This window comes from Streptomyces sp. enrichment culture (genome assembly GCF_964272855.1).
In the GTDB taxonomy this organism is placed as follows: domain Bacteria; phylum Actinomycetota; class Actinomycetes; order Streptomycetales; family Streptomycetaceae; genus Streptomyces.
In genome coordinates this window covers 3,316,665-3,372,424 of the sequence record NZ_OZ186847.1, presented here as the reverse complement: position 1 = coordinate 3,372,424, position 55,760 = coordinate 3,316,665, and the positions used below count along the sequence as shown (strand labels likewise).

The window sequence follows — 55,760 nt, the reverse complement described above, 5'->3', positions numbered from 1 at the left end:
GCCCAGCGTGCTCCGGGCGACCTCCTCGCCGTTCGCGACCACGCACACCGTGCGTCCCGCGATCAGGCCGCGCAGACCGGCGGCCCCGATCGGCGTGCTGCCGCCGGGCGCCGGGTCGGCAGGCCCGTCGCGCTCGACGAGCCGCCGGTACTCGCCGTACAGCCGCAGCAGGCGCCGCACCTCGTGGTGGCCCATGCCGTGCCGGGCCACCCGCGCGCGCACGAACGCGGCGAACTCCGTCGTGACGGCCGCGGTGGTCGCGGTCCGCTCGCCGGCCAGGTCGCGCAGCGGGGAACCGGCCTCGGGGAACACCGCGACGGCCGCCTCCACGCACGCCCGCCGACGCCGCAGGGTGTCGATCCGGCGGACGACCTCCGCCGCCGCGTCGGTGCCGCCCGCCAGCGTCAGATAGCGCTCGTAGCACTCCAGCGCCTCGGCGTCGCGGCCCAGCCCGTCCAGCGCCAGGCCGCGCAGCCGCCAGGCCCCCTTGGACCGCTGCCGGATCCGCGTCGCCGCCTCGGTGACCCCCAGGGCGAGGGCCTGCCCGTCCTCCCCGCCGGCCTCCAGCGCGCGCTCGCCCACCTGGAGCAGGGCGTCGAAGGGGTCCGCCGACGAGGTGTCGTCCAGGGACGTCGCGAGGACGCCGATCGCCTGGACGAGCCGGGCCTGCCCGGGAGCGGACCCGTCGCCCCGCGCCGCGAGGTACTCGCCGCACAGACGCATGTTCCGGGCGTACAGGTCCAGCCTGGCGGCCTCCTTCTGCCGTGCCTTGAACAATCCCGCCAGGGGGTTCGTCATGGGGTTCCACCGTTCGTTCGACCGGAGGCCGAATGTGCCCCAAGGCCCCTGGACGCGGGTGGCTTCACGGTGGACGGCAGGTGAACACTCCCGGCGCGAACGGCTCGGCGCCGCGTGAGCGCCGGATCAGCGCCGCAGCAGCGCCGCAGCAGCGCCGCGTCAACGCCGGATCAGCGCCGGATCAGCTCTGTATCAGCGCCGTACGGCTTTCAGAATCACCCGCCCGCGGTGCACAACCCGGCGGGCGGTGGAGTTGCGCGGCAGGAACGCCAGCCGTTGCGGCAGCCCGCCGGGCAGCCCCAGCGCGGTCAGCCGGCGCCGCTTGAAGTAGGGCTGTGTACGGGGACCGAAGTGGCGGGCCAGGAACTCCTCGGCCGCGGGCCGCAGCGAGGGGTAGACCTGCGGCTGCATGGCGAAACCCATGGCCGTGACGAGACCGGGGAGCAGTTCGGCGGGCAGGCCCGGCGCGTCCCGGCCGGGCGACTCCAGGTCCGGCAGCAGCGCGTGGGCGAGGGCGACGGGGACGCGGTTGCTGTTCTGGAACGGCGCCAGCCGGTCCAGCAGCATCCCGGTGCCGATGCGGGCGACCGGCAGGTCGTGGAACACGGACGCGGTGAACAGGGCCGTCGAGAAACAGCCGACCACCAGCGCGGGCCGCGCCTTCGCGTACAGCACCTCGGCGAGCACGGGGGTGTCGACGACGACCAGGTCGACGCCGAGCCGTTCGGCCTCCGCCTGGAGGGCCAGGCTGTAGCCGGCCGGGGCCGTGGGGTGCGGCTTGAACACCACGGAACGGTGCCCGCGTCCGACGGCTCCGCGCAGCATCCGCAGATGCAGCTCCTCCTCCTCGGCGGGGGTGAGGATGTCCAGCGCGGAGAGGTACTGGCCGAGCAGCAGTGCCGCGCCGTCCGGCACGGCGGGCAGGTCGCCCGCGGCGCCGGTGAGGTCGCCCATCACCTTCAGGAAGGCGTCGGTGGGCACCACCTCCGCCGGCACGTCGAACTCGGTCAGCAGCATCGGCTTCAGCCCCGCCACCAGGTCCAGATGGAGCAGCCGCCGCACGCGCGTGCCGACCAGCGGGTCGAGCTTGTTGCGGGTGGGGCCGTAGCTCATCAGGCCGTCGGCGTAGACGTGCAGGGGGGCGTCGGTGAAGATCTGCGCCAGCCCGAGCGCCGGATTGACCTGGAGGGACTCCACGACCAGTTCGACCCGGTCGTCGCCCAGCCGCCACAACTGCCGCAGATAGCGCTCGAACAGCGGCAGGTCGTCGCCGCGCGGCTGCCAGGCACCGGGGTGGAAGGGGCGGATCGCCTCGTTGTACGACAGCACCTCGCCGAAGTGGTCGCGCAGCGCGCCGAAGCCCGGCATCTCGTCGACGGCCGGGGTGGTCTCCGGCGTCGCCGAGTTGTTGAACACCAGCAGCACCCGGCGGCCCGGCTCCGGCTCCGCGAAGCAGCCGGAGTCGAGCGCGGCGGCGAGCGTGGCCGCGCCGTACAGCGTGGAGACGCAGAAGATCTGGGTGGTACGGGACATCAGGCAGCCGCCTTCCCATTGGTGATCCGGCGCCGCAGCCGCCGCAGCCTGGCGGCGCGCTGGAAGTCCATGGTGTCGAGCACGTCACCGAGGGCGTTCTGCGGCATGCGCTTCATGGCCGCCGCGCACATGACCCGCAGCTGCTTGGCCACGGCCGGCTCGAACTTCTCGATCTCCGAGAGATGGTGGGCGATGATCGCGCAGTAGGTGCGCACCGCCTTCGGCAGCAGCCGGTCGGCGTCACGGTCCGCGGCGGTCTCCCCGACGACCTGGTCGAAGGCACGGATGAAGTCCAGCTGGCGGACGTCGCCGATCTGGGTGAGCGACCCGGCGACCCCGCGCCGGTAGAACACGCCGAGCAGCCCCACCACGGCGAACGACTCCGCCTCCCGGTGCAGCTTCCAGATCCACGGCCGGTCCTCGGCCGTGCGCAGCCCGTCGGTGAAGTGCAGCAGGCCCCGGTCGAGCAGCCGCCGGTGGAAGGCGCCGGCCCAGGCGTAGGCGTAGTCGACCGACGTGGTGCGGTCGGCCGGCAGGATCGCCTCGCGTGGGTTCAGCACCTCCCCGCGCCGTCCGACCGGCGCCCGGTGCACGGAGCGGGCCCGCGCGGTCGCCTGGACGTGGTCGGTGCGCACGAAGTCGCAGCCCAGCCCCTCGATGGCGGCGACCAGCTCGGGCAGGTAGCCGGGGGCGAGCCAGTCGTCACCGTCCAGGAAGGCCAGGTACTCGCCGGTCGCCACGTCGAGGCCGGTGTTGCGCGCGGTGGCGAGTCCGCCGTTCTCCTCCCGGCGGATACAGCGCACCTGCGCGAGCCCGGAAAGTTCTTCGGCCGCGCGTTCGAGAATGGCCGGTGTTTCGTCCTTCGATTTGTCGTCGACCAGGATGAACTCGAAGTCCGGGCGAGCATTTGCGCGAAGGCTTCTGAGGGTGTCCGGGGCGAATTGCTGAACGTTGTAGAAGGGCACGATCACGGAGAGCTTTGGCACCCGAGAAAGCCTAGGAGGCGGCCCGGCTGCGGAACTTTCCGGTGCCGGTACGGGGGGTGAACTCCATGTGTCGGAACGGTGCATGCCGTGTACTTCCCGGGCTGCGACGAGCCAGTTCGGCTCTCGGTGGGGTGCTGTTAACTTTTTGTTGAGTCACGGTTGGGCCATAACTCGGAATCGCTTCCTAGCGTCTTCCGTGTGCCAGCAAGTACAACGAAGCCCACCCGGATCGCGGTACTCGCGGACTCCGACACCCGCTGGAAATGGGGTGCGCTGACCGCGGACCGCATCGTTCCGGTTCCGTCCGTGGAAGCCGCCACCGCGGACGCGGCGCAAGCCGCCCCGGTCCTGGACGGATTCCTGCTGCGCGGCCGCGCCACCCCCACCCCACGGCAACTCGCCGAGGTGGGCGTACGCGCCGACTCCCTGCGCGAGGTCACCGCCGTCGAGTTCCTGCGCACCATGGCGCAGGAGTCGTACGACGTCCTCGTCCTCGCGCTGGTCGGCGGGGGTGTCCAGGCCATGCTGCACGGACTGAAGCGGGTGTGGGAGGACCGGGCGGACCGGCCCGTCGTCGTCACCGGCTACGTCGGCGTCGTCTACGAGAAGCTCGCCGACGGCCTGCTCCTGCGGCACGGCGCGGACCTCGTCCTCGCCAACTCCCGCCAGGACGCGGAGCGGTTCCGCGCCGTGTACGACGGGGTCGGTGCCGACTCCTCCGCCGTGACCGAGGTGGCGCTCCCGTTCCTCGGCGGCGCGCCCTACGCGGGCGAACACGACCCGTACACGGTCGTCTTCGCCGCCCAGCCGTCCGTCCCGGACAGCCGCAAGGACCGCACGTACCTCCTCGACCGGCTCGTCCGGCACGCCCGGCTGCACCCCGAGCGCGAGGTGCTGCTGAAGCTGCGCTCCAAGCCCGGCGAACACACCACGCACATCGAGGAACTGCCCTACCAGAAGCTGGCGCAGAAGCTCGACCTGCCACCCAACTTCCGCCTGGTGTACGGCAACATGGGCGAGGTCCTGGACCGCACCGACCTGCTGGTCACGGTCAGCTCCACGGCCGCGCTGGAGTCCCTGCACCGCCGCGTGCCCACCGTCGTCCTCACCGACCTCGGCATCCGCGAGGCGCTGGGCAACCACCACTTCGTCGGGTCCGGCTGCCTCGCCTCCTGGGACCAGCTCGACGCCGGCCACCGGCCGGTGCCGGACCCCGGCTGGGTGGCCCGGCAGGGCGTCGCCGCTGGGGGTACCCCCTCTGGGGGAGACGAGTACGCCACCGCCTTCGACGCGGCCCGCGAACGCATCGCCAAGCTGCTCGCCGCGGACGCGCTGCCCCCGCTCACCCCGTACTACACACCGGCGACCGCCCCCGGCTACCTGCCCGGCATCCTCGCCCGCCACCACCTCGGCCCCGACGGCACCCCGCTGCCCGGCGCCCCCGCCCACGACAAGGACCCCGGCCCGGTCCGCCAGATGGTCCGCCGCGCGGCCCGCGGCGCCTACCGGCACGGCGTGCAGCGGGTGGCCCCGGTGATCCGGCGGATGGGCGAGCTGTGAGCCGTGCGATCCCACTTCAAGGAGTAGAGCCCATGTCCCACCCGCAGACGGGCACAGGCGCCGCCCTGCGCCGGGTGCTCGCGGTGATTCCCGCGCGCGGCGGCTCCAAGGGCGTGCCCGCGAAGAACCTCGCCCCGGTCGGCGGTGTTCCGCTGGTCGCCCGCGCGGTCCGCGAATGCCGGGCGACCCGGCTGGTGACCGACGTCGTGGTGTCGACGGACGACCAGGCCATCGCCGAGGCGGCCCGCGCGGCCGGCGCCGAGGTCGTGCTGCGCCCCGCCGCCATCGCCGGCGACACGGCCACCTCCGAGGCGGCCGTCCTGCACGCCATGGACACGCACGAGGCGCTGCACGGCTCCCCGGTCGACGTGGTGCTGCTCGTCCAGTGCACCAGCCCCTTCCTGGTCCGCGAGGACGTCGACGGGGTCGCGGCGGCCGTCGCGGAGAACGGCGCCGACACGGCCGTCACCGTCGCGCCCTTCCACGGCTTCGTCTGGCGCGACGCCCCCGACGGCGACGACGGGGGCGCCTTCGGCGTCAACCACGACAAGTCGTTCCGCCCCCGCCGCCAGGACCGCCCCCAGGACCTGCTGGAGACCGGCGCCGCCTACGCGATGGACGCGCCCGGCTTCCGCAAGCACCAGCACCGCTTCTTCGGCCGTACGGAACTGGTGCGCACGGACCCGGCACGGGTCCTGGAGATCGACGACCCGCACGACCTCGCCCGCGCCAGGGCCCTCGCGCCGCTGTTCGACGCGGAACGGCCCGGCGCCCTGCCGACCGCCGACGACATCGACGCGGTCGTACTCGACTTCGACGGCACCCAGACGGACGACCGGGTGCTGATCGACTCCGACGGACGGGAGCTCGTCTCCGTGCACCGCGGCGACGGACTCGGCATCGCGGCCCTGCGCAGGTCGGGCCTGAAGCTGCTGATCCTGTCCACGGAACAGAACCCGGTCGTCGCCGCGCGGGCCCGGAAGCTCAAGCTCCCGGTGCTGCACGGCATCGACCGCAAGGACCTCGCGCTCAAGCAGTGGTGCGAGGAACAGGGCATCGCGCCGGAGCGCGTGCTCTACGTCGGCAACGACGTCAACGACCTGGGCTGCTTCGCCCTCGTCGGCTGGCCCGTAGCGGTCGCCGGCGCCCACGACGTCGTTCGCGGCGCCGCACGCGCGGTCACCACCGTCCCCGGTGGCGACGGCGCGATCCGAGAGATCGCCGGCTGGATCCTCGGACCCTCTCTCGACTCTCCCGCCCCCACCAAGTAAGGAACGTTCCAGTCATGAGCACCAACTCCCGTCTGCGCACGCTCGGTTCCCGCGAGGCCGGCCCCGGCCGCCCCGTCTACATCACCGGCGAGATCGGCATCAACCACAACGGCGAGCTGGAGAACGCCTTCAAGCTGATCGACGCGGCCGCCGAGGCGGGCTGCGACGCGGTCAAGTTCCAGAAGCGCACCCCGGAGATCTGCACCCCGCGCGACCAGTGGGACATCGAGCGCGACACCCCCTGGGGCCGGATGACCTACATCGACTACCGCCATCGCGTGGAGTTCGGCGAGGACGAGTACCGCCAGATCGACGAGTACTGCAAGGAGAAGGGGATCGACTGGTTCGCCTCCCCGTGGGACACCGAGGCCGTCGCCTTCCTGGAGAAGTTCGACGTCCCCGCCCACAAGGTGGCCTCCGCCTCCCTCACGGACGACGAACTGCTGCGCGCCCTGCGCGCCACCGGCCGCACGATCATCCTCTCCACCGGCATGTCCACCCCGAAGCAGATCCGCCACGCGGTCGAGGTCCTGGGCAGCGACAACATCCTGCTCTGCCACGCCACCTCCACCTACCCGGCGAAGGCCGAGGAGCTGAACCTCCGCGTGATCAACACGCTGGAGAAGGAGTACCCGAACGTCCCGATCGGCTACTCCGGCCACGAGACCGGCCTGCAGACCACCCTCGCCGCCGTCGCCCTCGGCGCCGTCTTCGTCGAGCGCCACATCACCCTCGACCGCGCCATGTGGGGCTCCGACCAGGCCGCCTCCGTCGAGCCGCAGGGCCTTTCCCGCCTGGTCCGCGACATCCGCACCATCGAGGCCTCCCTCGGTGACGGCGTGAAGAAGGTCTACGACTCCGAGCTGGGCCCGATGAAGAAGCTGCGCCGCGTGACCGGCGTGGTCGCCGAGGCCGAGATCGCCGCGGCGGCGGGCGAGCCCGTCACCGTCTGACCGAGCCGAACCCCTACAACCCCCATACGACGGGACGGTCGTACGCCGATGAGCCCCCGCGCCGGTCATGCCGGCCCGAATGCCGGACCGCACACCCTCGCGTTCGTCGAGAGTCCGGTACAGCTGCTGAACGTGCTGGAGTGGGCGCACGCCCACGCGCCCGGCGCGGGGCTCACCCTGGTGGTCCTGTCGCCCGTCGACCCGATGACCCGCGGCCAGCTGCGCCGGATGGCGGAGCTGGCCCGTCAGGAGGGCCACGAGGTCCGCTGGGAGGAGGCGCGCGGCGGCGCGCTGGCACCCTTCCAGACGGTCGGCGGGCTCACGGGGGCGCTGCGCCGCGCGGACCGCATCGTCATGGGGGACCCGTTCTCGCGCTACGTCCAGCTGCTGCTGACCATCACCCGGGCCCGTGACCTGGTCGTCGTCGACGACGGCACGGCGACCATGGAGTTCGTCACCCAGCTGGCCCGCGGCGAACGCCTGGTCCGCTGGCACCGCAAGGGCACCCGCCCCGGGCCCCGCGACCTGGCGTTCGCCCCGGTGTCGTCCTCGGCCCGCCGCCGTCTCACCCCGGCGGCGGACCGCAGGGTCGAGATCTTCTCCTCCATGCCCATCGAGGAGACCCCGGGCGGGGTGACCGTCCGGGCCAACGACTTCTCCTGGACCCGGGCCCGCTTCGGCCCGCCCCGCATCACCAAGGGCGCCGACATGGTCGGCACCTCCCTGGTGGAGACCGGGGTCGTCGACGGCGACCGCTACCTGGCCGCCGTGACCTCCCTGGCCCGCGCCCACGGCGCGCTGCGCTACTTCGCCCACCGCCGCGAGAGCGCGGAGAAACTCCACCGGCTGGCGGTGGAGACCGGCCTGGAGGTGGTCCGCCCCGACCTCCCGCTGGAGCTGATCGCCCGCCGGGGCCCGATCGGCCGTACGATCCTCAGCTTCCCCTCGACCGTCGTCCACACCCTCCCGCTGGCCCTCGCCGGCACCGAGGTCCGCGTCGCGGTCTGTGACATCGATCCTGCCTGGCTCACCCGCACGGCCTCCCCGCGCGCCCAGGGTTTCCTGGACGGGGTGACGGGGACGGCCCGGGACGTGCACCGGCTGTCGGCGGTCCAGGCGGTGTAGGGGCGGCGGGCGCTTACCTCTGGGGTAATCGCGGCGGTACGGCCCCCTGGCTACGGTCGGGCGGACCACCCGTTCGGCCGAAGGAGGCCCCGTGCCCGCCTATGGTCTCGCCCATCTGCGCAGCCGCCGGCACCATCCCGACATCCTGGAGTACCTGCGCCGCATCCAGGCCACCCTCGACCCCTTCCAGGGCCGGTTCGTCGTCCACGGCCCGCCGGCGGGGGTACTCGAGGGCAGCTGGCCCGGCAGCATCGTGCTGATCGAGTTCCCGGATCTGGACATGGCCCGCGCCTGGTACGCCTCACCGGCCTACCAGGCGATCCTCCGGCTGCGCACCGACCACATCCAGGGCGACGTCGTCCTGGCCGACGGCGTCGGCCCGGCCTACGACCCCGCCGCGCGGGCGGAAAAACTCCGTGCGGAGCAGCCGTAGCCGTGTTCCGGTGGGTGAACGGAAAAGCGTGGGTGGGGCAGGGCGTGGTATCCGTGGAGAAGTGGGTGGGCCTCGCACCGGTCCGGACGGTCGTCGCGGTCGGCCGAACCGCGCGAGTTTACCCACCCCACCTGGTACCTATGCGCACGGCGGTCAGATTTTCTTCCCCTAACGGGCTGATTTTTTGTTGATCTCAGGACAGTCGGCCGCCCGGGCGTCCTACCCTTCAGAGGGTGAAGCAATTGATGTCACTGGAGTCCGAGGCCGACCTCCCCGGCGAAGCGGTGCTGCCGGGCACGCTGCCGGAACACCTGCGAGCCGAGCTCGTCGCGTTCCGCCGCGACCTGCACATGCACCCGGAGCTGGGCAACCAGGAGTTCCGCACCACCAAGGCGATCAAGGCCCGCCTGGAGCAGGCCGGCCTCAAGCCCCGGGTACTCCCGGCCGGCACCGGCCTCGTCTGTGACATCGGCGCCGACGGCGGGCAGTGGAGCGGCGGCCCCGAGATGCTGGCGATGCGCGCCGACATCGACGCGCTGCCGATCCCGGACGCCAAGACCGAGTGCGCCTACCGGTCGACGGTCCCGGACCGCTGCCACGCCTGCGGTCACGACGTCCACACGACGGTCGTCCTCGGCGCCGGGCTGCTCCTCGCCGAGCTGCACCAGCAGGGCCTGCTGCCGCGCCCCGTCCGGCTGATCTTCCAGCCCGCCGAGGAAGTCCTCCCCGGCGGCGCCGCCGAGGCCATCGAGAGCGGGGCGCTGGACGGGGTGGCCCGGATCATCGCCGTGCACTGCGACCCGCGCGTCGACGCCGGGCGCATCGGACTGCGGCACGGCCCGATCACCTCCGCCTGCGACCGGCTGGAGATCGCCCTGGACGGCCCCGGCGGCCACACCGCCCGCCCCCACCTGACGACCGACCTGGTCACGGCGGTGGCCCGGGTGGTCACCGACGTCCCCGCGATCGTCGCCCGCCGCGTGGACGCCCGCAGCGGCCTCTCGGTCACCTGGGGCCGGATCGAGTCCGGCCACGCCCCGAACGTCATCCCGCAGCACGCCGAGCTGTCGGGCACCGTCCGCTGCCTCGACCTGGAGGCCTGGCGGCAGGCGCCGGACCTGGTGCACGCGGCGATCGACGAGGTCGCGGGCCTGCACCGGGCCAAGTCGGAGATCAACTACGTCCGGGGCGTCCCGCCGGTGGTCAACGAACCCGGCGTCACCGAACTGCTCCGCGACGCGATGACCATCCGCCGCGGCCTGGACTCCGTCGAGGGCACCGAGCAGAGCCTCGGCGGCGAGGACTTCTCCTGGTACCTGGAGCACGTCCCGGGCGCGATGGCACGCCTCGGTGTCCGGGTCCCCGGCGAGCGCACCGTCCGTGATCTCCACCAGGGCGACTTCGACGTCGACGAGCACGCGATCACGGTCGGCGTGGAACTCTTCACCGCGGCAGCCCTGCTGGACGGCGGCCGCTAGGGGACGTCTCGCCGAGCATGCCGGGCTCGCGGCGCCTGGCACCGCGCCTCGCCGCGTTGTCGTCGGTCCCCGATTCCCCCAAGCTCTCGGCTCCGCTCGAGCAGGGGGACCCCCATCGCATCGGCTCCCTCCTCCGCCTTGCGATGCACGGCACCAGGCGCCGCTCCCTGATCCGGCCTGATCGACGAGACACCCCCTAGGGGGTGTCTCGCCGGGCTTGTGCCCGGCGGGCCCTGGATGCAGCCTGGATATGTCCGGAGCACACCTTTCGAGCCGGTGGTTCACCCGCACGTAACGGGCCACCGGCACGAATGGATAACGGCCACGGGGAACCCCGTTCCCTGGAGTTTCTACGCGCGTTAATGTGCGCCGGAACCGAGCGCCCACTGCGGGGCTTTGGAGAATGGGGAACTTCAGATGCGTCGGATATCCAGACTGACCCGCGTCGCGGTGGGGGTCGCGTCGCTCGCGCTCGCCGCCTCCGCCTGTGGTGGCACCAGCGGTGAGAGCGGCGGTGACGGCGAGAAGGAGAACCTCGGTCTCGCCATCGCGTACGACATCGGCGGCAAGGGCGACCAGTCCTTCAACGACGCCGCGTACGCCGGTCTGACCAAGGCCAAGGACGAGTTCGGCTACAAGACCGCCGACATCGAGCCCACCGAGGGCGAGACGGACGCCGACAAGGAGCAGCGCCTGGCGTCCCTCGCGAAGCAGGGCTACAACCCGGTGATCGGCGTCGGCTTCGCCTACGGCCCCGCCATGGAGGCCGTCGCCAAGGACTACCCGGACACCACCTTCGGCATCGTCGACTCGGTCGTCGAGGGCGACAACGTCGCCTCCCTGGTCTTCGCCGAGGAGCAGGCCTCCTACCTCGCGGGTGTCGCGGCCGCCAAGGCCACCAAGACGAACACCGTCGGGTTCATCGGCGGTGTGGACATCCCGCTGATCCACAAGTTCGAGGCCGGCTTCGAGCAGGGCGTCAAGGCGACGAACCCCAAGGTGAAGGTGCTCTCCCAGTACCTGACCCAGACGGCCGAGGAGGGCGGCTTCTCCAGCCCCGACAAGGGCAAGGCCGCCGCCGAGGGCCAGATCGAGAAGAAGGCCGACGTCGTCTACCAGGCGGCCGGTCTCTCCGGGCAGGGCGTGATCGAGGCCGCCGCCAAGGCGCAGGTCTGGGCGATCGGTGTCGACTCCGACCAGTACCAGCAGGAAGCCCTCGCGTCGTACAAGAAGTTCATCCTCACCTCCGCCCTGAAGGACGTCGGCGGCGCGGTCTACACGCTCGCCAAGTCCGTCGAGGACGGCAAGCCGCTGACCGGCACCCAGACCTTCGACCTGAAGGTCAACGGCGTCGGCCTCGCCGAGAGCAACCCCGAGTTCGCCAAGGTCGAGGGCCTGACGGACGCCGTGGCCAAGGCCAAGGAGGGCATCACCTCCGGCCAGATCAAGGTCAAGACCGAGTAACGGCTCACGTCGCGACCAGGCCGCCCGGCTGAAAAGGGCGAACCCGGTCGTACCGATCGGAAGCGGGCGGGCACCCACGGTGTCCGCCCGCTTCGCCGTTCCCGCCCCAGGTCACCCACCGCCACCCGCCCTACGCGCTCGGCGAGCCCGCTCCCGTGTGCTCCGTGGCGTTGGCCACGGCCGGATAACAAGGTGGACAGAAGGGGTTTTCAGGCAGGTCTACGCGCGTTAATCTGCGGCGAAGCCAGCGCCGATGCTGAACCGTGCGGCGCTAAGCGATCCCGGAGCAGTCCGGGCACGCCAGTACGACAGGAGCACCACACATGCGCCGGGTTTCCCGTATCGCGGTCGCGGGCGCAGCGACCGCCTCCCTCGCCCTCGCTCTCTCCGCCTGCGGCGGCACCTCCACCGAGAGCAGCTCGTCCTCGGACAGCGACAAGGGCCTCGCCATCGCTTACGACGTCGGCGGCAAGGGCGACCAGTCCTTCAACGACGCCGCGTACGCGGGCCTGGAGCAGGCGAAGAAGGCGTTCAAGTACGAGACGGCGGACATTGAGCCCACCGAGGGCGAGACCGACGCCGACAAGCAGCAGCGTCTGGAGTCGCTGGCCAAGCAGGGCTACAACCCGGTCATCGGTGTCGGCTACGCCTACGCCTCCGCCATCAAGGGCGCCGCCGAGAAGTACCCGGACACCACCTTCGGCATCGTCGACGACTCCACGGTCGAGGCGAAGAACGTCGCCGACCTGGTGTTCTCCGAGGAGCAGGCCTCCTACCTGGCCGGCGTCGCCGCCGCCAAGTCCACCAAGACCGACGTCGTCGGCTTCGTCGGCGGTGTGGACATCCCGCTGATCCACAAGTTCCAGGCGGGCTTCGAGCAGGGCGTCAAGGACACCGACCCGAAGGTGAAGGTGCTCTCCCAGTACCTGACCCAGACGGCCGAGGAGGGCGGCTTCTCCAGCCCCGACAAGGGCAAGACGGCCGCCGAGGGCCAGATCGAGAAGAAGGCCGACATCGTCTACGCGGCCGCCGGTCTCTCCGGTCAGGGCGTCATCGAGGCCGCCGCAGCCAACAAGGTGTGGGCGATCGGTGTCGACTCCGACCAGTACCAGCAGGAAGCCCTCGCCAAGTACAAGGACTCGATCCTCACCTCGGCCATGAAGGACGTGGCCAAGGCGGTCTACAACCTTGCGAAGTCGGTCGAGGACGGCAAGCCGCAGACCGGTATCGTTCGTGGCGATCTGAAGTCCGGTGAGGTGAGCCTGTCGAACTCCAACCCGAAGTTCGCGGACGACGCCGAGGTCCAGAAGGCCGTCCAGACCGCCAAGGAGAAGATCATCAGCGGCGAGATCAAGGTCAAGTCCAGCTGATCCGCAAGACCCTGAGCACTGTGTAACCGCGGGGTTACGTCCGCTCAACGGGGTACGGGGAGGCTGTCTCCCCGTACCCCGTTGTCGCGGTGCGTCGCCCCCTTTCGATGCCGTAGGGGCGCTACGCGCGTAGACGACCCCCGTCCCCAGGAGAGTGCGCCATCAACGCGTCCAGCAGCCCTCCGGCCGGAGCGGCGGTCAACGGTCAGGCGACCGCCGTCGAACTCGCCGGGATCACCAAGCGATTCCCCGGAGTCGTGGCCAACCACGACATCCACCTCACCGTCCGCAAGGGCACCGTCCACGCCCTCGTCGGCGAGAACGGCGCCGGCAAGTCGACGCTGATGAAGATCCTCTACGGCATGCAGAAGCCGGACGAGGGCACCATCACCATCGACGGCGAACAGGTCACCCTGCACAGCCCCGCCGACGCGATCACCCGCGGCATCGGCATGGTCCACCAGCACTTCATGCTGGCCGACAACCTGACCGTGCTCGAGAACGTCGTGCTGGGCAGCGAGAAGCTGTACGGCATCGGCGCCAAGGCCCGCCGCAAGATCAAGGAGATCTCCGAGCGCTACGGCCTCGACGTGCACCCCGACCTCCTGGTCGAGGAGCTCGGCGTCGCCGCCCGCCAGCGCGTGGAGATCCTCAAGGTCCTCTACCGCGGCGCCCGCACCCTGATCCTCGACGAGCCGACCGCCGTGCTCGTGCCGCAGGAGGTCGACGCGCTCTTCGACAACCTGCGCGAGCTGAAGGCCGAGGGCCTGTCGGTCATCTTCATCTCCCACAAGCTGGGCGAGGTCCTCTCGGTCGCCGACGACATCACCGTCATCCGCCGCGGCACCACCGTCGGCACGGCCGTCCCCTCCGAGATCACCCCGCGTCAGCTCGCCGAGATGATGGTGGGCAGCGAGCTGCCCACCCCGGAGACCGCCGAGTCCACGGTCACCGACCGCCCGGTGCTCACCGTCGACAAGCTGCGCCTGGAGGCCCCCGGCGGCAAGGCGATCCTCGACGACATCACCTTCACCATCCACGCGGGCGAGGTCCTGGGCATCGCCGGCGTCGAGGGCAACGGCCAGACGGAACTGGTCGACGCGCTGATCGGCCTCAAGCACGCCGACTCCGGCACCATCGCCCTGGAGGGCGAGGAGATCACCGCCTGGGCCACCCGCAAGCGCCGTGAGCAGGGCATCGGCTACATCCCCGAGGACCGCCACCGCCACGGCCTGCTCCTGGAGTCACCCCTCTGGGAGAACCGCATCCTCGGCCACGTCACCGAGAAGCCCAACGCCAAGGGCGTCTGGCTGGACCCGAAGGCCGCGCAGGCCGACACCCGCCGGATCGTCACCGCGTACGACGTCCGCACCCCGGGCATCGACGTCACCGCTGCCTCCCTCTCCGGCGGCAACCAGCAGAAGCTGATCGTCGGCCGCGAGATGAGCCACAACCCGAAGTTCCTGATCGCCGCCCACCCCACCCGCGGTGTGGACGTCGGCGCGCAGGCCGCGATCTGGGACCACATCCGCGAGGCCCGTCGCGAAGGCCTGGCCGTGCTCCTGATCTCCGCCGACCTGGACGAGCTGATCGGCCTGTCCGACACCCTCCGGGTGATCTACAACGGCAGGCTGGTCGCGGACGCCGACCCGGCGACGATCACGCCCGAGGAGCTGGGCTCCGCCATGACCGGCGCCGCCACCGGCCATCTCGAACACGAAGAGACCCCGACCGACGGCCCGGGTACGGAAGACGAGGCCCGCTGATGAAGAAGTTCGACAAGGAGCGCGTGCTCCTCGCGGTGGCCGGACCGGTCATCGCGCTCGCCGTGGCCTTCGCGCTCAGCGCCATCGTGCTGATCGCCTCCGGCAAGAACCCGGTCGAGCCGTTCGCCGTGATGTTCGAGCAGGCCACCTTCTCCGACATCCAGGTCCGGATCATCAACCAGGCCACGCTGTACTACATCGCGGCCCTCGCGGTGGCCATCGGCTTCCGGATGAACCTGTTCAACATCGGTGTCGACGGCCAGTACCAGCTCGCCGCCATGATGGCCGCCATCGTCGGCGCGCACGCCGATCTGCCGGCCGCCCTCCAGGTCCCGCTGCTGCTGCTCACCGCGCTGCTCACCGGTGCCTTCTGGTCCGGCATCGCCGGCGTCCTGAAGGTCACCCGCGGCGTCAGCGAGGTGGTGGCGACGATCATGCTGAACGCGATCGCCACCTCCGTCATCGCCTACCTGTGGCTGCCCGACGTCTTCGGCGTCAAGGTCGGCAACAACAACACCACCGGCGAGATGCACGAGTCCGGCTGGATCCCCGGCATCGACCTGGGCGCGGCCGGCGAGATCTACGGCCTGGTCGTCCTCGCCGTCCTGCTCGGCATCGGCTACTGGGTCGTCCTCAACCGCACCCGCTTCGGCTTCGACCTGCGTGCCTCCGGCGCCTCCGAGACCGCGGCGGCCGCCAGCGGCGTCGACCCCAAGCGCATGGTCCTCACCGCCATGCTGATCTCCGGCGCGATCGCGGGCCTCGCCGGTCTGCCGATCCTCATGGGCGACACCCACACCTACAGCCTCAACTTCCCGACCGGCATCGGCTTCCTCGGCATCGGCATCGCCCTGCTCGGCCGCAACAGCCCCGTCGGCATCGCGTTCGCCGCCCTGCTGTGGGCCTGGCTCGACAAGGCGTCGCCCGAGCTGGACTTCCACGGCTACGACAAGGAGATCGCGGTCATCATGCAGGGCCTGATCGTGCTCTCGGTCGTCGTCTCCTACGAGGCCGTCCGCGAGTGGGGCCTGCGCCGCCAGCAGCGCCGGGTCGGCGCGGAACTCGCCGCCGGTCACGTGCTCGGCGCCAACAACACGAAGGAGGTGGCTGGCCGATGACCGCCCCCGTCTCTCCGACTGACGTCAACCAGCCCACGCTGCAGCCCGCGGCGCCGACCGGCCGCCGGATGTCGTGGCCCGTGCTGCTGCTGGTCATCGCCGGAGCCCTGGCGCTGACCTCGCTCGTCCGCATCATCACCGGCGCCGACGGCATCACCAACGTCAGCCAGATGTCCACCGCCCTCCAGCTCGCCGTGCCGATCGGCCTCGCCGGTCTCGGCGGCCTGTGGGCCGAGCGCGCGGGCGTCGTGAACATCGGCCTCGAGGGCATGATGATCCTCGGCACCTGGTTCGGCGCCTGGGCCGGCTTCCAGTGGGGCCCGTGGACCGGTGTCCTGGTCGGCATCGTCGGCGGCTGCCTCGGCGGCCTGCTGCACGCCTTCGTCACCGTCACCTTCAACGTCAACCACATCGTCTCCGGTGTGGCGATCAACATCCTCGCCCTCGGCGCCACGCGCTACCTGGCCCCCCTCGCCTTCGAGGGCCACGAGGGCGGCTCCGCCAAGCAGTCCCCGGCGGTGGAGTCCCTCGGCCACTTCACGGTGCCGGGCCTGTCCGACGCCCTCAGGGACCTCAACGACAAGGGCTGGTTCCTGATCTCCGACATCGCCGGCCTGCTCGGCGGCCTGGTCACCAACGTGTCCTGGCTGACCCTGATCGCCATCGCGCTGGTCCCCGCCACCTGGTGGATCCTGTGGCGTACGGCCTTCGGTCTGCGGCTGCGCTCCTGCGGCGAGAACCCGGTCGCGGCCGAGTCCCTCGGTGTCAACGTCTACAAGTACAAGTACCTGGCCGTGATCATCTCCGGCGGCCTGGCCGGTCTCGGCGGTGCCTTCCTGTCCATCGTGGCCAACCCCTTCTACCTGGAGGGCCAGGTCAGCGGCCGGGGTTACATCGGCCTCGCGGCGATGATCTTCGGCAACTGGATGCCGGGCGGCCTCGCCATCGGCGCCGGACTCTTCGGCTACACCGACAGCCTCAACCTGCGCGGCGGCTCCGAGAACGTCCACGCGCTGCTGCTGCTCGGCGCGCTGCTCCTGCTGATCGGCGCGATCTGGCTGGCGATCCGCAAGAAGTACACCTCCGCGGGTATCACCCTGATCGTGGGCCTGCTGGTGTTCGCCTGGTACGCGGGCACCAACGAGGTCCCCAACCAGGTCGTCTCCGCCACGCCGTACGTCATCACGCTGGTCGTCCTCGCCCTGTCGGCGCAGCGGCTGCGGATGCCGAAGGCGGACGGCATGCCGTACCGGAAGGGACAGGGCAAGTGACCGTCGACTGGGAGGCCCTGAGGGAGGTGGCGCGGGACGCCATGTCCCACGCGTACGCCCCGTACTCGGGCTACCCCGTCGGCGTCGCCGCCCTCGTCGACGACGGCCGCACGGTGTCCGGCTGCAACGTGGAGAACGCCTCCTACGGCCTCGGCCTGTGCGCCGAGTGCGGCCTCGTCTCCGAGCTGCAGCGCACCGGCGGCGGCCGGCTGACGCACTTCACCTGCGTCGACGGCAACGGCGACACCCTCGTCCCGTGCGGCCGCTGCCGGCAGCTGCTGTACGAGCACGGCGGCCCGGACCTCCTGCTGGAGACCCCGGCGGGAATCCTCCGCCTCGCGGAGATGCTGCCCCAGGCCTTCGGCCCGGACCATCTCACCAAGTAACTCCCCGCGGCCCCTCTGAACCGATACCCGATCAGAGGGGCCGCGCTCTTCCCGTACCACCGGAAGGAAATCCATGGCCATGGACGCCATCTCCGTCATCCGCACCAAGCGGGACCGCGGTGAGCTGAGCGACGCGCAGATCGACTGGGTCATCGACGCGTACACCCGCGGAGAGGTCGCCGACGAGCAGATGTCCGCGCTCGCGATGGCGATCCTGCTCAACGGCATGAACCGCCGGGAGATCGCCCGCTGGACGGCCGCGATGATCGCGAGCGGCGAGCGCATGGACTTCTCGTCCCTGTCCCGCCCGACGGCGGACAAGCACTCCACGGGCGGCGTCGGCGACAAGATCACCCTGCCACTGGCCCCGCTGGTCGCCGCCTGCGGCGCGGCCGTCCCGCAGCTCTCGGGCCGCGGCCTCGGCCACACCGGCGGCACGCTGGACAAGCTGGAGTCCATCCCGGGCTGGCGGGCCCTGCTCTCCAACGAGGAGATGCTGAACGTCCTGGACACGACGGGCGCGGTGATCTGCGCGGCGGGCGACGGCCTGGCCCCCGCCGACAAGAAGCTGTACGCCCTGCGCGACGTGACCGGCACGGTCGAGGCCATCCCGCTGATCGCCTCCTCGATCATGTCGAAGAAGATCGCCGAGGGCACGGGTTCCCTGGTCCTTGACGTCAAGGTCGGCACCGGCGCCTTCATGAAGACCATCGAGGACGCCCGCGAACTGGCGTCGACGATGGTGGGCCTCGGCACGGACAGCGGCGTCAAGACGGTCGCCCTCCTGACGGACATGTCGACCCCCCTCGGCCTGACCGCGGGCAACGCCCTCGAAGTCCGCGAGTCGGTCGAGGTCCTGGCCGGCGGCGGCCCCGCGGACGTCGTGGAACTGACCATCGCGCTGGCCCGCGAGATGCTCGACGCGGCGGGCGTGAAGGACGCCGACCCGGCGAAGGCCCTGGCCGACGGCTCGGCGATGGACGTCTGGCGCCGCATGATCGCGGCCCAGGGCGGCGACCCGGACGCGCCGCTGCCCACCTCCCGCGAACAGCACGTGGTGAAGGCCCCGTCGTCGGGCGTCCTGACCCGCCTCGATGCCTACGACATCGGCATCGCCGCCTGGCGCCTCGGTGCGGGCCGCGCCCGCAAGGAGGACCCGGTGCAGGCGGCGGCGGGCGTGGAACTCCACGCCAAGCCGGGCGACACCGTGACCGAGGGCCAGCCCCTGCTGACCCTCCACACCGACACCCCGGAGCGCTTCGACTACGCCCTCCAGGCGGTCGACGGCTCCTACGACATCGCGGCCCCCGGCACGGACTTCACGCCGACGCCGGTGGTGCTGGAACGTATCGCCTGACCTGAGGTTTCCTCATTCGGGTGAACGGGATCGGTGAACCATCACCGGTCCCGTTCGGCGTCTTGGATGTCCCCATGGACGACGAATGGAAGCAACTGGTCCAGCTCTGGCGAGAGACGGACGCTCCCGAGGGCTGCCGGATGGAGATCATCGGCGGAGTCCTCAGCATCACACCTCCCGCGTCTCTCACTCATCACCGGACTGTGGGCCAGGTGCATCGGCGCCTGCACGAGGCGGTTCCCGAGCACTGGGGGATCTTCCAGCAGATGGCCTTGGCCGTACCGTCCCGGCCTGGCCTCTACGTCCCCGACGTTGCCGTGGTTCCGGACGGACTGTTGCGTACCGAGGACGTCGACTTCCTTCCCGCAGAAGAGGCCGTCCACGTCGTGGAGGTCGTTTCGGAGGTCACGGCGAACCGCGATCGCGGCGAGAAACCCGCCGGATACGCCGAGGCCGGGATCCCGCTCCACCTCCTGATCGACCCCCTGGCACCTGGCGGTCCGGCCGTCACCCTGTATGGGGAGCCGGGGGACGGTGCGTACCGGATCCTGCAGGCGGGCCCCTTCGGCGTGCCGATCCGGCTGCCGGTGCCCTTCGAACTGACACTTGACAGCAGCGGCTTCCCTCACCCCAGGAACGCCGCGACCAGAACAAGCCCCGGCACCGAGACCACCGTCGACAACAGCACCGCGTCCCGCGCCAGCGCCTCGCCCACCCGATAGCTGCTGGCGTACGTGTACAGGTTCTGCGCGGCCGGCAGCGCCGACGTCACCACCACGTCCAGCAGCGCCGCACCCCGCAGCCCGAAGACGCCCGCCGCCAGTACCCACGCGATCACCGGTTGGGCGACGGTCTTGAGGCCCACCGCCAGCAGCACGGGCGCCTTCTCCGCGCCCCGCAACGGCAGTGTGCCGCCCCGCAGGGAGATGCCGAAGGCGAGGAGGACGGCGGGCACGGACATGTTGCCGATCAGGGTCAGGGGGTCCATGACCGGCCCCGGCACCGGGACACCCGCCGCCGACACCGCCACCCCGGCCAGCGAACCCAGCGCGATCGGATTCCGCAACGGCGTCAGCAGCCGCTGCCACAGCGGCCGTCTCGCCCCGTCGGCCGCGAGGTCCAGCACCGTCAGCGCGACCGGTGTCACCCCGACCAGCTGGAACAACAGCACCGGCGCCACCAGTGAGGCGTCGCCGAGCACGTACACGGCGATCGGGATGCCGAGGTTGCCCGAGTTGACGTATCCGGCGCACAGCGCGCCGATCGTCGTACGGCCCACTCCCCAGCGGCGTCCGACGCCCACCGCCACGAACACCCCGGCCACCGCCGCCGTGCTCAGTGCCGTCACCAGCAGCCGGGTGGAGAAGACCACCGAGAGGTCGGCCCCCGCGAGCGTGGTGAACAGCAGCGCGGGGGAGGCGACGTGGAAGGCGAGCTTGGTCAGCACCTCGCGGCCTTGTGCGCCGAGGTATCCGCGTCGGCCAATGGCATACCCGACGCCGATCACCACCGCGATCACCGCGAACCCGCTCAGCACCCCCTGCACGGCACCGCCTCGACCACGTGGTGGCGGCCGGACAAGGCGGAGGGAGGCGATGCGTGTGGCATGCAAGCAACCCTCTGCGGGAAGCGGTTTCCGGTCAATGTGACGCCGGTGACGCCGCCCCGCGATGAGTCCGGCGGGTCTGCCGGGTCTACCGCACGTGGATGCCATGACACCCGCGGACATCGTGCTGGCCGGACCCGTCACCCGGGAGGAGGTGAGCGGGCTGTGCGAGGACGTGCGTGTCCTGCTGGAGGGCGGCGGGCCGACGGTCGTGGTGTGCGACGTCGGCGCGCTCGGGCCGCCCGGGCTGGCCACCGTCGACCTGCTCGCCCGGCTCCAGCTGACGGCCCGGCGCGCCGGCGGCCGGATCCGGCTGCGGAACCCCGCCCCGGCGCTACACGCCCTGCTCGACCTGGTCGGCCTCCGCTTCGAGGTGGAGGGGCAGCCCGAACAGCGGGAACCACCGCTCGGTGTCCAGGAAGCAGTGGAACCCGGTGATCCGGCCGTCTGATATCTCCAGGACCTGCACCGCCCACGGAGTGAAGCCGCCCGCCTCCGGGTCCGGCTTGTAGTGCGCGAACCCGGGCAGTCCGTTGACCTCGACGGGCCGCAGCCGCGAGCCCGCGCACGCGGAGCCGACGGTGGTCATGAAGCCGGTGATGTCGGCCGTGCCGCGCAGCCACAGGTCGAACGGCGGCATCGTCATGATCGCGTCCTCGTGCAGCAACGCGGTCAGCGCCGTCATGTCGTAGCCCTCGAAGGCCGCCACATAGCGCTCCAGGAGCTTCTGCTGGTCCGCGTCGAGCGGGTCGGACACCGCCGCGTCGGCGGCGGGGTCGGGCCGCTCGGCGAGGGTTGCGCGGGCCCGCTGGAGGGCGCTGTTGACGGAGGCGACGGAGGTGCCGAGGAGTTCGGCGACCTCGCTCGCCTTCCAGGCCAGCACCTCCCGCAGGATCAGCACCGCCCGCTGCTTGGCGGGCAGTTGCTGGAGCGCCGCCATGAAGGCCAGCCGCACCGACTCCTTGGCGACCGCCGCCTCCGCCGGATCGGCGGTGGCCGGCAGCACCCGGGCGTCCGGCATCGGCTCCAGCCAGGTGTGGTCCGGGCGGGGGGAGAGGGCGGCCTGCGCGAGCGGTGTCGCCTCCGACAGGTCCATCGGCCGCGCGCGCTTGTTGCCGGCCGTCAGCATGTCCAGGCAGACGTTGGTCGCGATCCGGTACAGCCAGGACCGCAGACTGGAGCGGCCTTCGAACTTCTCGTGACTCCGCCAGGCGCGGACCAGGGTGTCCTGCACCGCGTCCTCGGCCTCGAAGGAGGAGCCGAGCATGCGATAGCAGTAGCCGGTCAGCTCGACCCGGTACTTCTCCAGTTCGACGTCGAGATCCGTCGTCGCCGTGGTGTTGCTCATGGTCCACCCACCCCTGTGGCCGCTACGGTGCCGCGCCTTCGCGCTCCAGCACTCCGGAAGCTACCGCAGCCCACTGACAACGGCCCCCGGAGCCGGAAAACCGCAGGTGAGGGGCGTGGCCGGTCAGGCGGTCCGGGCGACCGTCCGCGCCGCGGCCACCGACCCGAGCACGGTGATGCCGACGACTCCGGCCACCGCCAGCAGCCCGACCCCGACCGTCCCGGCCCAGCCGCCCGCGTGGAAGGCGACGGCACCCGCGGTACTGCCCACGCTGGAGCCGACGTAGTACGCCGACTGGTACAGCGCCGCGGCCTGCGCCCGCCCGTGCGTCGCCGTCTTGCTGACCGCCGACGAGGCCACCGCGTGCCCGGCGAAGAAGCCCGCCGTGATCAGCACCAGCCCCAGCAGCACCAGCGGCAGCGAGTCGGCCAGCGACAGCAGCAGCCCCGCGGCGGTGGTGCCGCCGCCCAGGTAGAGCGCGCCCCGGCGGCCCAGCCGGCCGACCAGCCGGCCCGCCGCCGACGCGGACACCGTCCCGACCAGGTACACCAGGAAGACCGAGCCGACGACGCCCTGCGGGAGCGAGAACGGCGCGTCCGTCAGGCGGTAGCCGATCACCGTGTACACCCCGCCGAAGACGGTCATGAACAGCGCGCCGATCGCGTACAGCCGCCGCAGCAGCGGGTCGGCGAGGTGCGCGCGGACCGTGCGGGCCAGCACCCGCGGGCGCAGCGAGCCCGGCGCGAAGTGCCGCGGCGCCGGCAGCAGCAGCCGGAAGGCGATCGCGCAGCCCACCGCGACCAGTCCCAGCGCGCCCAGCGCGACCCGCCAGCCCCATTCCTGCGCGACCCAGCCGGTGATGACCCGGCCGCTCATCCCGCCGACGCTGTTGCCCGCGACGAACAGGCCGATCGCGGTGATCAGGGCCTTCGGCCGGACCTCCTCCGCCAGATACGCCGTCGCCGACGCCGGGACTCCGGCCAGCGCCGCGCCCTGTACGGCGCGCAGGGCGACCAGCGCGGTCAGCGAGGGCGCGAACGGCACCAGCAGCGCGACGGTCACCGCCACCGCCAGGGACGCCGTCATGACCGTACGCCGCCCGAACCGCTCGGACAGCGCGCTCATCGGGATGACGAACAGCGCGAGCCCGCCGGTGGAGGCCGCCACGGTCCAGCTGGCCTCGCTCGCCGTCACCCCGAAATCACCGGAGATCAGCGGGAGCAGTGCCTGCGTGGAGTAGAGGAGCGCGAAGGTCGCGACGCCCGCGAGGAAGAGGGCGAAACTCATCCGGCGGTAGCCGGGCCCGCCCGGGGCCATACGTGAGTCGGGAACGGTCCTTACGGCGCCCACGATGGTGGACGCCCCGGTACTGGCGGGAGTCATGCTTCGACCGTACGGACGCCCTCGCTCATCCGTCCAATGCATGGAATCGCCATAATCGTTCCCATGGTGCATCAGCAGAGGTCACAGGCCCACCTGTCACAGTCCGGTGACACAGAAGACATGGCGATGACGCTGGCTCCGCGCCTCGCGTACTTCGCGGGCGTCGCCCGCACCGAGCACGTCACCCGCGCTGCCCAGGAGATGAACGTCCCCCAGTCGACGCTCTCCCGGGCCATGGTCCGCCTCGAACAGGATCTGGGGGTGGAGCTGTTCGCCCGCCGCGGCCGCACCGTCGCCCTCACCCCCGCCGGGCGCACCTTCCTGACCTCCGTCGAGCGCGCTCTCGCGGAGGTCGAGCGGGCCGCCGAGGAGGTCCGCGCGGACGCCGACCCGACCACCGGCAAGGTCGCCTTCGGCTTCCTGCACACCATGGGCACGGAGACCGTACCCGGTCTCATCCGCGCCTTCCGCGCGGAGCACCCGCGCGTGCGCTTCACCCTCGTCCAGAACTACGGCGAGGCCATGATCGAGCGCATGCGCGCCGGCGGCCTCGACCTCTGTCTGACCTCCCCCGTCCCCGACGCCCCCGACCTGGTCGCCCGCCGCCTGGACGAACAGAAGCTCCGCCTGGTCGTCCCCGCCGACCACCCTCTGGCCGCCCGCAAGCGCATCCGCCTCGCCGAGGCGGCCGACGAATCCTTCGTCACCCTGGAACCCGGCTACGGCCTGCGCCGCATCACCGACGACCTCTGCCAGGAGGCGGGCTTCCGCCCGAAGGTCGCCTTCGAGGGGGAGGAGGCGGAGACACTGAGGGGTCTGGTGGCGGCGGGCCTGGGCGTCGCGCTGCTGCCCCCGCCCGCCGTCCCCCGGCCGGGAGTCGCGGAACTGACGGTCACGGCACCGCGAGCGGTGCGCGAGATCGGCGTCGCCTGGCTGGCCGGCAGCGTGGACACGCCCCCGGTGGCCGCCTTCAAGAAGTTCCTGCTCTCCAGGAAGGGCAGCCTGCTGACCTGAGACCCCGGGGACCCGGTGACGCTACCGCCGCAGCGACTTCCCGAACCCGGAGGCCAGCGGCATCCGCAAGCCCAGCGGCGGCGGAGCCGCCAGCGCGTCCTCCACCGGCCGCGACAACGGCCTCCCGAACACCGCTCCCATCACGAAGTCCTCGACGAGCGCCCGCACTTCCTCCCGGTGCTGCTGCAACCGGTGCCGGTCCGAGTGCACTTCGAACCGGCACACCTGCCGGTTCACCTTCTTCGCCCGCTCCGCCAGCCGGAACGACAGCTCGGGGTCGGTCCGCTCGTCGTTCGTCCCGTGCACGACCAGCACGCGCCGCCCCGCCAGCTGTTTCACCGGTTCGGGTGATGCCGCGACATCGTCCTCCGGCAGCCAAGGGGCGACCGCCACCACGGAGTTGACGGCGTCGTGCCCGCCCGCCCGCAGCGCCGCCCGCCCGCCCATGTCGTACCCGGCGAGACACACGGGCACGTCCCCGTACCGGCGTACGACCTCGTCCGCGGCCCAGGCCGCGTCATGGGCGAGCCGGGCCTCGCTGCCGTTCCAGCCGCGGTAGCGGTACTGCACCACGTGCACCGCGAGCCCGTCCGCCGCGCCGGCCCGCTGGAGCCGTCGCCCCAGCCCTCTCACCGGCCCGGCCGCCGGCAGCGGTGAGGGTCTTCGGTCGGAGACCTCGTCGCCGCCCGGGAGCAGCAGTACCACACCGCTCACCGCCGTCGGCTCCGGACCGAACGCCCGCCCCAGCCTGGCCCTGCGAACCGCCGTCGCTTGCTGTGCCATGACAGAACAGTGTCAGAAGAGCGGGTGTACGCCATCCGTCCGTGCGGTCACCGTTGCGTATCGACGCGGGTGTTGGGAAACGCGATCTACGCGCGTAGGGGTTACAGTGCGAAAATGACGCGCCAGACTGACCGGATGGGGACCACCCCGAGCCCGGACCAGATCCGCCGGGCACCCAAGGTTCTGCTCCACGACCACCTCGACGGCGGCCTGCGTCCCGGCACGGTCGTCGAACTCGCCCGGCAGACGGGCTACTCCCAGCTCCCCGAGACCGACCCCGGCAAGCTGGGCCTCTGGTTCCGCGAGGCCGCCGACTCCGGCTCGCTGGAGCGGTACCTGGAGACCTTCTCGCACACCGTCGGCGTCATGCAGACCCGTGACGCGCTGGTCCGGGTCGCCGCCGAGTGCGCCGAGGACCTGGCCGCGGACGGAGTCGTCTACGCCGAGGTCCGTTACGCCCCCGAACAGCACCTGGAGGGCGGCCTCACCCTCGAAGAGGTCGTCGAGGCCGTGAACGAGGGCTTCCGCGAGGGCGAGCGGCGGGCCAGGGAAGAGGGCCGGCGGATCCGCGTCGGCGCGCTGCTCACCGCGATGCGGCACGCCGCCCGCTCCCTGGAGATCGCCGAGCTCGCCAACCGCTACCGCGACGAGGGCGTCGTCGGCTTCGACATCGCGGGCGCCGAGGCCGGGCATCCGCCCACCCGGCACCTCGACGCCTTCGAGTACCTGAAGCGGGAGAACAACCACTTCACGATCCACGCCGGTGAGGCGTTCGGGCTGCCGTCCATCTGGCAGGCCCTCCAGTGGTGCGGCGCCGACCGGCTCGGGCACGGGGTGCGGATCGTCGACGACATCGAGGTCGCCGCCGACGGCACGGTCCGGCTGGGCAGGCTCGCCTCGTACGTTCGGGACAAGCGCATCCCGCTGGAGCTGTGCCCGACCTCCAACATCCAGACCGGCGCCGCCCGCTCCTACGCCGAGCATCCGATCGGCCTGCTGCGCCGCCTGCACTTCCGGGCCACGGTCAACACGGACAACAGGCTTATGTCGGGCACGAGTATGAGCCGGGAATTCGAGCACCTGGTCGACGTATTCGGTTACACGCTCGACGACATGCAATGGTTCTCCGTCAATGCGATGAAATCAGCGTTCATTCCTTTCGATGAACGGCTGGCCATGATCAATGACGTCGTCAAGCCCGGATATGCAGAGCTGAAATCCGAGTGGCTGTTCCAGCAGACTGCCTCCACCAGCGGTTTCACTACTCCGAAGGGCTGATCGGGGGACCAGGGGGATCGGGTTCCTCCAGAGGGTGTTCACCATCCGTCCGCATTTCGATGTTTGCGGCGGCCGGTCGGGCGTGTTTACGTTCTTGGGCGCCTCTCATTTCCCACCCGTTCTTTCTCGCCGTCATCCCGTTTCGAGTCAGTCAAGGACGCAATTCACCATGAAGCAGTCTGCTGCCAAGACCCTCGGTGTCGCCGCGCTCGGTGCCGCCTTCGCCGCCGCCGGTGCGGGCGCCGCCAACGCCGCCGCGCCGGGCGTGCCCGACGCAGCCGGTCAGGCCCTGGACACCGTGACCCGCACCCTCCCGGCGGAGAACGTCTCCCAGGCGCTGCCGGGCTCCGGCGAGGCGCTGGCCCAGGGGCAGACCGCGCTCGAGGCCGGGCTGGCCGCCGCGCAGCCCGTCGCCCAGCAGGTGCTCGCCGAAGGCCCGACCGCGCCGGTCAACGGACTGCTCGGCGGTCTGCCGGTGCAGGGCCTGCCCACCCACGGCATCCCGGTGAACGGCATCCCGCTGGGCTGACCGACGCCCCCACGCGCCGACGGGGCGCACCCCTGGGACGAGGGGTGCGCCCCGTCGGCGTACCGGCCCGGCCGGGCTCACCAGGCCGTGCGCGCCGCCTTGCCCTCGGACGGCAGCAGTATCCACAGGGCCAGGTAGAGCAGGAACTGCGGCCCCGGCAGCAGGCAGGAGGCCAGGAAGATCACGCGCATCGTCGTCGCGGAGGTGCCGAAGCGCCCTGCCAGCGCTGCGCACACTCCGCCGATCATCCGGCCGCTGGTGGGGCGGGCAAGGCGGGACATGGCGACTCCTTCTTCTCCCGGCTCGCGGGCCGTGAGCGTCGGTCGGAGGCGGCCCTGGCGGCTGCCTCAACTACCGTCCACGCTACGGAGACGAAGGGGGCAAAACATCGCCCCACGGGGCGATCCCGACCCTGGGAATCGTCGGGGTCCGACCCTGAGACGGCTCCTCCTGGGGGAGCGCGGCCCGCTGCCGGCACTCCAGCCGGCGCCGCAGCCGGGCCCGCCCGGCCGGGACGAGCGCGAGATGCGTGAGCGCCACGCCGGCGGTGTTCAGCAGCAGCGAGTCGACATTCACGACCCGCCCCGGCACCCCGGTCTGCAGCAGCTCGATGGCCAGCGAGATCAGCACCCCGGCGGCGGTCGTACGCACGAACGAGACCAGCGGTGACTCGGTCAGCCGCCCGCCCGCCATCGGCAGCAGCACGCCCAGCGGCGCGAGCAGCGCGAGTCCTTCCCCGAGCTGCCGCGTCGCCTCGGGCCAGCCCAGCGCGAGATCGGCCCGGATGCCGTCGAGCGGGCGCAGATTGGCGGGCATCACCCAGGGGACGTCCAGCGGACGCAGCGTCAGCCAGGCGACGAACGCGAGGTGCGCGACGAGGAGGACACCTCCTGTCACCCGGATGCGGATCGCGGCGCTGCCGCCCCTGGAGCCTTGACGCTGCACGCCCCCCTAGACGCGACCGTCGGCGGGATCGGTTCCGGGTTGCCGTCGCGCGTACGGGTGAGGCATGCGCCACACCCGTACGGCAGCCCCTCCGGGCGGGGTCACATCACTCGGCGGCGGCCGAGGACGGCGGCTCCGCCGACCCCGGCCGGGCGCGCACGTCGTCCGTGCACTTGTAGCGGCGCGGCGCCTGGTCGCCGGGTCCGCCCAGGATCACCGAGCCGTCGCCCTCGGCCGCCGCCGAGTCGGAGAACGTGCACACGATCTGGGCGAGCGCGACCGACCCGATCCCGGACGGCGGTGTGCTCAGCCGCAGCGTGTCCTCCGGGTCCCCGCGGCGCGGCCCGGCCACCGCCGTACCGCCGCGCACGTCCGTCTCGTACCCGGCGTCCGTCTCGGCCGGCGACGGCGCCTCCGTCAGCTCGTCCAGCAGCCCCTGCGCCACCAGCACCCGCCGCTCGGTGTCCGTCGCGCCCTCCGCGACCCGTACCGTGCGGTCCACGGCCACCAGCGACGAGCCGCACAGCAGGAACACCTGCACCGGCATCCCGCGCGAGGCCTGCGTGGTCACGTCCGGACCGGCCGGCGAACAGTGCGCCCGTGAGGGCGCGGGACCGAAGTCGGTCGGCACCTCCGTGGCCCGGATCCCGCAGCCGGTGAGCAGCGCGGCGAGCGTCCCGGCGAGCACGGGCACCGACAGCACACGGCGTGCGCCGCGTCGTACGTCCATCAGGAGCCCTCGCCCTTCTCCGCGCCGTCGCCCGCCTTCTGTTCGGCGTCCTGCGGCGTCAGCTCCGAGGCGTCCTTGGGCAGCCGCAGGGTGAACACGGCGCCGCCCTCCGGGGAGTTCGAGGCGGTGATCTCACCGCTGTGGATGTGCGCGTTCTCCAGGGCGATCGACAGGCCGAGCCCGCTGCCCTCGGAACGCGGCCGGGAGGCGCTGGCCTTGTAGAACCGGTCGAAGACATGCGGCAGCACGTCCTCGGGGATGCCGGGCCCGTGGTCGCGCACCGCGATCACGACCGCGTCGTCCGCCTCCCGGACCGACACCCGCACCGGCGATCCGCCGTGCTTGAGCGCGTTGCCGATGAGGTTGGCGAGGATCACGTCGAGGCGGCGCGGGTCCAGCCGGGCGTGGATGCCCCGCTCGGCGTCCAGCTCCACCGCGTCCAGCCAGGCGCGGGCGTCGATGCAGGCGGTGATCTGGTCGGCGATGTCGACGTCGTCGAGGACCAGCCGGGCGGTGCCCGCGTCGAAGCGGGTGACCTCCATCAGGTTCTCGACCAGGTCGTTCAGCCGCCGCGTCTCGCTCACCACCAGCCGTACGGCCGGTTCGATCATCGGGTCGATGCCGCCGCCCTCGAACTCCAGCTCCTCCTCCAGGACCTCCGTCACGGCGGTGATCGCGGTCAGCGGGGTACGCAGCTCGTGGCTCATGTCCGCGACGAACCGCCGCGACGCCTCGTCCCGCGCCGCCATGTCGGCGACCCGCTTCTCCAGCGCCTCGGCCGCGTTGTTGAAGGTCCGCGACAGATCGGCCAGTTCGTCGGTCCCGGACACCCTGAGCCGGGTGTCCAGCTTGCCCTCCCCGAGCCGCCGCGCGGCGACCCCGAGCCGGTGCACCGGCTTCAGCACGGTCGTCGCGGCGGCCTGCGCGAGCAGCGCCGAGCCGATCAGCGCGAGACCGGTGGCGATCCCCAGCGACCACGCCAGCGAGTTCAGGTCCTTGGCCTCCGGCTCCAGCGACTTGAGCATGTACCCGGTCGGCCCGCCCCCGATCACCCGGGTACCGGCCACCAGGTACGGGGTGCCGTCGTCGACGGTCCGCTGCCAGTACAGGTGGTACGGAGACTTGTTGTTCGAGGTGAGCGGCTGCTCCTTGTTCACCGCCGTGCGCAGCGAGGCGGGCACGTCCTCGATCGAGAAGCCGTTCAGACCGCCCGAACTGCCGTACACCGTCCGCCCGTCACGGTCCTTCGCGACCAGCAGCACACTGAACTGCTGCCCGCCCACGGCCATCTGGCCCGCCGTGTGCTGCAGCTCGTCCTGTCCCGGGAACTCGGGCAGCACGCCCGCCCGGTTCTGCATCTCCTGCTCGAAGTCCCGCAGCACCGCGTCCTGGGTACGGGTGAGCACCGCCTCCCGGTTGAGCCAGTACGCGATCGCGGACGCCGACACCGCGGCCGTCAGCGCGACCAGCCCGAACACCACCACCAGCCGCAACCGCAGACTGGTGAAGCGCAACCCGGACAGAACTCCCTTGCGAGCCGCGGTCCAGCCGCGGAATCCCCCTTGCCGGTCCGTCACTGAGGCGGATCCAGTCGGTAGCCCACACCACGGACCGTACGGATCAGCGTCGGGGACGACGGCACGTCCTCCACCTTCGCGCGCAGCCGCTGGACACACGCGTCCACCAGCCGCGAGTCACCGAGGTAGTCGTGCTCCCACACCAGCCGCAGCAGCTGCTGCCGGGACAGCGCCTGACCGGGCCGCCGGCTCAGCTCCAGGAGCAGCCGCAGCTCGGTCGGCGTGAGCTGCAGGTCCTCCCCGTTCTTCGTCACGGTCATCGCCGCGCGGTCGATGACGAGGCTGCCGAAGGCCGCCGCGTCGTTCGACTCCCGCTCCCCGCGCCGCAGCACGGCCCGGATGCGGGCGTCGAGCACCCGCCCCTGCACCGGCTTGACCACGTAGTCGTCGGCGCCGGACTCCAGGCCCACCACCACGTCGATGTCATCGCTGCGCGCGGTCAGCAGGATGATCGGCAGCTGGTCCGTGCGCCGGATGCGCCGGCACACCTCGAACCCGTCGATGCCGGGCAGCATCACATCCAGCACGATCAGATCCGGTCGCTGCTCACGCAGCAGCTTCAGACCGTCCTCACCGCTGGCAGCGGTCGCCACCCGGTGTCCCTGGCGCGTCAGTGAGAGCTCCAGGGCCGTACGGATGGCGTCGTCGTCCTCGATCAGCAACAGGGAAGGCACGCGCCTCATTCTGGCCCATGGCGGTGCGGGATTCGACACTCGGGCGCCTGCGTAGCCGTATCGCTCGTCTCTGTGACGGCGATGTGCGCTTCCCGTGGCCGGCCCCTGTGACAGGTCTGTGACAGTCGGCGGACACGGCCATGAAGTCCCCCGGGCAAGCTTTTCGACACAAGCACGGAAGCAAGACAGAACACCGGGAAGTCCACGACGGGGGGGCGCGAGATGAACACGCTGCACGGCACCACCACCAGCGCAGTGATCACGCGTCTGCACGACGTGAACACCCACCGGGGTTCCGAGAAGTCCGGTGCCGTGAGCGGGCGGGGGTGCGCTCGCGGCACCGGGCGTCAGCACACCGCGTACATGACGGTGGTTGACGGTTTCACGGGGGAAACGCACGGGGGATCCGCGTACAGGGAGGAATCGGGGGAGCGCCGCTCGCTGTCGGAGGCCGAGTTCACGGCCTACGTCCAGGAACGCCGCGCCTCCCTGTACGCAACCGCCTACCACCTCACTGGTGACCGCTTCGAGGCCGAGGACCTGCTGCAGAGCGCGCTGTTCTCGACCTACCGGGCGTGGGACCGGATCAGTGACAAGGCGGCGGTCGGCGGCTACCTGCGCCGCACCATGACCAATCTGCACATCAGCGCCTGGCGGCGCCGCAAGCTCAACGAGTACCCGACCGAGGAACTGCCGGAGACGCCCGGCGACACGGACGCGATGCGCGGCACCGAGCTGCGCGCGGTCCTGTGGCAGGCGCTGGCCCGGCTGCCCGAACTCCAGCGCACCATGCTGGTCCTGCGCTACTACGAGGGCCGCACGGACCCGGAGATCGCGGACATCCTCGACATCAGTGTCGGCACGGTGAAGTCCAGCATCTGGCGCTCCCTGCGCCGGCTGCGCGAGGACGAGGTCCTCAGCTTCGGCCGTGACGAGGAGGACGCCTTCGGGGAGCTTGTCGCCTGAAGGCCGAGGGGGGACACGGGGGAGCGGTAACGGGAGGGGAACCACGGGGGTCACGGGGGACCCGCGGGGGGATGCACGGGGGAGCACAGGAGAGCGGGGCTGGAGGGCCGGGGGGTCCGTCCAGCCCCGTTCTGCTGTGTACGGGGACGCGTGGGTACGGGGGCGCGCGTCTCGGCTCTACACGGGCGTGCGCGCCGTCGCGCAGCGGCCCGCCGCCGCGGCCGCCAGCCGGCCCATCGCCTCGTCCTTGTCGCAGGCGTGGGCTCCGAGCGCGGTCTGCCGGGCCACGATGGACCGCTCGTCGCGCATCAGCCGCCAGCCGCGGCGCAGCAGGAACGGCACCGACTTGCGGCCCTCCTTGAGGTCCCGCAGGAAACGCCGGCGGAAGGTCGTCACCGAGCCGCGGCTCAGGCAGAGCGCGTCGGCGAGGACGCCCAGTTCCCGGCAGCGGCCGACGATCTCGGCGGCGAAGATGCCCTCCGCGATGAACAGCGGGGTGCGCCCGATGTCGATCGTGTCCTCGCCGGTGCGGGCGCTCAGCGAGATGTCGTAGACGGGAACGTTCGTACGGCCCGTGCGGCACAGGTCGGTGATCGCGGCGACCGCCGTGTCCGCGTCCCACGAGTCCGGGTGGTCCCAGTCGATGTCGGAGCTCCCCGCCACCAGCGGCAGCGTGGGGTCGGTGGCCTCCTTGTAGAAGTCGTCGAGCCGCAGGACCGGGAGGCCGGAGCGGGCGGCGAGGAGGGACTTGCCGGAGCCGGAAGGGCCGCAGAGCAGCACGACTCGGGTCGGTATGGGCGGATGGGAGCTCACGGGACACCAGTGTGAGGCATCGCCCGGCCCGCGAACGACCCCGCGGGTCGGCTTTGAAGCGTGCGTCACATGTCAACTACCCTGCGTGTCGGACACGTTACCCAGCGCATGAGAAGGTGGCAGAAGCGATGGCCCGACACCACTCCTCCAAGACCCCGACCGGCCGCCGCACCCTGGTCGCCCTCGCCACCGCGGGCGCGGCCCTGGGTGCGGGCGCGACGACGGCCGCCGCGGCCGACGCCCCCTCGGTGGAGGTGCCGTGGCGGGCCACCTCGCTGGGCGGGATCGACCCGCAGGGCGGGATGCGGGCGCTCAGCGGGGCGCTCCCGTACGTCACCGGCCCGGTCGCCGGCCTCAAGCCCAACCCGCTCGCCGGGACCGGCGTCGACCCGCTCGACAACGGAGTCGGCACCCAGCTCGCCGACTTCAAGCCCCTGACGTCCCAGGCACTGACCGGGCCGGTGGCGCAGGCGCAGTCCGTCGGGGCCATTCCGGTGGTGGGCGACGTGGTTGGGCTGCTGGCGCCGTAGGACTGCCGGCTCCCCAGGGGGCACGACGCCCCCTGGGGGGTGTCTTGCCGATCATGCCGGGCTCGCGGCGTCTGGCACCGCGCCTCGCCGCGTTGTCGCCGGTCCCCGACTCCCCCAAGCTCTCGGCTCCGCTCGAGCAGGGAGGGGCCCCCATCGCATCGACTCCCTCCTCCGCCTTGCGATGCACGGCACCAGACGCCGCTCCCTGATCCGGCCTGATCGACAAGACACCCCCTAGGGCTGCTTGCCGCCCCGCAGCGGGACTTCCCGGATCAGCCAGGACACCGCGAACGTCACGGCGCACAGCGCGGCCGTGCCCAGCGCGACGCCGTGGACTCCGTCGACGACGCCCGTCCGGAACGCGTCGCGGACCGGGTCCGGGAGGTCCCGCAGCAGTGCCGGGGTCAGCTCCCCGGCGGTCAGCCGCTCGCCGGCGGCGCCGAGCCGGTCCGTCACGGTGGCCGTGAGGCCGTTCGTGTACACCGAGCCGAGCACCGCGACGCCGGTCGAGCCGCCGATGGTGCGCAGCAGCGTCTGGGTGCCGCTGGCCGCGCCCATGTCGCGCGGGTCCGCGCTGTTCATGGTGATCAGCATCGTCGGCTGCATCACACAGCCGAGGCCCACGCCGAGCGCCAGCGTCAGCGCGGAGGCCGCGGCCGCGCTCGTCCCGGTGCCGAGCGCCAGCAGGGCCAGGGCGCCCGCCGTGGCCAGCGCCCCGCCCACGATGGGATAGCCGCGATAGCGGCCGCCGTCGGCCACCCGCCGGCCGATGAAGAGCTGCGCGCCGATCATGCCCAGCATCAGCGGCAGCAGCAGCAGTCCGCTGCGTGTGGCCGACATGTCCTGCACGAACTGCATGTACAGCGGCAGATAGCCGGCCGCCGCCAGCATGGCCGCGCCCGTGAGGAAGCTCAGGATCTGAGCCACCGTGAAGTTGCGGTCGCGGAACAGCCGGGGCGGGATCACCGGCTCCGGGGCGCTCCGCTCGACCCGCACGAAGGCGGCCAGCGCGGCGGCGGACAGCACGGCGAGCGCGATGATCCGGAAAGACGTCCAGGCGTACGTCGTGCCGGCCCAGCTCGCGAGCAGTGTCACGGCGAGGATCGCAGCGGTCAGCAGGGCCGCGCCGGCGAGGTCGACGCGGGCCCGGACGCGTTCGTGGCGCAGCCGTACCCCGAAGCCGATGACGGCGAGGGCCACCGTGCCGACCGGGACGTTGACGTAGAAGGTCCAGCGCCAGTCCAGCTGGTCGGTGAGGAAGCCGCCGATCAGCGGGCCCCCGATCATCGCGGCCGGCAGCAGTACCCCGATCAGCGCCTGGGAGCGCCCGGCCTGTGCGGGGGTGAGCAGCGTTCCGAGCAGCGAGAGGGCGCCGACGAACAGTCCGCCCGCCCCGATGCCCTGCAGCGCCCGGAAGGCGATCAACTGCCCCATGTCCTGCGCGAGTCCGCAGAGCACGGAGCCGGCGAGGAAGACGGCGATGGAGGCGAGGTAGCTGCCCTTGCGGCCGTACAGGTCGCCCACCTTGCCCCACAGGGGCGTGGAGACGGCGCTCGTGAGCAGATACGCGGTGATCACCCACGACAGGTGGTCGAGGCCGCCGAGGTCGCCCACGACGGTGGGCAGCGCGGTGCCGATGATCGTGCCGTCGAGCGTGGCGAGCACGATGCCGAGCATCAGCCCGAGGACGACGAGCCGGGAGGGCGGGGTGTCCGCGCCGGTCGTCCCCGCCCGGGGTCCGCCCGTGCCCGTCGTGTCCGGGCCGGCTTCGTCGGTGCGCGCGTCCATGGTTCCTCCTCTCTCGGGTCGGATCGCCTCAGGCGACGTAGGGGCGGACGGTCTTGGCGTCGCGCAGGGCGTGCGCCCACCAGGCGAGCTGGTCGAGGAGGGTCTTGGCGGCCGTGTCGGCGCCGGGGTCCTTGCAGCGGCCGTCCTCGTCGAAACGGCTCCAGGCGTCGTGGAAGCTGACGGTGTTGCGGATGGTCGTGGCGTTCAGCTCGGCCATGACGACCCGGAGCTGCTCCACTGCTCGCAGGCCGCCGGACAGCCCGCCGTACGAGACGAAGGCGACCGGCTTGCCGTGCCACTCCTCGCCGTGCCAGTCGATCGCGTTCTTCAGTGACGCCGGGAAGCTGTGGTTGTACTCGGGCGTGACGATGACGAACGCGTCGGCGGCGGCGAGCCGGGGTGTGACCAGGGCCAGTCGTTCCTCGGTGCCGGGCGGTGGCTGCTGCCCGAACGCCGGGAACACCGTGGGCAACGGGGTCTCGGCGAGGTCGACGACGTCGGCGCGCATGTCGTCGCGCTCGGCGAGGTGGCGGCCGAGCCACCTGGTCACGACGGGAGCGAAGCGGCCTTCGCGGGTGGAGCCGACGACGACGGCGACGCGGAGCGGCGCGGTGGCTGCGGCAGGCATGGGAGACCCCCGGATGTGTACGGCGTATCGGACGTGTACAACGTACACACTGATGTGTACGTCGTCTACTGGAGATACGCTGTACACCAGGCCGACGGAGAGGAGCCGAGTCGTGGCCGATCGGAAGAAGGAGGAGGCCGGCGGACCGGTGGAGCCGACTCTCTGGGAGCGTCTGGAGCGGCCCGCCCCGGCGCCCCGCGCCTCCCTGACCCTGGAGCGGATCGCCGCCGCCGCGGTCGAGATCGCCGACGAGGAGGGCGGCGCCGCCGTCACCATGCGCCGCCTCGCCACCAAGCTCGGCGTCGCGCCCATGGCGCCCTACCGGCACGTCGACGGCAAGGACGACCTCTGGGCGCTGATGATCGACCGGGTGTCCCGGGAACTGGCCCTGCCGGACGGGGCGACGGAGTGGCGGGAGGTGCTGCGCTCCTACGCCCTGCAGACGCGGGAACTGATGCTCGCCCACCCGTGGATGGCGGTCATGCCCACCCCGGTGGTCATGCTGACGCCGTCCCGGATGGCCGTGGCGGAACGGCAGCTGTCCGCGCTCGCCGACCACGGCCTGGACGCCGACTCGGTGATGGCCGCCTTCCGGGCCGTCACCTCCTTCGTGCACGGCTCGGCCCAGACCGAGATCGCCCTGCGGGACTACCAGCAGCGCAAGGGCTGGACCAGCGGCGACGAGACCCGCCGGGCGCTCGCCCCGCAGATGGGATACCTGATCGGCACCGGCCGGTATCCGACCTACGAGCAGTACGCGCTCAGCGCGGCCCGCAAGGACGACCGGGCCTGGGAGTTCGAGTTCGGCCTCGACTGCGTGCTCGACGGCATCGCACAGCGCCTCGGCATCTGACGCGCGGCACACGGAAGCCCCGGCCCTCCTGGACGGAGGAGGACCGGGGCTTCCAGCCGGAGCGGGGAGCGGCTAGTACGAGGAGCCGGACGCGCCCAGCGAACCCGTCGGGTGCCAGACCGTCTTCGTCTCCAGGAACGCCGTCATGCGGTCGATACCCGGGGTCGCCGACCAGCCGGCCTCGTCCACAGGCTGTGGACGCAGGACGCGCTTGAGGTTGTCCGCCGCAGCGACCTCCAGCTCCTTCGCCAGTACCTCGTCGGCGCCCGCGAGATCGATCGCGTTCACGTCCTGGTGCGCGGCCAGCGGCGCCGCCAGCTCCGCCGTACGGCCGGACAGCACGTTCACCACGCCGCCGGGGACGTCCGAGGTCGCCAGCACCTCGCCCAGGGACAGCGCGGGCAGCGGGGACTTCTCCGAGGCGACCACGACCGCCGTGTTGCCGGTGGCGATCACCGGGGCCACCACGGAGACCAGGCCGAGGAACGACGACTCCTGCGGGGCGACGACGGCCACCACGCCCGTCGGCTCCGGCGAGGACAGGTTGAAGAACGGGCCCGCCACCGGGTTGCCGCCACCCACCACCTGGGCGATCTTGTCGGTCCAGCCCGCGTACCAGACCCAGCGGTCGATGGTCGCGTCCACCTGGACGGCGGCCTTCGACTTCGACAGGCCCTCCGCGTCCGCGACCTCGCGCACGAACTGGTCCCGGCGGCCCTCCAGCATCTCCGCGACGCGGTAGAGGACCTGGCCCCGGTTGTACGCCGTCGCGCCGGACCAGCCGCCGAACGCCTTGCGGGCGGCGACGACCGCGTCCCGGGCGTCCTTGCGGGACGACAGCGGAGCGTTGGCCAGCCAGTTGCCCTTCGAGTCCGTCACCTCGTACACCCGGCCGCTCTCGGAACGCGGGAACTTCCCGCCCACGTACAGCTTGTAGGTCTTGAAAACACTGAGACGGTCAGACATCGAGGTACGCCTCCAGGCCGTGGCGGCCGCCCTCGCGGCCGAAGCCCGACTCCTTGTAACCGCCGAACGGCGAGGTCGGGTCGAACTTGTTGAACGTGTTGGACCAGATCACGCCCGCGCGCAGCTTGTTCGCCACGGCAAGGATGCGGGAGCCCTTCTCCGTCCAGATGCCCGCCGACAGGCCGTACGGAGTGTTGTTGGCCTTGGCGACGGCCTCGTCCGGGGTGCGGAAGGTCAGCACCGACAGGACCGGGCCGAAGATCTCGTCACGGGCGATCGTGTGCGCCTGGGTGACGTTAGTGAACAGCGTCGGCGCGAACCAGTAGCCGCTCTCCGGCAGCTCGCAGGCCGGGGACCAGCGCTCGGCGCCCTCCGCCTCGCCCTGCTCGACGAGCGAGGTGATGCGCGAGAGCTGCTCGGCGGAGTTGATCGCGCCGATGTCGGTGTTCTTGTCCAGCGGGTCGCCCAGGCGGAGGGTGGAGAGCCTGCGCTTGAGGGAGTCGAGGAGTTCCTCCTGGATCGACTCCTGCACCAGGAGCCGGCTGCCCGCGCAGCAGACCTGGCCCTGGTTGAAGAAGATGCCGTTGACGATGCCCTCGACGGCCTGGTCGATCGGGGCGTCGTCGAAGACGATGTTGGCGCCCTTGCCGCCCAGCTCCAGGGTCAGCTTCTTGCGGGTGCCGGCGACCGTGCGGGCGATCTCCTTGCCGACGCCGGTGGAGCCGGTGAAGGCGACCTTGTCCACGTCCGGGTGCGCCACGAGCGCGGCGCCCGCGTCGCCGTAGCCCGGGAGGATGTTGACGACGCCCTTGGGCAGGCCCGCCTGGCGGCAGACGTCCGCGAAGAACAGGGCGGAGAGCGGGGTCGTCTCGGCGGGCTTGAGCACCACCGTGTTGCCCGTGGCCAGCGCCGGGGCGATCTTCCACGCCAGCATCAGCAGCGGGAAGTTCCACGGGATGACCTGGCCCGCCACGCCGAGGGGCCGGGGGTCCGGGCCGAAGCCCGCGTGGCCGAGCTTGTCCGCCCAGCCCGCGTAGTAGAAGAAGTGGGCGGCGACCAGGGGCAGGTCGGCGTCCCGCGTCTCCCTGATCGGCTTGCCGTTGTCCAGGGTCTCCAGGACGGCCAGCTCGCGGCTGCGCTCCTGGATGATCCGGGCGATGCGGAACAGGTACTTGGCGCGCTCGGAGCCCGGCAGCGCGGACCACTTCTCGAACGCCTTGCGGGCGGCCTTCACCGCGCGGTCGACGTCCGCCTCGCCGGCCTGGGCGACCTCGGAGAGGACCTCCTCGGTCGACGGGCTGACCGTCTTGAAGACCTTGCCGTCCGCGGCCTCGGCGAACTCGCCGTCGATGAACAGGCCGTAGGAGGGGGCGATGTCGACGACCGAGCGGGACTCGGGCGCGGGGGCGTATTCGAATGCCGATGCCATGGTGATCAGTCCACCGTCACGTAGTCGGGGCCGGAGTAGCGGCCGGTGGCCAGCTTCTGACGCTGCATCAGCAGGTCGTTCAGGAGCGAGGAGGCGCCGAACCGGAACCAGTGGTTGTCCAGCCAGTCCTCGCCGACGGTCTCGTTGACCAGCACCAGGAACTTGATGGCGTCCTTGGAGGTGCGGATGCCGCCGGCCGGCTTCACGCCGACCTGGACGCCGGTCTGGACGCGGAAGTCCCGGACTGCCTCGAGCATGAGCAGGGTGTTGGCGGGCGTGGCGTTCACCGCGACCTTGCCCGTGGACGTCTTGATGAAGTCCGCCCCGGCCAGCATGCCGAGCCAGCTCGCGCGGCGGATGTTGTCGTACGTCGACAGCTCGCCGGTCTCGAAGATGACCTTCAGACGGGCCGCCCCGCAGGCCTCCTTCACGGCGACGATCTCGTCGTACACCTTCATGTACGCGCCCGAGAGGAACGCCCCGCGGTCGATGACCATGTCGATCTCGTCGGCGCCCGCGGCGACCGCCTCGCGGACGTCGGCCAGCTTGACCCCGATGGGCGCGCGGCCCGCCGGGAAGGCGGTGGCGACCGAGGCGACCTTCACCGGGGACCCGGCCACGGCTTCCTTCGCGGCGGCCACCATGTCGGGATAGACGCAGACCGCCGCCGTCGCCGGGGTCGTGCGGTCGGTCGGGTCGGGGTGGACCGCCTTGGCGCCGAGCGCCCGGACCTTGCCCGGGGTGTCCGCGCCTTCCAGCGTCGTCAGGTCGACCATGGAGATGGCCAGGTCGATGGCGTAGGCCTTGGCGGTCGTCTTGATGGAACGGGTGCCGAGCGAGGCGGCGCGCGCTTCCAGGCCGACCGCGTCGACGCCGGGCAGCCCGTGGAGGAAGCGGCGCAGCGTGCTGTCGGACGAGGTCACGTCCGAGAGGCTGTGCGTGGGTGCATTGGTGGGCATGGTCACCAGACGAGCATATCTACGCGCGTAGCTGCTGTACACCCCTCGGCACTCGTCGGCGCTCATCCACAGGTACGGGACCGCGAATGAGCGTTGTCGGCGGCGTCGGGCAGAATCGGGACCATGACGACCACCGAGTCCAAGGATCGGATCTACCGGTCGCCCGCGGGCATCGCCGGGGGTGTGCTGCTGCTCGGCCTCGCCGGGTGGCTCGGCATCGACGCGATCGTCGCCGGTGACGGGCGCACGCCGTGGCTGGCGCTCGCGACGCTGCTGCTGGTGGTGCCGCTGGTCACCGCCTTCACCCTGCGGCCCGCGGTGTCCGCGAACGAGGACCGGCTGCGCGTCCGCAACCCGTTCCGGGTGATCGTGCTGCCGTGGGGGGAGATCGCCTCGCTGCGGTCCGGTTATTCGAACGAGGTCGTCGCCAAGTCCGGCACCAAGTACCAGCTGTGGGCCGTGCCGGTGTCGCTGCGGGCGCGGAAGCGGGCGGCGCGCCGGGAGTCGCGGCGGGCCGCGGAGCTCTCCAGGGGCGGCGGCGGCCGGGAGCGGGGGCTCGGCGGCTTCGGCGGGGCGTCGGCCGCGGTGCCGGACGAGCCCGTGCGGGCCCAGGCCGACCAGATCATGGACGAGCTGCGGAACCTGCTGGAGAACCGGGAACAGGCCGAGACCGCGCAGGGCCGCGTCAGCGTGCGCTGGGCGTACGAGATAGCGGGGCCCGCGGTGGCCGGCGCGGTGTTGCTGGCGGTGCTGCTCGCGGTCGGGTGAGCCCGGCCGGCCCCGCCACCGGGTGTCGGGACCGGGGTGCCCTGAGCGGTCGGCCGAGGGCACCCCGGGCGGGCGTCAGATGCCGGCGGCCGCCGACAGGTCCCGCTTGATCGCCGCCAGGAGGTCCGCCGCCGTGGCGCGGGCGGCCGGCAGGTCGGCGTGCGTCGCCACCGGGACGACGACCTCCAGGTAGCACTTCAGCTTGGGCTCCGTGCCGCTGGGGCGGACGATGACGCGGGCGCCGTCGAGGGTGTAGCGCAGACCGTCGGTGGGCGGCAGCCGGTCCGTGCCCTTCGTCAGGTCCTCGGCGTTCGTGATGGCCAGGCCCGCGAGCTCGGTCGGGGGCTGCTCGCGCAGGCGGCGCATGGCGTCCGCGATGAGCGAGAGGTCCTTCACCCGCACCGAGAGCTGGTCGGTGGCGTGCAGGCCGTGCTCCACGGCGAGGTCGTCGAGCAGGTCGAGGAGCGTGCGGTTCTGCTCCTTCAGGACCGAGGCCAGCTCCGTGATCAGCAGGGCGGCGGTGATGCCGTCCTTGTCGCGGACGCCCTCCGGGTCGACGCAGTAGCCCAGCGCCTCCTCGTAGCCGTAGCGCAGGCCGTCGACGCGGGCGATCCACTTGAAGCCGGTCAGCGTCTCCTCGTACGGCAGGCCCGCCTTCCCGGCGATACGGCCGAGCAGGGAGGAGGAGACGATCGACTCGGCGAAGGTGCCGCGCGCGCCCCGGTTCACCAGGTGGGCGGCGAGGAGCGCGCCCACCTCGTCGCCGCGCAGCATGCGCCAGCCGTCGCCGTCCTTCACCGCCACGGCGCAGCGGTCCGCGTCCGGGTCGTTCGCGACGACCAGGTCCGGGCCGGTCTCGCGGGCCTTCGCGAAGGCGAGGTCCATGGCGCCGGGCTCTTCCGGGTTGGGGAAGGCGACGGTCGGGAAGTCCGGGTCCGGCTCGGCCTGCTCGGCGACCAGGTCCGGGGCGGGGAAGCCGGCGCGGGCGAAGGCCGCGAGGAGGGTGTCCTTGCCGACACCGTGCATGGCCGTGTAGACGGTCCGCGCGGTGCGGGGGGAGCCCTCGGCGAGCACGGCGTCCGTGCGGGCCAGGTAGGCGTCGAGGACGCCGTCGTCGAGAGTCTCCCAGCCCTCGGTGGGCCGGGAGACCGTCGTGAGGGACGGGATGGCGGCGATCTCGGCGGCGATGTCCGCGTCGGCGGGCGGGACGATCTGGGAGCCGTCGCCCAGGTACACCTTGTAGCCGTTGTCGCGGGGCGGGTTGTGGCTGGCGGTGACCTCCACACCGGCGACCGCGCCCAGGTGCCTTATGGCGAAGGCGAGGACGGGCGTGGGGAGCGGGCGCGGCAGGAGGGCGGCGCGCAGTCCGGCGCCGGTCATGACGGCGGCGGTGTCACGGGCGAAGTCCGCGGACTTGTGGCGGGCGTCGTAGCCGATGACGACGAGGCCGTCGCCCTGGCCGTTCTTCCGGAGGTACGCGGCCAGGCCGGCGGCGGCGCGGATGACGACCGAGCGGTTCATGCGCATGGGGCCGGCGCCGAGTTCGCCGCGCAGGCCGGCGGTGCCGAACTGGAGGGTGCCGCTGAAGCGGGCGCCGAGCTCCTCGACGTCGTGGGCGTCGATGAGCGCGGCGAGTTCGTCGCGGGTCTCCGCGTCGGGGTCCTCGGCGAGCCAGGCCTGGGCCCTTGCGATGAGATCGTCTTGCACGGTCCGGTCAACCTCTCGTCGTCGTGCGGATGCCTGCGGCGCCTGCGCGGGTCGGTCGGGGTGCGCGTGGCGCCGGCGGATTCGATTGTGGGTCGGGATCGGGGGCGGAGTGGAGGGTGCCCGCCGTACGCGGCCGCAACGCACCCGAAGGGGCGCGGGGAACCGCCCGGCCGGACATGAGGGGGCCCGCGGGCGGCCCGACGGACCCGCGGCCGGTGCGACGGGCCCGCGCCCGGCGCGATGGACCTGCGGTCGGCCACGACGGACCAGCGTCCAGCGCGACCCGCGTCCAGCCCGACGGGCCCGCGCCGGGCGCGACGGACCCGCGTCCAGCGCGACGGACCCGCACCCGGCCACGACGGACCAGCGCCGCCCGACGGCGCGAAGCGGCACGCCTACGGGTGCAGCGGCACCCTTCGGTACGAAGCGGCACCCCCTACGGCATGCAGCGGCACCCCCTGCTGCATCCCTCTCAGATCCGGCCCAGCACCCGGGCCAGCAGGGAGCCCATCCGGGCGGCCGAGTCGCGGCCCGCCTGGAGGACCTCCTCGTGGTTCAGCGGCTCGCCGGTCATGCCCGCGGCGAGGTTGGTGACCAGGGAGATGCCCAGCACCTCCGCGCCCGCCTCGCGCGCGGCGATCGCCTCGAGGACCGTGGACATGCCCACCAGGTCGGCGCCGATGACGCGGGCCATGCGGATCTCGGCCGGGGTCTCGTAGTGCGGGCCGGGGAACTGGGCGTAGACGCCCTCTTCGAGGGTGGGGTCGATCTCCTTGCACAGGGCGCGCAGGCGCGGCGAGTACAGGTCGGTGAGGTCGACGAAGTTCGCACCGACGATCGGCGAGGTCGCGGTCAGGTTGATGTGGTCGCTGATCAGGACCGGCTGGCCGGGGCGCATGCCCTCGCGCAGACCGCCGCAGCCGTTGGTCAGCACGATGCTCTTGGCGCCCGCGGCGACGGCGGTGCGCACGCCGTGCGCGACGGCGGCGACGCCACGGCCCTCGTAGTAGTGGGTGCGGCCCAGGAAGACCAGGGCGCGCTTGTCGCCGATCTGGTACGAGCGGACCTTGCCGCCGTGCCCTTCGACCGCCGGCGGCGGGAAGCCGGGCAGCTCGGTGACCTGGAACTCGGCGTCGGGAGTACCGAGCGCGTCGACGGCCGGTGCCCAGCCGGAGCCCATCACGAGGGCGACGTCGTGGGACTCGGCGCCGGTGAGTGCGCGCAGGCGCGCGGCGGCGGCGTCGGCGGCGGCGTAGGGGTCGCCCTGGATGTCGTCCGGAAGAAGAGATGCGTTCACACGGTCGAGAGTAGCCGGTCATCGCCTACGCGCGTAGATGACAGAGCTCACGGGATCGCGATCGTTGTCTTGTCGTTTCCGACGAGAGCCATGTCCCGGCCGGACCGATAGCCCGTTCCGGGCGCCCGCGTGGTCAGCAGGGGCGCTTGCGCAGCTCCATCACGTAGTCGTGCGGCGCGCCGGCCGATTCCGCGGCGTCGGCGATCTCGCCCAGATAGCGGGCCGACGGCAGGCCGCCCTCGTAGCCGTTGAGGACGTACACCCAGGCCTGCTCCTCGCCGTCGAGGGTGTGCACGCGGACCCGGAGGCGGCGGTAGACGTCCATGCCCGCGCCGACCCAGCGGTCGAGTGACTCCTCGTCCATCGGGGCGATGTCGTACAGCGCGACGAAGACCTGCGAAGCGGGGTCCTCGACGATCGTGGCGAGGGCGCCCTCCCAGCCAAGCTGCTCGCCGCCGAAGGTCAGCCGCCAGCCGTTCAGCCAGCCCGTGGCACGCAGCGGCGAGTGGGGAGCGCGGCGGATCATCAGCCGCGCGTCGAGATTGCCGGCGTACGCGGCGTAGAGCGACATGGACAGAGGGTACGGCAGTCGGCTCCGCCGTCACTTTCGACGCAGGGACATCCGTGCCGGCCCGGTGATGACCCGGCCGGGCCCCCGAGGCAGTCGCACCTTGAAGCGTGCGGGACAATGGAGTACGTGACTCGGATCGTGATCATCGGTGGCGGACCCGGCGGATACGAAGCGGCGCTGGTCGCCGCTCAGCTCGGTGCGGAGGTGACCGTCGTCGACTGCGACGGTCTGGGCGGTGCGTCGGTGCTGACCGACTGCGTGCCGTCGAAGACGCTCATCGCGACGGCCGAGGTGATGACCACCTTCGACTCGTCGTACGAGGAACTGGGGATCATCGTCGCGGACGACACCCCGCACATCGACACCCCCGCGCGTGTCGTCGGTGTCGACCTCGGCAAGGTCAACCGCCGGGTGAAGCGGCTGGCGCTCGCCCAGTCGCACGACATCACGGCGTCGGTGACGCGGGCGGGCGCCCGGGTGGTGCGCGGACGCGGGCGGCTGGACGGGCAGCAGGGCCTGGACGGATCGCGCAAGGTCGTGGTGCGCGCGGCCGACGGCAGCGAGGAGACGCTGGTCGCCGACGCCGTGCTGATCGCGACGGGCGGTCATCCGCGCGAGCTGGCCGACGCCCAGCCCGACGGCGAGCGCATCCTGAACTGGACGCAGGTGTACGACCTGAACGAGCTCCCCGAGGAGCTGATCGTGGTCGGCTCCGGTGTCACCGGTGCCGAGTTCGCCGGTGCCTACCAGGCGCTCGGTTCGAAGGTCACGCTCGTGTCGTCCCGGGACCGCGTGCTGCCGGGCGAGGACCCGGACGCCGCCGCAGTCCTGGAGGACGTCTTCCGGCGCCGCGGCATGAACGTCATGGCCCGCTCCCGCGCCCAGTCCGCCAAGCGGGTCGGCGACCGGGTGGAGGTCACCCTCGCCGACGGCCGCGTCATCACCGGCACGCACTGCCTGATGGCGGTCGGCGCGATCCCGAACACCGAGGGCATGGGCCTTGAGGAGGCCGGCGTCAGGCTGCGGGACTCCGGGCACATCTGGACCGACAAGGTGTCCCGGACCACCGCGCCCGGCGTGTACGCCGCCGGTGACGTCACCGGTGTCTTCGCGCTCGCGTCGGTGGCGGCCATGCAGGGCCGTATCGCCATGTACCACTTCCTGGGCGACGCCGTGGCACCGCTGAACCTGAAGACCGTCTCGTCGAACGTGTTCACCGACCCGGAGATCGCCACCGTCGGCTACACCCAGGCCGACGTCGACGCCGGCAAGATCGACGCCCGGGTCGTGAAGCTGCCGCTGCTGCGCAACCCGCGCGCCAAGATGCAGGGCATCCGGGACGGCTTCGTCAAGATCTTCTGCCGGCCGGGCACCGGGATCGTGGTCGGCGGTGTGGTCGTGGCGCCGCGCGCGTCGGAACTGATCCATCCGATCTCGATCGCCGTCGACAACAATCTGACGGTCGAACAGATCGCGAACGCTTTCACCGTGTACCCGTCCCTTTCGGGCTCGATCGCCGAGGTCGCGCGACAGCTGCACACCCGTAAGGCCGGCGACGGCGGCTGACGGCCGAAACCGACTCCTCGCTGGTCACAGGGAGTCGTCGGCCCTCCGTACGGCATAGGTGGCGGAAGTGAATCCCTATACCACTTCCGCCCCTGCCGTACGAACAACTTCTGTTATTCGGCGCAAACTGCTGAAAGCAGACGGTCGTTGGGGTTACTGTCAGTTTCGTGTTCGCTGCAGAACGTCGCCAATTGATCCTCGAAATGGTGCGAGCGAATGGAGCGGTGTCGCTCCGGGAGCTCGCCCGCGTCGTCCAGACCTCCGAAGTGACCGTACGACGGGACGTGCGCGCGCTGGAGGCAGAAGGACTCCTCGACCGCCGGCACGGCGGTGCGGTACTGCCGGGCGGGTTCACGCGGGAGTCCGGCTTTCCGCAGAAGTCTCATCTCGCGACCGCCGAGAAGACGGCCATCGCCGACCTCGCCGCCAACCTCGTCGAAGAGGGCGAGGCCATCGTCGTCGGGGCGGGCACCACGACGCAGGAGCTGGCCCGCCGGCTCGCCCGCATCCCCGGGCTGACCGTCGTCACCAACTCCCTCCTGGTCGCCCAGGCACTCGCCCACGCCAACCGCGTGGAGGTCGTGATGACCGGCGGCACGCTGCGCGGGTCCAACTACGCCCTCGTCGGCTCCGGCGCCGAACAGTCCCTCCAGGGACTGCGGGTCTCCCGGGCCTTCCTCTCCGGGAGCGGGCTCACCGCCGAGCGCGGGCTGTCCACATCCAACATGCTCTCCGCCTCCGTCGACCGCGCGCTCGTCCAGGCCGCCGCGGAGGTGGTGGTCCTCGCGGACCACACCAAGCTCGGCGCGGACACCATGTTCCAGACCGTGCCGACGGACGTCATCACCCGCCTCGTCACCGACGAGCCCCCGCCGCACGACGACCGCGCGGCCACCGAACTGCAGGCCCTGGCCGACCAGGGCGTCCAGATCGCGGTGGCGGGCACGGGCGCCCCGGGAAACGCCGGGGGCCACGGCAGCGCGGGGGGTGACACCGCCCAGGCCCGCCAGCAGCGCCGGGACGTGCCCCTCCCGGGGCCCCGCCGTGGCCAGGTGCACGGCGGCCAGCCGCTCCGCACGGCCGCGGTCATGGGCGGGGAGCAGACCCCGGGCGCCGACCGGGCACGCGTGGCGGACCTGCGCCGGCGCTGAGACGCCGGGGGAGGGGCTTCGGCGTACGACGCCAAGAGCGTCGGGCCTTCGGCGTACGACACCAAGAGCGTCGGGCCTTCGGCGTACGACACCAAGAGCCGGGGCCATCGGCGTACGACGCCCAAAGCCGCGCGCCCGGCGGAGGAAGCCCCCGCCGGGCGCGTGGAGAAACCTCTGGGTGAGGCCGGTCTCCGGGTCAGTCCTTGATCTCGCAGATCGCGGCGCCCGAGGTGATGGAGGCGCCGACCTCCGCGGTCAGGCCCTTGATGGTGCCCGCCTTGTGGGCGTTGAGCGGCTGCTCCATCTTCATGGCCTCCAGGACGACGACCAGGTCGCCCTCCTGCACCTCCTGGCCCTCCTCGACGGCGATCTTGACGATCGTGCCCTGCATCGGGGAGGCGAGGGTGTCACCGGAGGCGACGGGGCCGGACTTCTTCGCCGCGCGCCGCTTCGGCTTAGCGCCGGCGGCCAGGCCGGTGCGGGCCAGCGACATGCCCAGCGAGGACGGCAGGGAGACCTCCAGGCGCTTGCCGCCGACCTCGACGACGACCGTCTCGCGGCCGGTCTCCTCGTCGGCCTCGGCGTCGGCCGGGGCGGCGAAGGGCTTGATCTCGTTGACGAACTCGGTCTCGATCCAGCGGGTGTGGACCGTGAACGGGTCGGCCGAGCCGGTCAGTTCCGGCGCGAAGGCCGGGTCCTTGACGACCGCGCGGTGGAACGGGATGGCGGTGGCCATGCCCTCGACCTGGAACTCCTCCAGCGCACGCGCGGCCCGCTCCAGGGCCTCCTTGCGGGTGCGGCCGGTGACGATCAGCTTGGCGAGCAGCGAGTCCCACGCCGGGCCGATGACGCTGCCGGACTCGACGCCCGCGTCCAGGCGCACACCGGGGCCGGACGGCGGGTTGAAGGCGGTGACGGTGCCGGGCGCGGGCAGGAAGTTGCGGCCCGGGTCCTCGCCGTTGATGCGGAACTCGAAGGAGTGGCCGCGCAGCACCGGGTCGCCGTAGCCCAGCTCCTCGCCGTCGGCGATGCGGAACATCTCGCGCACCAGGTCGATGCCGGCGACCTCCTCGGTGACCGGGTGCTCGACCTGGAGCCGGGTGTTGACCTCCAGGAAGGAGATCGTGCCGTCGAGGCCGACGAGGAACTCGACGGTGCCGGCGCCGACGTAGCCGGCCTCCTTCAGGATCGCCTTGGAGGACGAGTACAGCTCGGCGATCTGCTCCTCGGAGAGGAACGGGGCCGGGGCCTCCTCGACCAGCTTCTGGTGCCGGCGCTGCAGCGAGCAGTCACGGGTGGACACGACGACCACGTTGCCGTGCTTGTCGGCCAGGCACTGGGTCTCCACGTGGCGGGGCTTGTCGAGGTAGCGCTCGACGAAGCACTCACCGCGGCCGAACGCGGCGACCGCCTCACGGACGGCCGAGTCGTACAGTTCCGGCACCTCTTCGAGGGTCCGGGCGACCTTCAGGCCGCGGCCGCCACCACCGAAGGCGGCCTTGATCGCGATCGGCAGGCCGTGCTCCTCCGCGAAGGCCACGACCTCCTCCGCGCCCGAGACCGGGTCCGGCGTACCGGCGACCAGCGGCGCGCCGGCGCGCTGGGCGATGTGCCGGGCGGCGACCTTGTCACCGAGGTCGCGGATGGCCTGCGGCGGCGGGCCGATCCAGATCAGGTCGGCGTCGAGCACGGCCTGCGCGAAGTCGGCGTTCTCCGACAGGAAGCCGTATCCGGGGTGGATCGCGTCCGCCCCCGACTCCTTGGCGGCCTTCAGCACCTTGTCGATGTCCAGATAACTGGTGGCCGGAGTGTCACCGCCCAGGGCGAACGCCTCATCCGCGGCGCGGACATGCAGAGCGTCCCGGTCCGGGTCGGCGTAGACGGCCACGCTCGCGATCCCGGCGTCCCGGCAGGCCCGGGCAACGCGGACAGCGATTTCGCCACGGTTGGCGATGAGCACCTTGCGCACGATGAGGCTCCCTCCTTGAAACAAGCCGAGTTTAGGGACTGCCGACACGGCACTTCGACCCGTCCCCAATGGTGAGCTTGCCCACACGGAGCGTGATTCGAGGCTCGCTCGACCCGCGAAATCCCTTGTCGCACCGTGGTACGCAGGATTCCTTCGGCAAACCCTAGCCTTCCGCTGTGGTCAAGGTCTCTGTCATCACGTGCTGCGGGCCACTTCGTTTCTTTGTGGAGTCCCTACGAATGGCCCAACGTTTCTTTGCCTTGGGCAGAACCCTTGTCCCGACGTTTACCCGTTAGTAGCGTTCGCGATGTCTCGAACGTACTTGGGGTAACAGCAGCCTTGCTCGCTCGACGGTCGAAGGTGGGTGGAACCGGTGGTGCGCAGGCCGGTGGCATGGATCGTGGCGGTCGTCCTCTTCGCCGAGGCGCTGGGCATCGCGGCGCTGAACTGGTTCCTCGGGGTCGTCGTCGACCGTCAGGACATGTCCCTGGCGGGGCTCGACCCGGACGTGATGGCCACGTCCTCGAAGATCGGCGGGGTCGTCTTCGGCCTCTACTTCGCCCTGTGCGGCCTCGTCGCCCTGCTCGTGGCCCTGCGCGACCGCCCGGCGGCCGGCCTGGGCCGCGTCCTGCTGATCAGCGCGGCCGTGGTGCACGGGCTGCTGGGGGCGTTCGTGTGGGGGATCGTGGGCTGGCCGGCCTTCGTGTTCATGGTGCTGGTGCTCGGGCTGATCGTGCTGCTGCTGATGACGCACGACGGGCGGGCGGCGGCGGACCCGGCCGGGCCCGCGGAGCCGGCGGACGTGCTGCCGGAAGGCGGCGCCGCGCCCGCCTAGACGGTCGGCCCGCTCACGTCCACAGATCGGTGATGTTGATCCCCAGCTGGCCCAGCAGCTTCCGGACGAGGGGCAGGCTGATGCCGATCACGTTGCCGTGGTCGCCGTCGATGCCCTCGATGAAGGGGGCCGAGCGGCCGTCGAGGGTGAAGGCCCCGGCGACGTGGAGGGGCTCGCCGGAGGCGACGTAGGCGGCGATCTCCTCGTCGGTGGGGTCGCCGAAGCGGACGACGGTGGAGGCGGTGGCGGAGGTGTACCGCCCGGTCGAGGTGTCGTAGACGCAGTGGCCGGTCTGCAGGGTGCCCGCGCGGCCGCGCATCGACTTCCAGCGGGCCGTGGCCTCCTCGGCGTCGCCGGGCTTGCCGAGCGCCTGGCCGTCCAGTTCGAGGACCGAGTCGCAGCCGATCACGATCGCACCCATGACGTCGGGCCGGGCGGCCACCACGGAGGCCTTCGCCTCGGCGAGGGCGAGGGCCAGCTCGGCGGGGGTGGGGGCGGTGACGGCGTCCTCGTCGACGCCGCTGACGATCACCTCGGGTTCGAGTCCGGCCTGACGGAGCAGGCCCAGCCGGGCGGGGGACTGGGAGGCGAGCACGAGGCGGCGGCGCGGCTGATCGGTCATGCGGTCAGGGTAGCCGGGGGCGTGGCGGCCCGCCGGGGTCTCATCTCGCTCCGATCACGACCATCGCGAGCACCATGGCGACCGCCATCAGAACGCCCAGCCGCCGCAGCATGTCCTGCATGTCGCGCAGTTCCTTGGGCGGCTCGTTCTCGGGGTCGGACCACAGCATGCCCGCAATCGTCAGCTGCGGATCGGGGCGGCGCCTGAGTACGCGTACTCAACTTCCCTAAACGGTGCTACTGTGCCATTAGTTAATGGGATTTCAGTTCCCTTTGGAGGCTGTGTCATGTCGTCGTTCACCACCGCCTGGACCGCGTCACCCCAGATGCCCAGCGAGGGGTTCACCCCGAACTGGTCCCGGACGGGCTTCTGGCGCCAGTCGCTGCGTCAGGTCGTGCACCTGACGGCGGGCGGCGACCGGCTCCGCGTCCGGCTGTCGAACGTGTACGGCACCTCACCGCTGCGCGTCGCCGGCGCCACGGTGGGCCGTACGACCGCGGGGGCGGCGGTGGAGCCGGGCTCGGTGCGGCGGCTCTCCTTCGGCGGCGCGCCCGAGGCCGTCGTCCCCGCGCACGGGCAGCTGCTGAGCGATCCGGCGGGACTGCGGGTGGCGGCCGGGGAGTCGCTGACGGTCACGCTGCACCTGGACGCCGTGACCGGACCCGCGACCTTCCATGCGCAGGCCTTCACCACCAGCCACCGCGGCCCGGGCGACCTGCTCGCCGACACCGACGGGACCGGCTTCACGGAGAGCACCGAGTCCTGGTACTTCCTCACCGCCGTAGAGACCGACGCGGGGCGCACCGACGGGATCGCACTGTTCGGCGACTCCCTCACCGACGGCTTCGGCTCCACCCCCGGCGCCGACCGCCGCTGGTCGGACGCGCTCGCCCGGCGCACCGGACGGCCCGTGCTCAACGCCGGGATCGGCGGGAACCTGCTGCTCAACGACTCCGCGTGGTACGGGGAGAAAGGGGTGCGCCGGCTCGCCCGGGACGTGCTCGACCAGCCGGGCGTGGACACCCTCGTCGTCCTGCTCGGCGTCAACGACATCGGATTCAGCGAGACCGACGAGCAGCCGACGTACCACCCGGCGCCGGTGGTGGAGGCGGCGGAGCTGATCGAGGGCCACCGCTCGTTGCTGCGGCAGGCGCGGCGGCGGGGCCTGCGGGTGATCGGCGCGACGCTGCCGCCGTTCGGCGGATCCGACCACTGGGGGGAGCGCGCGGCGAAGACCAGGCACGAGCTCGACGAGTGGATCCGCGGCGCCGGGGAGACGGGCGAGTACGACGCCGTGGTCGACTTCGGCCGGCTGCTGGCCGATCCGGCGGACCCGGACCGGCTGCGGCCGTCGTACGACTTCGGCGACCACCTGCACCCCAACGACGAGGGGTTCGAGGTGATGGCCGAAGCCGTCGCGGGTGTGCTGCGTTAGATCATCCCGGCCAGAACGTCCGCTCCCACGTCGCCGGGCCCGGCTGGGGCAGGCGACGGGTGGCGAGGCGGGACGGGTCGGACCAGGCGTCGTGGGCCGAGGGCGCGCCGGGCGGGGCGGCTGCCGCCGCCGCGGCGCGGACGCGGACCACCGCCAGTGCGGCGGCCAGCTCCTCCGGGGTCGGGTTGCCCCGTACGACCTTGATGTTCATGACGGCTCCCAGCAGGCCTAGAGGGGGATGTTGCCGTGCTTCTTCGGGGGCAGGGATTCCCGCTTGGTGCGCAGTTGACGCAGGCCGCGGACGATGTGACGGCGGGTGTCCGACGGCATGATCACGGCGTCGATGTAGCCGCGCTCGGCCGCGACGTACGGGTTGAGGAGGGTGTCCTCGTACTCCCGCATCAGCCGGGCGCGGGTCGCCTCGACGTCCTCCCCGTTCGCCTCCGCCTCGGCGAGGGTGCGGCGGTGCAGGATGTTGACGGCGCCCTGCGCGCCCATCACCGCGATCTGCGCGGTCGGCCAGGCCAGGTTGAGGTCGGCGCCCAGGTGCTTGGAGCCCATGACGTCGTACGCGCCGCCGAAGGCCTTGCGGGTGATGACCGTGATCAGCGGGACGGTCGCCTCGGCGTACGCGTAGATCAGCTTCGCGCCGCGGCGGATGATGCCGGTGTGCTCCTGGTCGACGCCGGGCAGGAAGCCGGGCACGTCGACGAAGGTGATCACGGGCACGTTGAAGGCGTCGCAGGTGCGCACGAAGCGCGCGGCCTTCTCGCTCGCGTCGATGTCCAGGCAGCCGGCGAACTGCATCGGCTGGTTGGCGACGATGCCGACCGGGCGGCCCTCGACGCGGCCGAAGCCGGTCAGGATGTTCGGCGCGAACAGCGCCTGCGTCTCGAAGAACTCCGCGTCGTCGAGGACGTGCTCGATGACCGTGTGCATGTCGTACGGCTGGTTCGCCGAGTCCGGGACGATCGTGTCCAGCTCGCGGTCCTCGTCGCTCAGCTCCAGGTCCGCCTCCTCGGGGAAGGCGGGCGGTTCGCTGAGGTTGTTGGAAGGCAGGTAGCTCAGCAGCTGCTTGACGTACTCGATCGCGTCCTTCTCGTCGCCGGCCATGTGGTGGGCGACGCCGGAGGCGGTGTTGTGGGTGCGGGCGCCGCCCAGCTCCTCGAAGCCGACGTCCTCGCCGGTGACCGTCTTGATGACGTCGGGGCCGGTGATGAACATGTGCGAGGTCTGGTCGACCATCACCGTGAAGTCGGTGATCGCGGGCGAGTACACCGCGCCGCCCGCGCACGGCCCGACGACCAGGCTGATCTGCGGGATCACACCCGAGGCGTGCGTGTTGCGGCGGAAGATCTCGCCATAGGCGCCCAGCGAGGCCACACCCTCCTGGATGCGGGCGCCGCCGGAGTCGTTGATGCCGATGACCGGGCAGCCGGTCTTCAGCGCGAAGTCCATCACCTTGACGATCTTCTGCCCGTAGACCTCGCCCAGCGCCCCGCCGAAGACCGTGAAGTCCTGCGAGAACACGGCGACGGGACGGCCGTCGACCGTGCCGTACCCGGTGACGACGCCGTCGCCGTAGGGGCGGTTCTTCTCCAGGCCGAAGTTGGTGGAGCGGTGCCGGGCGAACTCGTCCAGCTCGACGAACGAGCCCTCGTCCAGCAGCAGATCGACCCGCTCACGGGCCGTCAGCTTGCCCTTGCTGTGCTGCTTTTCCACGGCGCGGGCGGAGCCGGCGTGCGTCGCCTCCTCGATCCGGCGCTGGAGATCCGCGAGCTTGCCCGCGGTCGTGTGGATGTCGATCTCTTCCGGCTCGGACATCGGGATGCGGCTCCCTGCCTGCTCAAAAGGGGGGACGGTTACTCATCCGTAGAGTAGTGGGGGGTCTTCCGATCGGCAGTGCGGTCTATCCCACACCTAGGGTGGCTTGCATGACGCCCCGAGATGCCTCAGGAGACAACCGCTGGTCGGACCTCGACCGGCCGCCCCTCAACGCCGCCGCTCTGCGCCGGGCCCTGGTCCGGGAAGGGAGCCTGTGGTCGGACGTGGAGGTGGTGCAGCGCACCGGCTCAACCAACAGCGACCTGGTGGCCCGGGACGCCAGTGGTGAAACACCCGAGGGAGTGGTCCTCGTCGCCGAGGAACAGACGTCCGGGAGGGGACGCCTGGACCGCCGGTGGACGGCACCGCCGCGCTCCGGGCTGTTCTTCTCCGTGCTCCTGCGGCCCGCCGAGGTGCCGGTGACCCGCTGGGGGTGGCTCCCGCTGCTGACCGGCGTGGCCGTGGCCACCGGGCTGTCCCGCGCGGCGGGCGTCGACACCGCCCTCAAATGGCCCAACGACCTGCTGGTGACCGTGGCCGGAGAGGAACGCAAGGCGGGCGGCATCCTCGCCGAGCGGTCGGGCGAGCACGGCGTCGTCGTGGGCGTCGGCATCAACGTCACCCTCCGCGCGGACGAACTGCCGGTCCCCCAGGCGGCCTCCCTCGCCCTGGCCGGAGCCACCGTCACGGACCGCGACCCGCTGCTGCGGGCCATGCTGCGGTCCCTGGAGGACTGGTACGGCCGCTGGCGCGCCGCGGGCGGCGACCCGGCGGCCTGCGGCCTCCAGGAGACGTACGCGGCGGGCTGCGCGACGCTGGGCCGGGTCGTACGGGCCGAGCTGCCCGGGGACCGCTCGATCATCGGGGAGGCGGTGGCCGTCGACGGCGACGGCCGACTGGTGATCGCCACGAAGGAGGGTGTGCAGGAGCCGGTGGGCGCGGGCGACGTCGTGCACCTGCGGCCGGCGTGAGTGAGCCGGCCTGAAGGGGCGCGGGGAGCCGCGCGACCTGCCCCGCACGACCCGCACCCGGCAGACGGCAGCCGCCCCCACCCACCGCACCCGCCCCGGTGCACCTGACGGAGTGAGCTGGCGCACATCTGCCGTAGAGTTGAGGCCGGTCGATACCTGACCGTGGCAGATCGGAAGGGCAACAGGCGTGACCGTCGACGACACGGGCTCCGGCATGGGTCGTAACCCAGCGCCCGACGGCACCGACCCAGGCGAGGACCCCCTCGCCCTCCGTCTCGAACAGCTCATCCTCGGTGCCGAGCGCCGCTACACGCCCTTCCAGGCGGCCCGCAGCGCCGGCGTCTCCATGGAGCTGGCGTCCCGCTTCTGGCGGGCGATGGGCTTCGCCGACATCGGGCAGGCCAAGGCGCTCACCGAGGCGGACGTCCTGGCGCTGCGCCGCCTGGCCGGTCTCGTCGAGGCGGGCCTGCTGAGCGAGGCGATGGCGGTGCAGGTGGCCCGTTCCACGGGCCAGACCACCGCCCGTCTGGCCGAATGGCAGATCGACTCCTTCCTGGAGGGCCTGACCGAGCCCCCGGAGCCCGGCATGACCCGTACCGAGGTCACGTATCCGCTGGTCGAGCTGCTGCTGCCGGAACTGGAGGAGTTCCTGGTCTACGTCTGGCGGCGGCAGCTCGCCGCCGCGACCGGCCGGGTCGTCCAGGCCGCCGACGACGAGGAGATGGTCGACCGGCGGCTGGCCGTCGGCTTCGCCGACCTCGTCGGGTTCACCCGGCTGACCCGCCGCCTGGAGGAGGAGGAGCTGGGCGAGCTGGTCGAGGCGTTCGAGACCACGGCCGCCGACCTGGTCGCCGCGCGCGGCGGGCGGCTCATCAAGACGCTCGGCGACGAGGTGCTGTACGCCGCCGACGACGCCGGGGTCGCCGCGGAGATCGCGATCCGGCTGATCGAGACCATGGCGAACGACGAGACCATGCCGGAGCTGCGCGTCGGTATCGCCTTCGGCACGGTGACCACCCGAATGGGCGATGTGTTCGGTACGACGGTGAACCTCGCCTCCCGGCTGACGTCTATAGCCCCCAAGGACGCCGTGCTCGTCGACAGCGCGTTCGCCGAGGAGCTGATCCGCACCGGGGAGGCCCCGGCCTCCGAGGCGGAGGCGGCCGAGGCCGCGGCCGCCGCGGAGAAGGAGGGCGAGCAGCCGCCGACGTACCGCTTCGCGCTCCAGCCGATGTGGCAGCGGCCGGTGCGTGGCCTCGGCGTCGTCGAGCCGTGGCTGCTCAGCCGCAGGGACGGGACGGCGTAGGTCGCTCTCCCTGGCGGCACGGCGGGCGCGGCCGGGGATCAGCGGCGCCTGCTCAGCGGGTCCAGGCACA

At 71.8% G+C, this 55,760-nt stretch carries 55 protein-coding genes (2 of these 55 cut by a window edge); 28 read left to right on the top strand and 27 right to left on the bottom strand.

What is annotated here, in order from left to right; genetic code table 11:
- The 3 genes from ACSU6L_RS14245 to ACSU6L_RS14235 all read right to left on the bottom strand — a co-directional run.
- Positions 1–798 carry the 5' portion of a glycosyltransferase family 29 protein gene (locus ACSU6L_RS14245; protein WP_437056929.1) on the bottom strand. It extends 471 nt beyond the left edge of the window, so only the first 798 of its 1,269 coding nucleotides appear in the window; its start codon is at positions 796–798; its stop codon lies beyond the left edge, outside the window.
- 192 nt (positions 799–990) lie between these two features.
- On the bottom strand, positions 991–2,331 hold the full coding sequence (locus tag ACSU6L_RS14240) for an alpha-2,8-polysialyltransferase family protein (RefSeq protein ID WP_437056927.1): 1,341 nt from the start codon (positions 2,329–2,331) through the stop codon (positions 991–993).
- Complete coding sequence (locus ACSU6L_RS14235; RefSeq protein ID WP_437056925.1) at positions 2,331–3,317, bottom strand: glycosyltransferase family 2 protein; 987 nt, start codon at positions 3,315–3,317, stop codon at positions 2,331–2,333. Before ACSU6L_RS14235 ends, ACSU6L_RS14240 begins: the two co-directional genes overlap by 1 nt.
- Before the next feature lie 198 nt (positions 3,318–3,515).
- Between ACSU6L_RS14235 and ACSU6L_RS14230 the strand changes: the two genes are divergently transcribed.
- The 14 genes from ACSU6L_RS14230 (at position 3,516) to ACSU6L_RS14165 (ending at position 19,591) form a co-directional block, all read left to right on the top strand.
- A complete protein-coding gene (locus ACSU6L_RS14230; RefSeq protein WP_437056923.1) occupies positions 3,516–4,877 on the top strand; it encodes a DUF6716 putative glycosyltransferase in 1,362 nt (453 codons plus the stop codon).
- A 32-nt stretch (positions 4,878–4,909) separates the two neighbouring features.
- Entirely contained in the window at positions 4,910–6,148 is a 1,239-nt protein-coding gene (locus ACSU6L_RS14225) for a cytidylyltransferase domain-containing protein (RefSeq protein ID WP_437056921.1), read from the top strand.
- A gap of 14 nt (positions 6,149–6,162) precedes the next feature.
- Positions 6,163–7,101: an N-acetylneuraminate synthase family protein gene (locus tag ACSU6L_RS14220; RefSeq protein WP_437056919.1), complete on the top strand. Its 939-nt coding sequence runs from the start codon at positions 6,163–6,165 to the stop codon at positions 7,099–7,101.
- 48 nt (positions 7,102–7,149) lie between these two features.
- Positions 7,150–8,226: a hypothetical protein gene (locus ACSU6L_RS14215; RefSeq protein WP_437056917.1), complete on the top strand. Its 1,077-nt coding sequence runs from the start codon at positions 7,150–7,152 to the stop codon at positions 8,224–8,226.
- Between the two features lie 91 nt (positions 8,227–8,317).
- Positions 8,318–8,659, top strand: a complete 342-nt coding sequence (locus tag ACSU6L_RS14210; protein ID WP_437056915.1) for a DUF1330 domain-containing protein — start codon at positions 8,318–8,320, stop codon at positions 8,657–8,659.
- Between the two features lie 245 nt (positions 8,660–8,904).
- On the top strand, positions 8,905–10,137 hold the full coding sequence (locus tag ACSU6L_RS14205) for an amidohydrolase (RefSeq protein WP_437064887.1): 1,233 nt from the start codon (positions 8,905–8,907) through the stop codon (positions 10,135–10,137).
- Between the two features lie 417 nt (positions 10,138–10,554).
- On the top strand, positions 10,555–11,601 hold the full coding sequence (locus ACSU6L_RS14200; protein ID WP_437056913.1) for a BMP family lipoprotein: 1,047 nt from the start codon (positions 10,555–10,557) through the stop codon (positions 11,599–11,601).
- Positions 11,602–11,924: 323 nt separating this feature from the next.
- Positions 11,925–12,971 (top strand): BMP family lipoprotein, encoded by a 1,047-nt coding sequence (locus ACSU6L_RS14195; RefSeq protein ID WP_437056911.1) that lies wholly within the window; start codon positions 11,925–11,927, stop codon positions 12,969–12,971.
- A gap of 161 nt (positions 12,972–13,132) precedes the next feature.
- Complete coding sequence (locus ACSU6L_RS14190; protein ID WP_437064886.1) at positions 13,133–14,737, top strand: ABC transporter ATP-binding protein; 1,605 nt, start codon at positions 13,133–13,135, stop codon at positions 14,735–14,737.
- Positions 14,737–15,855: an ABC transporter permease gene (locus tag ACSU6L_RS14185; protein ID WP_437056909.1), complete on the top strand. Its 1,119-nt coding sequence runs from the start codon at positions 14,737–14,739 to the stop codon at positions 15,853–15,855. Before ACSU6L_RS14190 ends, ACSU6L_RS14185 begins: the two co-directional genes overlap by 1 nt.
- Positions 15,852–17,126 (top strand): ABC transporter permease, encoded by a 1,275-nt coding sequence (locus ACSU6L_RS14180; RefSeq protein WP_437056907.1) that lies wholly within the window; start codon positions 15,852–15,854, stop codon positions 17,124–17,126. The genes ACSU6L_RS14185 and ACSU6L_RS14180 overlap by 4 nt, the downstream gene beginning before the upstream one ends.
- Positions 17,123–17,512 carry a cytidine deaminase gene (locus tag ACSU6L_RS14175; protein ID WP_437056905.1) on the top strand — a complete coding sequence of 130 codons (390 nt, stop codon included), beginning with the start codon at positions 17,123–17,125 and terminating at the stop codon, positions 17,510–17,512. Before ACSU6L_RS14180 ends, ACSU6L_RS14175 begins: the two co-directional genes overlap by 4 nt.
- Positions 17,513–17,591: 79 nt before the next feature.
- A complete protein-coding gene (locus ACSU6L_RS14170; protein WP_437056903.1) occupies positions 17,592–18,869 on the top strand; it encodes a thymidine phosphorylase in 1,278 nt (425 codons plus the stop codon).
- 74 nt (positions 18,870–18,943) lie between these two features.
- Complete coding sequence (locus ACSU6L_RS14165) at positions 18,944–19,591, top strand: Uma2 family endonuclease (protein WP_437056901.1); 648 nt, start codon at positions 18,944–18,946, stop codon at positions 19,589–19,591.
- Here the strand turns inward: ACSU6L_RS14165 and ACSU6L_RS14160 are convergent.
- Positions 19,495–20,415, bottom strand: a complete 921-nt coding sequence (locus tag ACSU6L_RS14160; RefSeq protein ID WP_437056899.1) for an AEC family transporter — start codon at positions 20,413–20,415, stop codon at positions 19,495–19,497. The two genes, ACSU6L_RS14165 and ACSU6L_RS14160, sit on opposite strands and share 97 nt — an antisense overlap.
- Positions 20,416–20,581: 166 nt before the next feature.
- Between ACSU6L_RS14160 and ACSU6L_RS14155 the strand changes: the two genes are divergently transcribed.
- The gene (locus ACSU6L_RS14155; protein ID WP_365507037.1) at positions 20,582–20,926 is read left to right on the top strand and encodes an STAS domain-containing protein; all 345 of its coding nucleotides are present in this window, start codon (positions 20,582–20,584) and stop codon (positions 20,924–20,926) included.
- Here ACSU6L_RS14155 and ACSU6L_RS14150 read toward each other — a convergent pair.
- Positions 20,810–21,823 (bottom strand): sigma-70 family RNA polymerase sigma factor, encoded by a 1,014-nt coding sequence (locus tag ACSU6L_RS14150; RefSeq protein ID WP_437056897.1) that lies wholly within the window; start codon positions 21,821–21,823, stop codon positions 20,810–20,812. The genes ACSU6L_RS14155 and ACSU6L_RS14150 overlap by 117 nt on opposite strands.
- A gap of 123 nt (positions 21,824–21,946) precedes the next feature.
- Entirely contained in the window at positions 21,947–23,206 is a 1,260-nt protein-coding gene (locus tag ACSU6L_RS14145) for an MFS transporter (RefSeq protein ID WP_437056895.1), read from the bottom strand.
- 63 nt (positions 23,207–23,269) lie between these two features.
- Here ACSU6L_RS14145 and ACSU6L_RS14140 point away from each other — a divergent pair, with 63 nt between their 5' ends.
- Complete coding sequence (locus ACSU6L_RS14140; RefSeq protein ID WP_437056893.1) at positions 23,270–24,220, top strand: LysR family transcriptional regulator; 951 nt, start codon at positions 23,270–23,272, stop codon at positions 24,218–24,220.
- A 21-nt stretch (positions 24,221–24,241) separates the two neighbouring features.
- Here ACSU6L_RS14140 and ACSU6L_RS14135 read toward each other — a convergent pair whose 3' ends face one another.
- A complete protein-coding gene (locus tag ACSU6L_RS14135) occupies positions 24,242–25,003 on the bottom strand; it encodes an alpha/beta hydrolase (protein ID WP_437056891.1) in 762 nt (253 codons plus the stop codon).
- A 114-nt stretch (positions 25,004–25,117) separates the two neighbouring features.
- Between ACSU6L_RS14135 and ACSU6L_RS14130 the strand changes: the two genes are divergently transcribed.
- Together ACSU6L_RS14130 and ACSU6L_RS14125 are read left to right on the top strand one after the other, a co-directional pair.
- Positions 25,118–26,281, top strand: coding sequence for an adenosine deaminase (locus ACSU6L_RS14130; RefSeq protein ID WP_437056889.1), 1,164 nt, complete (start codon positions 25,118–25,120; stop codon positions 26,279–26,281).
- 169 nt (positions 26,282–26,450) lie between these two features.
- Positions 26,451–26,810 (top strand): ATP-binding protein, encoded by a 360-nt coding sequence (locus ACSU6L_RS14125; RefSeq protein WP_073940372.1) that lies wholly within the window; start codon positions 26,451–26,453, stop codon positions 26,808–26,810.
- A gap of 77 nt (positions 26,811–26,887) precedes the next feature.
- On the opposite strand, the gene ACSU6L_RS14120 is transcribed toward ACSU6L_RS14125, so the two are convergent.
- From ACSU6L_RS14120 to afsQ1, 5 genes are all read right to left on the bottom strand, one after another.
- Positions 26,888–27,091, bottom strand: a complete 204-nt coding sequence (locus ACSU6L_RS14120; RefSeq protein WP_073940371.1) for a PspC domain-containing protein — start codon at positions 27,089–27,091, stop codon at positions 26,888–26,890.
- Positions 27,092–27,173: 82 nt separating this feature from the next.
- Complete coding sequence (locus tag ACSU6L_RS14115) at positions 27,174–27,755, bottom strand: VanZ family protein (protein WP_437056887.1); 582 nt, start codon at positions 27,753–27,755, stop codon at positions 27,174–27,176.
- A gap of 106 nt (positions 27,756–27,861) precedes the next feature.
- Positions 27,862–28,485 carry a hypothetical protein gene (locus ACSU6L_RS14110; RefSeq protein ID WP_437056885.1) on the bottom strand — a complete coding sequence of 208 codons (624 nt, stop codon included), beginning with the start codon at positions 28,483–28,485 and terminating at the stop codon, positions 27,862–27,864.
- Entirely contained in the window at positions 28,485–30,062 is a 1,578-nt protein-coding gene (locus ACSU6L_RS14105) for an ATP-binding protein (RefSeq protein ID WP_437056883.1), read from the bottom strand. The genes ACSU6L_RS14110 and ACSU6L_RS14105 overlap by 1 nt, the downstream gene beginning before the upstream one ends.
- A complete protein-coding gene (afsQ1, locus tag ACSU6L_RS14100; RefSeq protein WP_073940367.1) occupies positions 30,059–30,736 on the bottom strand; it encodes a two-component system response regulator AfsQ1 in 678 nt (225 codons plus the stop codon). The genes ACSU6L_RS14105 and afsQ1 overlap by 4 nt, the downstream gene beginning before the upstream one ends.
- 222 nt (positions 30,737–30,958) lie before the next feature.
- Here afsQ1 and ACSU6L_RS14095 point away from each other — a divergent pair, with 222 nt between their 5' ends.
- Complete coding sequence (locus tag ACSU6L_RS14095) at positions 30,959–31,702, top strand: SigE family RNA polymerase sigma factor (protein ID WP_073940366.1); 744 nt, start codon at positions 30,959–30,961, stop codon at positions 31,700–31,702.
- Between the two features lie 177 nt (positions 31,703–31,879).
- On the opposite strand, the gene ACSU6L_RS14090 is transcribed toward ACSU6L_RS14095, so the two are convergent.
- Entirely contained in the window at positions 31,880–32,584 is a 705-nt protein-coding gene (locus ACSU6L_RS14090; protein WP_437056880.1) for a uridine kinase family protein, read from the bottom strand.
- Between the two features lie 59 nt (positions 32,585–32,643).
- On the opposite strand from ACSU6L_RS14090, the gene ACSU6L_RS14085 reads away from it, so the two are divergent.
- Positions 32,644–33,045 (top strand): hypothetical protein, encoded by a 402-nt coding sequence (locus ACSU6L_RS14085; protein ID WP_437056878.1) that lies wholly within the window; start codon positions 32,644–32,646, stop codon positions 33,043–33,045.
- Between the two features lie 234 nt (positions 33,046–33,279).
- Here the strand turns inward: ACSU6L_RS14085 and ACSU6L_RS14080 are convergent, their stop codons facing one another.
- Positions 33,280–34,833 carry an MDR family MFS transporter gene (locus tag ACSU6L_RS14080; RefSeq protein WP_437056876.1) on the bottom strand — a complete coding sequence of 518 codons (1,554 nt, stop codon included), beginning with the start codon at positions 34,831–34,833 and terminating at the stop codon, positions 33,280–33,282.
- Between the two features lie 28 nt (positions 34,834–34,861).
- Complete coding sequence (locus ACSU6L_RS14075) at positions 34,862–35,461, bottom strand: NADPH-dependent FMN reductase (protein WP_437056874.1); 600 nt, start codon at positions 35,459–35,461, stop codon at positions 34,862–34,864.
- A gap of 112 nt (positions 35,462–35,573) precedes the next feature.
- Between ACSU6L_RS14075 and ACSU6L_RS14070 the strand changes: the two genes are divergently transcribed.
- On the top strand, positions 35,574–36,314 hold the full coding sequence (locus ACSU6L_RS14070) for a TetR/AcrR family transcriptional regulator (protein ID WP_437056872.1): 741 nt from the start codon (positions 35,574–35,576) through the stop codon (positions 36,312–36,314).
- 72 nt (positions 36,315–36,386) lie between these two features.
- Here the strand turns inward: ACSU6L_RS14070 and ACSU6L_RS14065 are convergent, their stop codons facing one another.
- The 3 genes from ACSU6L_RS14065 to deoC are packed head-to-tail and all read right to left on the bottom strand — an operon-like array spanning position 36,387 to position 39,668.
- Positions 36,387–37,280, bottom strand: a complete 894-nt coding sequence (locus ACSU6L_RS14065) for an aldehyde dehydrogenase family protein (protein ID WP_437056870.1) — start codon at positions 37,278–37,280, stop codon at positions 36,387–36,389.
- The gene (locus ACSU6L_RS14060; protein WP_073940359.1) at positions 37,273–38,709 is read right to left on the bottom strand and encodes an aldehyde dehydrogenase family protein; all 1,437 of its coding nucleotides are present in this window, start codon (positions 38,707–38,709) and stop codon (positions 37,273–37,275) included. Before ACSU6L_RS14060 ends, ACSU6L_RS14065 begins: the two co-directional genes overlap by 8 nt.
- Positions 38,710–38,714: 5 nt before the next feature.
- Complete coding sequence (deoC, locus tag ACSU6L_RS14055) at positions 38,715–39,668, bottom strand: deoxyribose-phosphate aldolase (protein ID WP_437064885.1); 954 nt, start codon at positions 39,666–39,668, stop codon at positions 38,715–38,717.
- A 123-nt stretch (positions 39,669–39,791) separates the two neighbouring features.
- Here deoC and ACSU6L_RS14050 point away from each other — a divergent pair, with 123 nt between their 5' ends.
- On the top strand, positions 39,792–40,436 hold the full coding sequence (locus ACSU6L_RS14050) for a PH domain-containing protein (protein ID WP_437056867.1): 645 nt from the start codon (positions 39,792–39,794) through the stop codon (positions 40,434–40,436).
- Between the two features lie 75 nt (positions 40,437–40,511).
- Here the strand turns inward: ACSU6L_RS14050 and ACSU6L_RS14045 are convergent, their stop codons facing one another.
- From ACSU6L_RS14045 to ACSU6L_RS14035, 3 genes are all read right to left on the bottom strand, one after another.
- Complete coding sequence (locus ACSU6L_RS14045; protein WP_437056865.1) at positions 40,512–42,143, bottom strand: phospho-sugar mutase; 1,632 nt, start codon at positions 42,141–42,143, stop codon at positions 40,512–40,514.
- A gap of 472 nt (positions 42,144–42,615) precedes the next feature.
- On the bottom strand, positions 42,616–43,440 hold the full coding sequence (locus ACSU6L_RS14040; protein WP_073940356.1) for a purine-nucleoside phosphorylase: 825 nt from the start codon (positions 43,438–43,440) through the stop codon (positions 42,616–42,618).
- Positions 43,441–43,573: 133 nt separating this feature from the next.
- Positions 43,574–44,011 carry a gamma-glutamylcyclotransferase gene (locus tag ACSU6L_RS14035; RefSeq protein WP_437056863.1) on the bottom strand — a complete coding sequence of 146 codons (438 nt, stop codon included), beginning with the start codon at positions 44,009–44,011 and terminating at the stop codon, positions 43,574–43,576.
- Between the two features lie 117 nt (positions 44,012–44,128).
- On the opposite strand from ACSU6L_RS14035, the gene ACSU6L_RS14030 reads away from it, so the two are divergent.
- A complete protein-coding gene (locus ACSU6L_RS14030; RefSeq protein WP_073940354.1) occupies positions 44,129–45,577 on the top strand; it encodes an NAD(P)H-quinone dehydrogenase in 1,449 nt (482 codons plus the stop codon).
- A 167-nt stretch (positions 45,578–45,744) separates the two neighbouring features.
- Positions 45,745–46,728 (top strand): DeoR/GlpR family DNA-binding transcription regulator, encoded by a 984-nt coding sequence (locus tag ACSU6L_RS14025; protein ID WP_437056861.1) that lies wholly within the window; start codon positions 45,745–45,747, stop codon positions 46,726–46,728.
- Positions 46,729–46,924: 196 nt separating this feature from the next.
- Here ACSU6L_RS14025 and ACSU6L_RS14020 read toward each other — a convergent pair whose 3' ends face one another.
- A complete protein-coding gene (locus ACSU6L_RS14020; RefSeq protein WP_437056859.1) occupies positions 46,925–48,697 on the bottom strand; it encodes an acetyl/propionyl/methylcrotonyl-CoA carboxylase subunit alpha in 1,773 nt (590 codons plus the stop codon).
- A 373-nt stretch (positions 48,698–49,070) separates the two neighbouring features.
- On the opposite strand from ACSU6L_RS14020, the gene ACSU6L_RS14015 reads away from it, so the two are divergent.
- A complete protein-coding gene (locus tag ACSU6L_RS14015; RefSeq protein ID WP_437056857.1) occupies positions 49,071–49,532 on the top strand; it encodes a hypothetical protein in 462 nt (153 codons plus the stop codon).
- Between the two features lie 13 nt (positions 49,533–49,545).
- Here ACSU6L_RS14015 and ACSU6L_RS14010 read toward each other — a convergent pair whose 3' ends face one another.
- Positions 49,546–50,154: a Maf family protein gene (locus ACSU6L_RS14010; protein ID WP_437056856.1), complete on the bottom strand. Its 609-nt coding sequence runs from the start codon at positions 50,152–50,154 to the stop codon at positions 49,546–49,548.
- 40 nt (positions 50,155–50,194) lie between these two features.
- Positions 50,195–50,323, bottom strand: a complete 129-nt coding sequence (gene mmpB / locus ACSU6L_RS14005) for a morphogenic membrane protein MmpB (protein ID WP_437056854.1) — start codon at positions 50,321–50,323, stop codon at positions 50,195–50,197.
- 117 nt (positions 50,324–50,440) lie between these two features.
- Here mmpB and ACSU6L_RS14000 point away from each other — a divergent pair, with 117 nt between their 5' ends.
- Positions 50,441–51,589 (top strand): SGNH/GDSL hydrolase family protein, encoded by a 1,149-nt coding sequence (locus ACSU6L_RS14000; RefSeq protein ID WP_437056853.1) that lies wholly within the window; start codon positions 50,441–50,443, stop codon positions 51,587–51,589.
- A gap of 1 nt (position 51,590) precedes the next feature.
- Here ACSU6L_RS14000 and ACSU6L_RS13995 read toward each other — a convergent pair whose 3' ends face one another.
- Positions 51,591–51,800 (bottom strand): acyl-CoA carboxylase epsilon subunit, encoded by a 210-nt coding sequence (locus ACSU6L_RS13995; RefSeq protein WP_437056851.1) that lies wholly within the window; start codon positions 51,798–51,800, stop codon positions 51,591–51,593.
- Between the two features lie 17 nt (positions 51,801–51,817).
- On the bottom strand, positions 51,818–53,413 hold the full coding sequence (locus ACSU6L_RS13990; protein ID WP_437056849.1) for an acyl-CoA carboxylase subunit beta: 1,596 nt from the start codon (positions 53,411–53,413) through the stop codon (positions 51,818–51,820).
- Between the two features lie 110 nt (positions 53,414–53,523).
- Between ACSU6L_RS13990 and ACSU6L_RS13985 the strand changes: the two genes are divergently transcribed.
- Together ACSU6L_RS13985 and ACSU6L_RS13980 are read left to right on the top strand one after the other, a co-directional pair.
- On the top strand, positions 53,524–54,384 hold the full coding sequence (locus ACSU6L_RS13985; RefSeq protein WP_437056847.1) for a biotin--[acetyl-CoA-carboxylase] ligase: 861 nt from the start codon (positions 53,524–53,526) through the stop codon (positions 54,382–54,384).
- A gap of 187 nt (positions 54,385–54,571) precedes the next feature.
- Entirely contained in the window at positions 54,572–55,690 is a 1,119-nt protein-coding gene (locus ACSU6L_RS13980; RefSeq protein WP_437056845.1) for an adenylate/guanylate cyclase domain-containing protein, read from the top strand.
- A gap of 38 nt (positions 55,691–55,728) precedes the next feature.
- On the opposite strand, the gene ACSU6L_RS13975 is transcribed toward ACSU6L_RS13980, so the two are convergent.
- Positions 55,729–55,760, bottom strand: partial view of a hypothetical protein gene (locus tag ACSU6L_RS13975; RefSeq protein WP_437056843.1) — the 3' end only. It continues 583 nt past the right edge of the window; 32 of the gene's 615 nt are visible here — the last part of the coding sequence; its start codon lies beyond the right edge, outside the window — the gene reads right to left on this strand; it ends in the stop codon at positions 55,729–55,731.

Bases quoted from the DNA above. Each gene is read 5' to 3' on its own strand.
- ACSU6L_RS14165 (WP_437056901.1), top strand. From the start codon at position 18,944: ATGGACGACGAATGGAAGCAACTGGTCCAGCTCTGGCGAGAGACGGAC.
- ACSU6L_RS14225 (WP_437056921.1), top strand. From the start codon at position 4,910: ATGTCCCACCCGCAGACGGGCACAGGCGCCGCCCTGCGCCGGGTGCTC.
- ACSU6L_RS14155 (WP_365507037.1), top strand. From the start codon at position 20,582: ATGACACCCGCGGACATCGTGCTGGCCGGACCCGTCACCCGGGAGGAG.
- ACSU6L_RS14010 (WP_437056856.1), bottom strand. From the start codon at position 50,154: ATGACCGATCAGCCGCGCCGCCGCCTCGTGCTCGCCTCCCAGTCCCCC.
- ACSU6L_RS14240 (WP_437056927.1), bottom strand. From the start codon at position 2,331: ATGTCCCGTACCACCCAGATCTTCTGCGTCTCCACGCTGTACGGCGCG.
- ACSU6L_RS14185 (WP_437056909.1), top strand. From the start codon at position 14,737: ATGAAGAAGTTCGACAAGGAGCGCGTGCTCCTCGCGGTGGCCGGACCG.
- ACSU6L_RS14050 (WP_437056867.1), top strand. From the start codon at position 39,792: ATGACGACCACCGAGTCCAAGGATCGGATCTACCGGTCGCCCGCGGGC.
- ACSU6L_RS14080 (WP_437056876.1), bottom strand. From the start codon at position 34,833: ATGGACGCGCGCACCGACGAAGCCGGCCCGGACACGACGGGCACGGGC.
- ACSU6L_RS14085 (WP_437056878.1), top strand. From the start codon at position 32,644: ATGGCCCGACACCACTCCTCCAAGACCCCGACCGGCCGCCGCACCCTG.
- ACSU6L_RS14215 (WP_437056917.1), top strand. From the start codon at position 7,150: ATGAGCCCCCGCGCCGGTCATGCCGGCCCGAATGCCGGACCGCACACC.
- ACSU6L_RS14120 (WP_073940371.1), bottom strand. From the start codon at position 27,091: ATGTCCCGCCTTGCCCGCCCCACCAGCGGCCGGATGATCGGCGGAGTG.
- ACSU6L_RS14150 (WP_437056897.1), bottom strand. From the start codon at position 21,823: ATGAGCAACACCACGGCGACGACGGATCTCGACGTCGAACTGGAGAAG.
- ACSU6L_RS14220 (WP_437056919.1), top strand. From the start codon at position 6,163: ATGAGCACCAACTCCCGTCTGCGCACGCTCGGTTCCCGCGAGGCCGGC.
- ACSU6L_RS14170 (WP_437056903.1), top strand. From the start codon at position 17,592: ATGGACGCCATCTCCGTCATCCGCACCAAGCGGGACCGCGGTGAGCTG.
- ACSU6L_RS14180 (WP_437056907.1), top strand. From the start codon at position 15,852: ATGACCGCCCCCGTCTCTCCGACTGACGTCAACCAGCCCACGCTGCAG.
- ACSU6L_RS14060 (WP_073940359.1), bottom strand. From the start codon at position 38,709: ATGGCATCGGCATTCGAATACGCCCCCGCGCCCGAGTCCCGCTCGGTC.
- deoC (WP_437064885.1), bottom strand. From the start codon at position 39,668: ATGCCCACCAATGCACCCACGCACAGCCTCTCGGACGTGACCTCGTCC.
- ACSU6L_RS14110 (WP_437056885.1), bottom strand. From the start codon at position 28,485: ATGGACGTACGACGCGGCGCACGCCGTGTGCTGTCGGTGCCCGTGCTC.
- mmpB (WP_437056854.1), bottom strand. From the start codon at position 50,323: ATGCTGTGGTCCGACCCCGAGAACGAGCCGCCCAAGGAACTGCGCGAC.
- ACSU6L_RS14145 (WP_437056895.1), bottom strand. From the start codon at position 23,206: ATGACTCCCGCCAGTACCGGGGCGTCCACCATCGTGGGCGCCGTAAGG.
- ACSU6L_RS14200 (WP_437056913.1), top strand. From the start codon at position 10,555: ATGCGTCGGATATCCAGACTGACCCGCGTCGCGGTGGGGGTCGCGTCG.
- ACSU6L_RS14095 (WP_073940366.1), top strand. From the start codon at position 30,959: ATGAACACGCTGCACGGCACCACCACCAGCGCAGTGATCACGCGTCTG.
- ACSU6L_RS13995 (WP_437056851.1), bottom strand. From the start codon at position 51,800: ATGAACATCAAGGTCGTACGGGGCAACCCGACCCCGGAGGAGCTGGCC.
- ACSU6L_RS14130 (WP_437056889.1), top strand. From the start codon at position 25,118: ATGACGCGCCAGACTGACCGGATGGGGACCACCCCGAGCCCGGACCAG.
- ACSU6L_RS14195 (WP_437056911.1), top strand. From the start codon at position 11,925: ATGCGCCGGGTTTCCCGTATCGCGGTCGCGGGCGCAGCGACCGCCTCC.
- ACSU6L_RS14205 (WP_437064887.1), top strand. From the start codon at position 8,905: ATGTCACTGGAGTCCGAGGCCGACCTCCCCGGCGAAGCGGTGCTGCCG.
- ACSU6L_RS13990 (WP_437056849.1), bottom strand. From the start codon at position 53,413: ATGTCCGAGCCGGAAGAGATCGACATCCACACGACCGCGGGCAAGCTC.
- ACSU6L_RS14075 (WP_437056874.1), bottom strand. From the start codon at position 35,461: ATGCCTGCCGCAGCCACCGCGCCGCTCCGCGTCGCCGTCGTCGTCGGC.
- ACSU6L_RS14000 (WP_437056853.1), top strand. From the start codon at position 50,441: ATGTCGTCGTTCACCACCGCCTGGACCGCGTCACCCCAGATGCCCAGC.
- ACSU6L_RS14140 (WP_437056893.1), top strand. From the start codon at position 23,270: ATGGTGCATCAGCAGAGGTCACAGGCCCACCTGTCACAGTCCGGTGAC.
- ACSU6L_RS13985 (WP_437056847.1), top strand. From the start codon at position 53,524: ATGACGCCCCGAGATGCCTCAGGAGACAACCGCTGGTCGGACCTCGAC.
- ACSU6L_RS14065 (WP_437056870.1), bottom strand. From the start codon at position 37,280: ATGTCTGACCGTCTCAGTGTTTTCAAGACCTACAAGCTGTACGTGGGC.
- ACSU6L_RS14035 (WP_437056863.1), bottom strand. From the start codon at position 44,011: ATGTCGCTCTACGCCGCGTACGCCGGCAATCTCGACGCGCGGCTGATG.
- ACSU6L_RS14135 (WP_437056891.1), bottom strand. From the start codon at position 25,003: ATGGCACAGCAAGCGACGGCGGTTCGCAGGGCCAGGCTGGGGCGGGCG.
- ACSU6L_RS14030 (WP_073940354.1), top strand. From the start codon at position 44,129: ATGGAGTACGTGACTCGGATCGTGATCATCGGTGGCGGACCCGGCGGA.
- ACSU6L_RS14125 (WP_073940372.1), top strand. From the start codon at position 26,451: ATGAAGCAGTCTGCTGCCAAGACCCTCGGTGTCGCCGCGCTCGGTGCC.